This window comes from Parasulfitobacter algicola (genome assembly GCF_013315265.1).
Classification (GTDB): domain Bacteria; phylum Pseudomonadota; class Alphaproteobacteria; order Rhodobacterales; family Rhodobacteraceae; genus Parasulfitobacter; species Parasulfitobacter algicola.
The window spans coordinates 1-57,671 of the sequence record NZ_JABUFE010000008.1 but is presented as its reverse complement, the minus strand read 5'-3'; the positions used below and the strand labels follow the sequence as shown (position 1 = coordinate 57,671).

The window sequence follows — 57,671 nt, the reverse complement described above, 5'->3', positions numbered from 1 at the left end:
TTTATCAAAAGTCGCTTTGACGCTGTTTCATCCGACCGCAAACCACTAGAGTTTGCAAAACAGTTCATTCGGAGCGTCCCCCATGACACAAACCCCAAACATCAACCGCCGCATCGTTCTGGCCCAACGCCCGAATGGGTTGCCAGACAAAAATACCCTTCGACTGGAAACGACCGACATTCCTAAAGTCAGCAGTGGACAGATGCTGTTACGCACAGTTTATCTGTCGCTTGATCCATATATGCGTGGTCGGATGAATGATGCGAAATCTTATGCCGAACCGGTCAAGATTGGCGACGTGATGACCGGCCAGGTCGTGGCCCAGGTTGTTTCGTCTGATCTGGATGGCTTTGTGCCAGGTGATTATGTGCTGTCAGGCAGCGGTTGGCAGGATTATGCAATCTCGGACGGGACCGAAGTGATCAACCTTGGTCAGCCCCCCCAAAACCCATCGTGGTCATTGGGAATATTGGGCATGCCTGGATATACGGCCTATGCCGGTTTGTTGAAAATCGGTGATCCTAAGCCCGGCGATACCGTTGTTGTTGCTGCGGCATCCGGCCCTGTGGGGGCCACTGTTGGGCAAATCGCCAAGATCAAGGGATGTCGTGTGGTTGGCATTGCGGGTGGCGCCGATAAATGCGCGCATGTGACAGATAGGCTTGGGTTTGATGCCTGTATTGATCATACAAGCGATAATTTTGCCGAACACCTTAACGCTGCCTGCCCCGATGGGATAGATGTTTATTTCGAAAATGTTGGTGGCAAAGTGCTTTATGCAGTCTTGCCGCTTTTGAACGAATTTGCCCGTATGCCTGTGTGTGGCGTCGTGTCGTGGTATAATCTAGCGGGCTTGCCAGACGGCCCCGATTATGGACCAGCGATCATGGGCACGATCCTGCGGATGAAGGTTAAGGTACAGGGCTTCATCATCTTCGACAGCTTTCCCCAAAGCACTTACAAAGATTTCGTGCGCGATATGACCGGATGGCTTGCCGACGGAAACGTTCAATATAAAGAGCAAATCATCCAAGGACTTGAGGCCGCACCAGCCGCGCTAAACGATCTGCTTGTTGGGAAAAACTTCGGGAAAATGGTTGTCAAAGTGGGCTGATTGAACAGCGGCTTTGGATTGCTGTTCGACGTCTCATTCCAGCTGCCCGAATAGGATCATAAAACCGACTTGCGTTTCAATGACTGACCTGTTCAAAGTGCTTTTACCACAGGGGTGCCGCATCATGCTGCGGCTGAGATGCGGGTGACAAACCTGCGGACCCTCAAAGCTGATCTGGATAATGCCAGCGTAGCAAGGAGGAATACGATGTTTGCAGGCGCGCAAGTCTCACTTTATCCAATGACCACTGGGTTCGTGGATGTCATTATGTCATCCCTGACCGCGCTTGATCCATGGCGCGACCGGTTGCGGATTGAAACGGATGATATCTCAACCCTGATTGTTGGACCGCCGGAAATTCTGTTTCCCGCCCTGCGCGATCTTTATGTTGCAGCATCAAAAACCGGTGACCATTGTGTGCTTAGAACAACGCTATCGCGCGGCTGCCCGGGCGAACCGGATGATCCGATTTGCCAAACCAGTGCCTTGGCCAACCCCGCAGAACCGATTGCGTCCCGTCAGGCAACGGCACTTGCGCAACTGGGTTTGGCAGATGACACGGGCCAGATCGCACGCGCGCAATTTTCGCTTTATGTCATGGGCGCGCCTAATCACATGGATGAGATTATGGGCTGCATTGCTTTTCTAAAAGAAAGCGGCACGTTTGATCGATCTAAAAATTTCTGTACCCGTTTGATCGGCGATGCCGGGCCTGTCTTTGCGACCCTGCAGCACGCTTTTTGTCAATTCGGTCCCCCAAATGGCCACGTAACAATCGATCTGACCGTTTCGGCAAACAGCCCTTCGACGCGCTAAGACATGCGCGAAAATCTGTCGAAATGGTCAGGCGGGCGTTTCACCCGGACCCTGCCCGCTGTTCTTAGTATCCTGGCTGCATTTTCTGCGTGGGAAATCTTTGTCCATATGTCGGACATATCCCCGCTTGTCCTGCCAGCGCCGTCGCGGATTATGGATCAGATGGTCCTGAACCGGGCGCATTTATGGACGAATACATTACCAACGCTGCAGGCGACACTACTGGGATTTACCTGTTCGCTTTGGGTTGCTTTCAGCTTTTCGATCTGCATCGACTTTCTTCCTCGTCTTAGACGGGCACTGTTTCCGATCTTCGTGATCAGTCAGACGCTGCCATTAGTGGCCATTGCGCCCTTGGTGGTGTTGTGGTTCGGCTTTGATTTGACGCCCAAGATCCTGTTGGTGGCGCTGGTGACCTTTTTCCCGATGCTTGTGGCCCTGGTCGATGGTTATGACGCGACAGAGCCTGAGATCGAAGCGCTTTTGACGTCCATGGGCGCATCCCGGTGGACGGTTTTTCGCCGCGCGCGTTTGCCATCTGCCATGCCTTATTTCTTTGCGGGTTTGCGCATTTCGATCACCTATGCGGTGGTTGCTGCGATCTTTTCAGAATACGTCGGCGCACGCGCGGGATTGGGCATTGTTATATTAAATGCCAAAAACAGTTTTCGCCCCGATCTGATGTTGGCAGCTGTAGTGATCAGTTCGCTTCTGACACTAATGCTTTTTGCAGTCACTGCCATCCTGCAACGAATCTGTTTGCGCTGGCGATATGCGGGTCATGCGCCATGAACGCACTTGATCTGCAAGATATCCATCTGACGCTTGGGGGAACATCCATTTTAAATGGTGTTTCTTTGCACGTCGCGCCCAAGGAATTCGTATCGATACTGGGGCCATCGGGGGCCGGAAAATCAACGCTGTTTCGAATGCTGACTGGGGCCGTCAAACCAGATCGCGGTAATATCTTGATCAAAGGTCAGCCTGTTGCCAAGCATACACGCACCTTTGCGTTTATGCCGCAACGCGACGCGCTTCTGCCATGGCGGCGCATTATCGACAACATAACACTTGGACTTGAAATTCAGGGTGTGTCGCGCAAAGCGGCGCGTCAGAAAGCTCTGCTCTTATTGTCAACATTTGGGCTTAAGGGCTGTGAAGCATATTACCCTGCACAGCTGTCTGGCGGCATGCGTCAGCGCGCGGCGTTGTTGCGTACTTTGATTCAGGAGCGACCCATTCAGTTACTGGACGAACCTTTCGGCGCATTAGATGCATTAACCCGCGTAACAATGCAGCGCTGGTTGAAAAACCGCTGGCATCAGGCCCGTTGGACAACGCTATTGATCACACATGACGTGCGCGAGGCTGTCGCTCTGTCAGACCGAATTTATGTGCTGTCGCGCAGACCCGCCCGGGTCATTTCTGAACTCACCGTCAACACTGATGACACCCGCCAACAAGAAGCCCGCCTTCTGGACATATTGCTTACCCAAACAGGAGATCCCTGATGAAAACATTTTTAACCGCCGCGCTAATCTACGCCGCCTTGCCCGTCATGGCCCAAGACCGCTTGAGTGTCGCGTTAGACTGGACACCCAACACAAATCACGTCGGTCTTTATGTAGCACAATCGAAAGGTTGGTACGAACAGGCAGGTCTAAGCGTCGACATCCTGCCATATACCGATACCTCATCCGGGACATTGGTGGCCAGTGGAGTGGCAGAGTTTGGCATTCTAAGTGCCGTTGGCTTTCACAGTCAGCGTGCCGCTGGTGCGGATATGACGGCAGTCATGGCGATTGTGCAGCATGAAACCGGGCGTTTGGTTTTTAACGGAACACGTGATGATATCCAGCGACCCGCTGATTTGGATGGCATGATCTATGCAGGTTTCGGCAGCGATTGGGAAACCGCGTTGATATCCCACATCATCCAAACCGATGGCGGCAAAGGCATATTTGAAACGATCACGCTTGGCACGTCAGCCTATGAAGCCCTTGCCAACGGCAGCGTTGATTTCACACTTGAAGTCAGCACATGGGAGGGCGTCAATTCTGTCCTGCTTGACCGGCCACAACGTGCATTTCGTTATGCGGATTACGGTGTACCGGATCAGCATACTACATTTCTGGGCGGCAATAATAGCTGGATCGCGGCAAATCCCGATGTCACCCGGGCCTTTGTGCAAGCCACGCAACGGGGATATGCCTTTGCTGCCGATAATCCCAAAGCGGCCGCTGATATTCTGATTAGTGAGACAGGTGGAATGTTGTCAAATCCCGCGTTGGTCCATGCGTCTATGCAGGCGCTTGTCGATGGCGGGTATCTGCAAGATCAAAACGAAGCTGTTGGTATGATTGACGAAAAAATGTTCAATGATATTGTCGCCTTCCTGTTCACCTCAGGAATACTGCGCGGCGAAGACGGGCGGCCTTTGTCGCAATCCCCCGATGCAGCCACATGGTTTACGAACGAATTTCTTGAACCTTAAAGATTGTTGGAATGGAAAAATATCAACTTTATGGTTACTCTTAAACTTCATGTAATCGGTAAATAGCATCGTTAATACAATCCCGGCGCAGGATTGCAATCGCGCCGGGTTATCAAAGATAATCTATGGATTTTCAATCGACGCTACGCGACTTCGTTATGTTGGCGTGACTGTCCAACGCGCCCCCAGATCGACAATACCTGCCTTGATCAACTGTTCCAACACGTCAAGATCAACATCAGCTAACTTGTTGATATAAAGACAGGCCTTGCCGCGCTTGTGCTTTCCCAGATGCATCATCAAATCTGGAAAGTCAGTATACCCAGGCATGATATAAATCGACAAATTTGCGTTCCGCGGGCTAAATCCGGTGGCCAGAAAATCACCCTGTCTTCCGCTTTCATACTGATAGCGATATTGTCCGTATCCCAGAATACTGCCTTGCCAAATTTTGGGCTGCCAGCCGGTTATTTTGCGAAACAATGCATCCAGAGTATACCCATCCGCCTGTCGTGTGGGATGTTCGACTGACGCCAAAACATCAGCAACATTGGCTTCATCTGATGGTTCCATCACCGCTCCTTTGTTCATCTTGCTTGTCAAAGTCTTAAAGACAAGGGCGGGGGTTTGTATATTTTGTACACGTGTTTTGTACTTAAACATTTGTACATAACTGCGCTTGTAGTCTACAAAAACGTACCGTTTAAAAAGCCCAAGGCGTTAAGCGGCTCAACCGCTGACGGAATTCGCGGCGGGTTCATCGGCAATATCGGTTTTATCAGCACCACCCAGAAAATTCCCGATCGTTTCGAGACCTTCGAAATTTTCACAGATCACCTTGAATACCAGCAGAAACGGAACTGCGACAAGGGCGCCGGCTATGCCCCACAGCCAGCCCCAAAGAACAACTGTTAGGAAAACGGCAACCATGTTCAGCTCCATCCTTTTTCCGATCAGATAGGGGGTCACGAACTGGGCCTCGACCGAAGTTAGCGCCTGATAAGCAATGGGCGCAATCAGCGCGTATGACAGACTGTCAAATGTGATGATGGAATAGGCCGCAACCAAGGCTGTGCCAATAATGCCGCCAAGTATCGGAAGATAGTTCAGCAAAAAGGCCGCAATTCCCCAGATATAGGCATATTCCAGACCCAGCATCCAGAGCGCAAGCGCTACGGTAACCCCAAGACATGCGTTAATAGCGGTAATTGTCAGCAAATATCCCGAAACGCGTCGTTCAATATCATAGACCGCGCCAAGGGCGCGTTTCTTACCGCTAAGGCTTTTAAAGGTCTGCACTAATTTAACATAGAAAAGATCCCCTGATGCCAAAAGAAATAGCGCCAAGATCAGGGCCACAACAATAGATGTTGCCGTGCTGGCCGCAGCCGTTACAGCAGAATTCAGAAGTCCGGGTTGCTGTACAACGACTTCTTGTGGCCCTGATGAAGCACTTGACGTCATCTGCTCTACTTCGTCGGATGCGTCTTGGACGGCTTCAATCGCATCATTTACACCGCTTAATTTGTTTTTCAGCTGACGGCCAATATTTGGGGCATCCTCGCTCCAGGCGGCGACGGTTCCGCCCGCAAAATAGACGACAGATACGATCCCCACAGATGTCGCTATAATCAGGAACGTTGCTGTAATTGCAGCTGGCAAACCAAGGCGCTGCAATGTGCGGTTTAATGGGCTAAGGGTCAGCGCCAACAAAAAACCCAACAAGATCGGTAAAATCAGATCCCTTGCAAAATAGGCGATAACGAAAATCGCAAGCGTTGCCAACAAAACAGCGGCCCGCCTTAGCGCTTTCAGATCATCTGCAATCTCATCCGTTGTTGTGTCACTTGTCATTTCAAAGCCCTTGTCCCTTAGACAGAATGCAAGAACAGCCTGATTTGTTCCCTGTACATCTATTACGTCAGATTAATTCAGTTTGACCCAAAGATGAACGGCCGTTTGGCTTGGCTGCAAATACATTTTGTATTTTGCATCTGAACGAGACCCTACACAGGGGCAGCCATGGAAGATTGATAATATAAAACAGGCGTTAGACCGCCTTTAAGATCAAGGGTGTATGATGCCCGAAAAAGACCCTATATAAAACAACTGAAATATAGACGGTAAATGAATGCAAATCGCATATCACATTGGTGTACATTGTACTGACGAAGACAAACTTCTTAGAAGTGTCTTTAAAAACAAGGGCTTCCTGATACCGCAAGGTATTATTGCGCCACGCGTCAAGCTGTACAGGCGTCAGTTGCGCGAGGCGATTGAGGCGTTAAAGGGTGCACGGGTTGGGCCGGATGTGCGTCGGATGCTATTGCAGAAAATCCTTGGCGATCAACCCGAACCCAAGCGGCTGATACTGTCGAACCCGAATTTCATAGCTGGTATCCCGGGCGTTTTCCAAAACGGTAAACTGTATCCCCGACTAGAGCATCAGGTGCAGTCCTTTATTAATATCTTTGCCCATGATGAACTTGAGATTTTCATAGGTATTCGAAATCCGGCCACTTTCATACCTGCCGTTATGAAACATATGCCCGATAAGGACATTCAAACAGTGCTTTCGGGGTTTAATCCACAGTCACTGCGATGGTCCAATCTGTGCGCACGCATTACTGAAATCGCCCCGCAAGCGGATCTGACGGTGTGGTGTAACGAAGATACGCCGCTTATCTGGTCCCGTATTATTCGCGCCTACGCCGATATGGAACCGGATGCCACTGTCGAAGGGGCTTTTGATCTGTTACCCGAAATCATGTCGCATGAAGGTCTGGATGCGTTCTACGCGCAACTTGAGCAAGAAAAACCTGCCAATGACGCCGATCTGCTGGATCTGAAAATCAAGTATCTTGAACGCCACGCAATGGATGGCGCGATGGAGGAAGAATTGGACGTGCCAGGCTGGTCAGCGGCTTACGTCGAAAAGCTTACCCAGCTTTATGATATGGATGTCGCACGGATCGCAGGCATGCCCGGCATCCGCTTTATCCAGCCTTAAAGATCGTCGTCATCTTTTTCAGCGTCGGCGCGGCTTTTGCCTGACACATTCATCGCAAGTGTGGCAGCCATGAACTGATCCAGATCACCGTCCAGAACACCTGATGTGTCCGACGTTTCAACACGGGTCCGCAAATCCTTGACCATCTGATAGGGCTGCAGGACATAGGATCGGATCTGATTGCCCCAGCCTGCATCACCCTTGTTTTCGTGGGCTTCGGTAATTGCAGCGTTCCGCTTGTCCAGCTCCATCTGATACAGGCGCGACTTGAGGGCTTTCATCGCAATTTCACGGTTCTGATGCTGCGATTTTTCCGAACTTGTCACGACAATTCCCGTGGGTGCGTGTGTGATCCGCACGGCTGAGTCGGTTGTATTGACGTGCTGCCCCCCTGCCCCGGATGACCGATATGTGTCCAAACGGATATCTGCAGGGTTCACTTCAATCTCAATATTATCGTCGACCACGGGGTAGACCCAGACCGAACTGAACGATGTATGCCGCTTTGCGTTGCTGTCAAAGGGCGAAATGCGCACAAGGCGGTGCACGCCGCTTTCGGACTTTAGCCAGCCATACGCGTTCAAACCGCTGATCTTATAGGCGGCAGATTTGATGCCCGCCTCTTCGCCCGCACTTTCGGATTGCAGTTCGACCTTATAGCCCTTTTTCTCGGCCCAACGCACGTACATGCGCGCCAGCATATTGGCCCAGTCACAACTTTCGGTGCCACCTGCCCCGGCGTTAATCTCAAGAAATGTATCGTTTGCGTCAGCTTCACCGTTCAGAAGGGCTTCCAGTTCTTTTTCGGCAGCTTTAGTTTTCAATTGACGCAGCGCGTCTTCGGCCTCGCGGACAACATCGTCATCCTGTTCCATTTCGCCCATTTCTATCAGTTCAACATTATCTGACAGGTCTCGGGCAATGGATTTATAAGTATCGACGGCATCAATCAGAACCTGCCGTTCGCGCATGAGTTTTTGCGCTTTGGCCGGATCGTTCCACAAATCGGGATCTTCGGTCAGCGCGTTGAATTCTTCCAGGCGGTGTTCAGCCGTTTCATAGCCCACGCGTTGACGCAGCAGTTCCAGCGACTTTTCGATATCGTTTACAATATTCTGAATTTCGGCCCGCATCCCACGCCCTCACTGCTGTTAGGACGTGGTGATAGCGCAGCGTACGCAAGCCGACAAGGGCTAGTACAGACCACCGCCGCGCAAAGTTCCATCCGTCGCCTTGGGCGCAATAACTGCGGTGTTTCCAGTCGCTGTTGTGACTTGACGGCGTGTGCCTGCCTCTTCGAACATTGGCAAATCAGACCCCATGGCAAAACCACCGTCGAACATCACGCCGAATGTCGGTTCTTCACCTTCGCGGAAATATTCGGCAACAACATTTGCGCCATAAGCACTGTTCGGAAGCGGCGCACCCGTATAGCGATCAATTTTGATAAATCGCCCGCCTTCGGGAACCTTGAATTCAGTTCCACCATATTTTTCAACAGCATGCTGCATAAATGAATTAAACACCGGGCCACACATTCCGCCACCGGATGCACCCCGCCCCATGCTGCGCGGGCGATCATACCCGATATAACAACCCGCCACGATGTTGGATGTGAAGCCCACAAACCAAACATCTTTTGAATCGTTGGTTGTCCCGGTTTTACCAGCCACGGGAACACTTAGGTTCACAGAACTGCGGGCTGTTCCACGATCAACAACGCCTTCTAGCATGGATGTTAGCTGATAGGCGGTGATCGCATTAATAACACGTTCACGGTTCGATACGATCTGTGGGGCGAACCCTGGATCAAGAGACGCCAGCTGGCAGTCATCACATTGGCGCTGATCATGACGATAAATCGTGCGACCATACCGGTCCTGAACACGGTCGACCAATGTTGGACGCACACGTTCGCCGCCATTTGCGAACATTGCATAGGCGGCCACAACGCGAAACAGTGTGGTTTCATCGGCGCCAAGCGAATTGGACAGGAACCGGTCCATATTGTCATACACGCCAAAGCGTTCTGCGTAATAAGACACTGTGTCCATCGTGACTTCTTGTGCAAGACGGATGGTCATCAGGTTACGCGATTGTTCAATCCCGGTGCGCAGTGGTGTAGGGCCGTAAAAGCGGTTCGACGAATTTTTAGGGCGCCACAGACCTTGGGGCGTATCAATTTCAATCGGCGCGTCAACGACAATCGTGGCGGGGGTATAGCCGCTGTCCAACGCCGCCGCATATACAAAGGGTTTGAACGCCGATCCGGGCTGACGCAGCGCTTGTGTGGCGCGATTGAAAACCGAATGCTGGTATGAAAAGCCACCCTGCATCGCGATCACGCGGCCTGTATTCACGTCCATGGCCATAAAGCCGCCCTGTACTTCGGGCACTTGACGCAGGGTCCAACGGATAAAACTGCCATCATCATCACGGGTCATCTGGCGCACAAGCACGACATCGCCAACCTGCACCAGATCACCGGCAACACGCGCTTTGCGGCCCAGCTTGCCATCTTCCAATTGTTTGCGGGCCCAGGTCACATCTTTCGCGGGGATCCAGTGACCATCTTCGTCATCTGGCACCCCTTCGATGCCGATACGGGCATCATTGTCACCAACCTGCAAAACCACGGCGGGCAACCACGGATGTTCCAATTCAACGTCACGGGCAAGTTTCAGATCGGCTAGCGCCTCGCGCCAGGCCATTTCGTCGTCCAGAATTTCCTGTGGCAGTGTCTGGCCTGTACCGCGCCAAACACCCTGACTACGGTCAAAGTTTTCCAACGCACGTCGCAGGGCCTTTGCCGCTTCGACCTGCATTTCAGGATCAACAGTTGCGCGCACACTTAGACCACCTGAGAAAAATTCCTGTTCGCCAAAATCTTCGCTTAGCTGGCGGCGGATTTCATCAGAAAAATAATCGCGGGGTGGAAGATTGCTTTTGAAGCCTTCGAAATCGCCAGCCTGCACACTTTTCAATGGGGCCGCACGCGCCGTTTCATAGGCCGCTGTGTCCAGATGTCCGTTTTCACGCATTTCGCGCAGCACAAAATTACGACGCGCCAAGGCACGTTCTTTTTGACGCACCGGATGATAACTGGACGGCGCTTTGGGCAGTGATGCTAAATAGGCCGCTTCTTGTGGTTCAAGCTCACGCAGAGATTTGTTGAAATACGTCTGTGCAGCCGCAGCCACACCATAGGAATTCTGACCCAGGAAAATTTCGTTCAGGTAAAGTTCAAGGATCTGTTCTTTGTCCAATGTGCGTTCAATACGTGTGGCCAGGATCAGTTCCTTGATCTTGCGTTCAGCGGATCGGTCGCCGGACAACAGAAAGTTTTTCATCACCTGTTGTGTGATCGTCGATGCCCCGCGCAGATTTTCACCACGTGATTGCACTGCATCCACAAACGCAGAGGCCATACCGCGCAAGTCATATCCAGCGTGGTCATAAAAATTCTTATCCTCGGCGGAAATGAAAGCCTGTTTGACAAGATCAGGAATTTCCTGCGACGACGCAAACAGTCGGCGTTCTTGGGCAAATTCATCAATAATCCGCCCTTCGCCCGAATAAATCCGGCTGATGGTGGGCGGAGTATATTGTGCCAGACTTTCGTGACTGGGCAGATCGCGTCCGTACATCCAGAACACAGCACCAATGCCAAGGGCAATAAAAACGGCCCCCATTGTTACCAATGTGAAGATCGCGCCGAAAAACGATACGATAAATCTGGTCACGTCAAAAACTCCGATAGTTCAAATATCATATACGCTTTATGTGTCATTTGGTCAAAAGCCATAAAGGTGGACAAGGCGCTGATTTACGCCGAAATCTGTTTTTTCTGACAAAGGCGCAACAGTTTCTTGCATGTACCCGTTCACTTTCGAGTTAACCGCGCGCGGGTCGCATCGGCATGGGTCCAGACCACAATTGCATCGACAATACCGCTTGCAGCCTTGGCCCGCCATTCTGGGTTAGTAATATTTTCAAGGTCTTGCGCGTTGGACATGAACCCAAGTTCGATCAGAACTGATGGAATATCCGCAGCTTTCAACACACTGAAATCGGCCTGTCTGTGGGGGCGGCTGTTGATGGGCCCGGCATACGTGGACAGCCCATCAACCAACGCTGCGGCAAGTTGATGCGACCGCGGATCAGTTTCCAGCCGTGCAATATCCATCAGCACTTTGGCAATCTGATCGTCATGAATGCTTAGATCAACGTCAGCGATCAGGTCGGCCCGGTCATGGCGTTCGGCTAGTTTCGCAGACGCGGTATCTGAGGCCGCCTCTGCAAGCGTATAGACCGTTGATCCCATTACATTACTTTCAGCCACGCTATCCGCATGAAGCGATATAAACACATCCGCATTGGCGTTATGTGCTGCGGATATACGCGCTGCCAAGGGCACAAAAACATCATCTTCGCGGGTTAGAACAACGTTGAAATCCCCTGCGTTTTCCAATGCTTGGCGTAACTCATGCGCAAATTGCAGTATGATGTCAGCCTCAACCACCTGCCCCATTTGCGCGCCGGGGTCGATGCCACCGTGACCCGGATCCAGCACAATTGTTATATCGTCGTTATCAACGGTGCGCTGCAACAACTGGCCCAGTTGCAGTGCGGTGGTGTCCTTTGGCAGATTTGCGACAAAGGTATCTTTGTCCGTTGGCGTGGCATGCAATTGAAACTGCGCAAAGCCCTGATTTTGCGGCATCTGAATGCCCGCTGTTTCGATCTGCATCGGCGCAGCCAGATCAATGATCATCCGCGACCAGCCATCTTTCAGCCATCCAAAATGAACGTTCGTCACCTGATCAGAATTCAAAAGCGTCGTACTGTTGACCCCCAGCCAATTCACACGCTGAAAGTCGATTATGATGCGATATGGATCTGATTGCGTGAAAACCCGATGAACGGTTCCATGTGTCAGATACAAATCAACATGAATGCCGCCATTTGCGTCACGTATTCCGCTTTTGGCCACATTAAGATAAACCTGATCTGACTGCACATCGGCTTGCGCGGGCACAAAACCCAAAAGAATAAGGGTGATGACCTGTAAAATGTGTTTCATTCGCTCTGCTCTTTTTGCGCAAGACTTAGCGAGAAACCGGGCGAAACACAATCAGCCCCTCGCTTATCAAATCCTATGCGGGTTTTCGTCGCGAAAACGGCCCGCAAGGGACTGATGAGCGCGGGTTATCTCGCCTGCATAAAGGCTTTCAAGCGGGCTAACCCCTGGCGAATATCCTCGGTTCGGCCTGCATAGGAAAACCGCATCATCTGCGTACCGCGTACGGGATCAAAATCAAGACCTGGCGTGACAGCCACGCCTGCCTGATCCAGGATTTCTGCCGCAAAGGCAAGGCTGTCATCTGTGAATTCGCTGACATCGGCATAGACATAGAATGCCCCATCCGGAGGGGCGATCCGCGTGAAGCCTGCAGCCCATCCAGCATCAGTTGTCTGTTTTCTTTATAAACTGCCAGATTTTCCTGTAATTCTCCATCACATTCCATCGCGGCCAGTGCAGTCACCTGTGCGGCATGCGGCGCGCAAATGAACATATTTTGCGCCAAGCGTTCCACCTGACGCACTTGATCATCAGGTACCACCATCCAACCAACACGCCAGCCTGTCATGCTGAAATACTTCGAAAACGAATTGATCACGCAAACATCGTCGCTGATCTGCAGGGCACTGATGGCTTTCGCCTCATATTCAATTCCGTGATAGATTTCATCGCTGATAAAAGTCGCGTCCATATCGTGACAGGTCTGTATCAAGCCCTGCAATGCAGAATGCGACAACATCGTACCCGACGGATTAGCAGGCGATGCGACCATCAGCCCCGCCAAATCCAGACCTGTTAGCTGTGCTGGCACCGGTTGAAAGCGATTTTTCGCCAAGGTTTGGATGCCCACTGTTGCCAGATCAAGGGCTTTCAGGATTTGGCGATAGGATGGATAGCATGGCTCGCCTATTCCGATCCGGTCGCCAGTGTCAAACAGGGCCGTATAGGCCAGAATGAACGCCCCGGATGCACCGGGGGTGATAATAATGCGCGCAGGATCAACCGTCAGGCCGTACCAATCCTTGTAAAGTTGGGAAATGCGGTCGCGCAGCGCAGGCAGACCAAGGGCCATTGTATATCCAAGCGATCCCGTTTCCATCGCATGGGTCAACGCTTGCCGCGCGCCCACTGGGGCGGCAGTTCCAGGCTGGCCGACTTCCATATGAATGATGTGCCTGCCCTGGGCTTCAGCCCTGGCCGCGGCCGCCATGACATCCATCACAATAAAGGGATCAACCGCCCCACGACTTGAGTTCCGCATTCCCTGCCCCTTAAAATCAGTCTATACCGCTTGAAACAGCAGGATATCATAACGTCAATGCGCAGATTTATTACTATTGTTTTTCTGGCCATGAGCCTTTTGATCACGGCCCCGATGGCCAAGGCTGTCACGTTTCTGCGTGATGCCGAAGTTGAACGCGGCTTAAGTGAGTTGGCCCGGCCCATTCTTTTGGCAGCCGGTTTGAACCCAAGTTCAGTTCGAATTATTCTAATTGATGATGAAAATTTGAACGCCTTTGTCATCGACGGACGGGCGATTTTTATCCACAGCGGTCTCGTAATGAAGCTGCAGCGTCCCGAAGAATTACAAGCCGTTATCGCGCACGAGGCGGCACATATCGCCAACGGGCACATGACCCGGCGGATGACGAACTTTCAGAACGCGCGTCTTGCATCTGCTATCTCGCTTGGTGTTGCCATTGCGGCAGGTGCTGCAGGGGCTGATCCGGATGTGGCTGGCGGCATTGCAATGGGTGGTAATGCCAGCGCAAGGGGCGTTTTTCTGGGTCATACCCGCAGTGAAGAAGCATCCGCAGATGAATCTGGCGTCCGATATATGGTTCGCGCAGGTGTTGACCCCAATGGAGCCGTGACATTGCTTGAGATTTTCAAGGATCAGGAATATGTGACGTCGGGCCGCCAGAACCCCTATGCCCGCACACACCCGCTGTCCAGCGACCGCTATCGCCGGATGCAGGGGTTTGCGGCAAGCTATAAGGGACGTATTAAGCCCAATCCGCAAGCTGAAGCCTGGTTTGCGATTGTTCAAGGCAAATTATCTGCCTTCAAAAGATCGCCCCGCTGGACGCTGCGCCGGGTTGGTAATAAAAGTGACCAGGTATCCGTCATGCGCCGTGCGGTCGCCTATCACCGGCAACCTAACACGAAACGCGCCATATCCGAGATCAACCGACTGGTCGCCGTCGCCCCCAGCAGCCCCTATGTACATGAACTGAAAGGCCAGATCTTGCTGGAAAGCCGTCAGTTTCAGGCAGCGGTCAATTCCTATGGCAAGGCGGTCAATCTGGCACCCAACCAACCCTTGATCCTAAGCGGATATGGCAAAGCATTATTGGCGCTGGACACACGCGATAGTGTTCGCAAGGCACTGCCGATTTTGGAAAAAGCACGATCGCGCGATCCCTATAATCCGCGTGTTTTGCGTGATCTGGGCGTGGCTTATGCGAAAACCGGTCAACGGGGGATGGCATCGCTTGTCACCGCCGAAAGCTACGCCCTGCGCGGGCGTCTTGCGGATGCGGGAATACATGCAAAGCGCGCCGCAGATTTATTGCCCAACGGGTCAGCATCGGCCCGTCGCGCACAGGATATATTACGCGCCTCTGAAGGTGCTAAACGACAAAGGAATGGCGGATGAAATCCCTTTTTGCATACATACTGGCCCTATCGGTTGCGGCATCGCCGCTTGCTGCAGTTGATCTGGACGATATGACCGATGAACAGCGTGAGATTTTTCGGTCCGAAGTGAGATCCTATCTTTTAGAACATCCAGAGGTTTTGAACGAAGCCATTGAAGCATTGCAGAGCAGACAGCGCGTTGCGCAGGCTGAGCAAGACAAAACAAATATTCAAGACAATGCTGATGCGATTTTCAATGATGGGTATTCCTGGGTTGGTGGCAACCCTGATGGCGATATCACACTGGTGGAATTCACAGATTACCGCTGTGGTTTTTGCAGACGCGCGCACAGCGAAGTGAATGAATTGATCGAAAGCGATGGCAATATTCGCTTTATTGTCAAAGAATTTCCAATCCTTGGTGAACAGTCCGAACTGTCGTCACGGTTTGCGATTGCTGCTTTGCAACTGGGTGGGCCGAATACCTATAAGGCCGCGCATGACGCGCTGATTACGATGCGTGGCGATCTGAATGCAGTGGCAATCCAGCGGCTTGCGGCAACGCTTGGGCTTGACGCGGCCGAGGTGACAGACCGTATGGCCAGCGATGAGGTTAGCGCGGTCATCAACGAAAACCGCGCCCTGGCCCAAAGCATGGGGATCAGCGGTACACCGACGTTCATTCTCAAAAACGAAATGCTGCGCGGTTATGTGCCGTTGAATGACATGCGGCTGATTGTCGAAGACGTTCGCACGAATTAAGGTCTAGCGGTCTTTAGAGTTGGCAAGCGGTGGCCCCGCTGGTACGCGCCGTATCCTTTATCTCGTGTCCTGCGGACACTCGGTGATACCTTCGGCGAGAATATTTAAGCCAAGAAGAAGGCTTTAAACCAGCTTATTGTCCTGCGATATCTTCGGCTTCGATCTGGGCTGCGCGCTTTTCAACCTGTTCGACAATGTGATCAATCATCTGATCATTGGACAGCTTGTGACTTTGTTTGCCTGCCAGATAGACCATGCCGGAGCCCGCCCCACCGCCAGTAAAGCCGATGTCAGTCATCAAGGCTTCGCCTGGGCCATTGACCACGCAACCGATGATCGACAGGCTCATCGGGGTTTTGATATGTTCCAGCCGTTTTTCCAGCGCTGATACTGTCTTGATCACATCGAAGCCTTGACGCGCACAACTGGGGCAGCTGATAATATTGACACCGCGGTGGCGTAATCCGAGGGATTTCAGAATTTCATAACCGACTTTAACTTCTTCGACCGGGTCCGCAGACAGGCTGACGCGGATCGTGTCGCCAATACCCATCCATAACAGATTACCAAGGCCGATCGCCGATTTGATGGTGCCGCTGACCAGGCCGCCCGCCTCGGTTATGCCAAGGTGAATGGGGGCGTCGGTGGCATCTGCGATACCTTGATAAGCGGCAGCTGCCAGAAATACATCTGACGCTTTCACACTGATCTTGAATTCGTGAAAATCGTTATCTTCCAGTATTTTGATATGTTCCAGCCCGCTTTCGACCATCGCTTCGGGACAGGGTTCACCGTATTTTTCCAGCAGGTGCTTTTCCAAGCTGCCCGCATTAACACCGATTCGAATGGAGCAGCCGTGATCCTTGGCGGCCTTTATCACTTCGCGCACACGAGAGGCATCGCCGATATTTCCGGGGTTAATGCGCAGACAGGCAGCACCGGCTTCGGCGGCCTCAATCGCGCGTTTATAGTGGAAATGAATGTCTGCCACGATGGGAACCGGGCTTTCGGCTACGATTTCCTTTAGCGCATGGGTGCTGGCCTGATCTGGGGTTGAAATACGCACGATATCAACGCCCGCCTCGGCTGCGGCATTCACCTGTGACAGTGTTGCGGCCACATCGGTGGTGTCAGTATTTGTCATGGTTTGAACGGAAATCGGTGCGTCACCGCCAACTGGGACAGAGCCCACGTGAATCTGCCGTGACTTGCGACGATAGATATTACGCCAGGGTCGAATGGGATTGTGCAGTGTCATGGGACCACTTTCCGCAAATAGCTGTTCATCATAAGATAAACCGCCAGACCCCAAGCTGCAACGGCACTGCGACGCAATGACAAATCTTATTGGGTTGTACGGTCCGCTTCGGCGATGTTGATAAGATCAAACAAAAGTTTGTCTTTTTCCGGATCTGCCAGTGTGTACCCTTGGGTCAATGCATCTGGCGACAAGGTCACGTTTTTGATTGTCGATGAGCCCGCGCCCGCTGGTCCCAAAGGTTCGCCATTGACCTTGAAATAAAGCGACCCCGAATTCCCAGCACGCAGGACAGGTGGTGTTTCCATTGAAGGAACGACATATTCTTCGCCCGCATCCAGTATCTTTTCAAACAAAATGCTTTGATCTGCGGCCTGTACGCGTACCCAGGTTGGCTGGATTGCGAATAACACCACTTCGGGGGCTTCGGCATTCAACACCTGAACTGGCAAAGGCTGCGGCAAAGCGTCCAGCAATGGTGGAATGACGGCTTCGCTGCGGCTTGTCTGAATTGGAAAGGCGCCAACGGATGACGGATCGATTGTCGAAATGGGTGCGTCGCGCGCGACAAGCACCGGCACATCCAGTGCTTGCGGGCGATAAAGACGGTCAAGCGCGTCTGTTTGTGGTGATACCATATCAACGGGGCCAAATGCCGTAGGGTCATCGCTGGCAAGCGGATCGATATTAGCAACAATATCGGGGGCCTGTTCGATCGGCGTAAACTGGACCTTTTGGACCTGTTGCAAAACGCTCCAACCACCGTAACCAATAGCTGCAATCAGTGCGAGCAGAACAAGACTTGACCCGATGGCCCCCACTTCGATGCGCGACATGAAGCCTTCGCCCAAGGGTACAAATGGCGCATTCGGATCTTCGAAAGGATCGCGATTCAGGTTGTTGACCTGCGCGTTGGTTTTGGCAATTTTGGGCGATGACGCTGCAGCCGACATACCATGGGCCGTTGCAAAACCGGTTTCTTTACAGAATGTATCATAGGCCCATTCCGGATCAAGACGCAGATATCTGGCGTATGATCTGACATAGCCGGCGATAAATCCAGGGCTTTCAAAAGCAGATGTGTCAGCATTTTCAATCGCGGCAATATAGCTTGCCTTGATTTTCAGCTCTCGTTGAACGTCTAAAAGCGATTTTCCGAATGTTGCGCGTTCGCCGCGCATCACATCCCCAAGTCGCACTTCGTAGTCATCAAACCCCTTGGGTCTGATGTCTTCTACTTCAACAAGGGGCGGTGTTTTGCGCCCGATCATATAAACTGCCCCATTCTTTTAAGACGTTCCGTATTGATTCGGAACGTAATTCCCCACAACCCTGTGGATAGCATACAGCAAAATGCCGCACATCCAAAGAGCGTTATTAAGCCGTTAATTCAGCACGATTTAGCGCACAGTGCGACCACAGTGCATCAAGAGCGGAAATCAGCGCATCCATTTCACGTGGTCCATGCACCGGTGACGGCGTGAAACGCAGCCGTTCTGTACCACGCGGTACTGTTGGAAAATTGATTGGTTGGGCGTAAATTCCATGATCTTCCAACAATCTGTCTGACAGAATTTTGCATTTAACCGGATCACCAACATGCACCGGAACGATATGGCTTCCGTGATCAATGATCGGTAAACCCAGCCCTTTCAGGCGGGTTTTCAGGATCGCTGCCTGGGTTTGATGGGCCTGACGCAATTCAGGGGACCGTTTTAAAATACGGACTGACGCCGCCGCCCCTGCTGCAATGGCAGGTGGTAACGACGTAGTGAAAATAAACCCCGGCGCATAGGATCGTATTGCATCAGCCATCTTGGTACTGGTGGTGATATAGCCGCCCATGACGCCGTATGCCTTGGCCATCGTCCCGTTGATGATATCAATTCTGTGCATCAAGCGATCCCGTTCCGCCAGACCCGCCCCGCGGGGGCCATACATGCCGACAGCGTGCACTTCGTCGATATAGGTCAGCGCACCAAATTCATCGGCCAGATCGCAGATGGCTTCGATTGGGCCAAAATCACCATCCATCGAATAGATCGACTCAAAGGCAATCAGCTTTGGCTGATCCACAGGCAGGCTTTGCAATTGCTGACGCAGATCATCCATGTCGTTGTGTTTGAAAATACGTTTCGATCCACCGTTGCGACGAATGCCTTCGATCATGCTGGCATGATTTAACGCGTCACTCAGAATGACCAGGCCCGGAAAAAGCTTAGACAAGGTGGACAGAGTGGCGTCATTGGCAACATAGGCGGATGTAAACAACAGTGCTGCATCCTTACCATGCAGATCGGCCAATTCGGCCTCAAGCTGTTTGTGATAGACCGTCGTACCACTGATGTTTCGTGTGCCCCCAGAACCAGCCCCTGTTGCATCCAGCGCCTGATGCATCGCCGCCAGTACGTCAGGATGCTGGCCCATTCCCAGATAATCATTTCCGCACCACACCGTGATTGGCTGTTCACTGCCATCGGGTTTACGCCAGATCGCATGGGGAAACTGCCCCTGTTTGCGTTCGATATCAATGAACGTGCGGTAACGCCCTTCGTCGTGCAGACGCGTCAGGGCGGTGTCCAGATGTGCAGTATAATTCAACGAAAATCTCCGGTCTATTTTCACCGCATATAATGCGGAGACGCGCAAAAAGCGTGTTACAAATTGCCGCTTTTACTCAGACAGGACAACCACGCAGTCGGATGTCTTTGCCTTGTCATCACAGGTTTCTTTGGCCAAGATCTGTGCATTATCCCCTTTGATCACAGACCATTGCCCCGTCGATGGCGAAACCGCCAACGCCTTCGTGCCACGCGCCCGCAAATAGCTTTTGCGAAAATCTTCCGTTGCGTTCCCGCTAAGTTGCAGATCACGTGCATCCCAGCCTTTGGGCCGAATATGAGCCACAATCACACAAGGCTTGCGCCCGTCGCGCGCAGCGTTACAGGCCGCAAGGGCTGCTGTATCGGCGGCCGACACGTCATGATAATTCGCCGCAGCCAAGGTGGCATTCGACAAAACCCCGTCATCAGGCGACACGGCGACGGATGTATAATAAGGCTGCTGCAAAGCCACCTGTTGCAACATCTGTATGTCTTGATCAGACAGAAAATCATGCCGGAACATAACAACTTCGGTACGCTTTGGATGAAACAGCAGGTCGCGTGCGGTTTTGCCATCAATGGTGTCGGCCTGCGCGGCCCCTGCAAAAACCAATATAGCAGTCAATAAAAAGCGCACAATGCGACCCCCTGAAATAAGAAAAGTTCTTTCAAGACTATCGCGATGCTCTAGACACCTCAACCCGGGGTGCTAGGGTCCGCACAACAAAATTCAGGAGCCATGAATGCTTGATCCAGTTCTTGCCAAAATCGATGATGATCTGCCCAACGCGATGGAACGTTTGTTAGAATTTTTGCGCATCCCATCCATTTCGACTGATCCGGCCTATAAGATGCATTGTGATACGGCGGCAGACTGGTTGGTGGAGGACCTGAAAAGTATCGGTGTTGATGCCGGCAAACGTACCACACCCGGCCATCCGATGGTTGTGGGTCATGCAGAGGGTACTGGAACACATGCTGTTTTCTATGGTCACTACGACGTGCAACCTGTTGATCCGCTTGATCTTTGGGACAGTCCACCTTTTGAACCTGCGATTGAAGATACGGCCAAGGGTAAGGTGATCCGGGGGCGTGGATCATCTGATGACAAGGGGCAATTGATGACATTCATCGAAGCCTGCCGTGCGTGGAAGGCGGTGCATGGCGCCCTGCCCGCGCGCATCAGCTTTTTCTTTGAAGGCGAAGAGGAATCCGGTTCGCCGTCGCTTGTGCCATTCATGCAAGACAACGCTGATGAGTTGCGCGCAGATATCGCATTGATCTGTGATACCGGACTTTTTGGCGACAGCACACCTGCCATCGTGACCCGACTGCGTGGATTGCTGGGCGAAGAAATCACGATCATTGGCCCCGACAAGGATCTGCATTCGGGTATGTACGGCGGCGTTTCAATGAACCCGATCCGGGTTTTGACCAAAGTGTTGGCCGCACTGCATGATGATCAGGGCCGCATTACTGTACCAGACTTTTACAATGGTGTGCCCGAACTGCCCAAGGACATCGAAGCCCAATGGAATGATCTGGGTTTTGACCACACCGCTTTTCTTGGCGAGGTCGGACTGTCAAAGGCCGCCGGTGAAACAGACCGCAGCGCCCTTGAGATGATCTGGTCGCGGCCCACTTGCGAAATCAACGGCATCTGGGGCGGTTATACTGGTGACGGGTTCAAAACCGTGCTGCCCGCGAAAGCATCAGCCAAGGTCAGCTTTCGTCTGGTCGGCACCCAGGATCCGCATGCCATTCGTGAAAATTTCCGCAAGATGATCACGGATATGCTGCCGCCCGATTGTTCGGTCGAATTCATAGCCCATGGCGCATCCAGCGCATCGGAAATGGCCACAAATCACCCCGCGTTTGAGGCCGCACGCTGCGCCCTGTCAGACGAATGGCCCAACGGTGCGGCCTTTGTCGGCTGTGGCGGATCAATCCCGATTGCGGGACATTTCAAGAAAATTCTGAACACCGACGCGATGCTGATCGGATTTGCTAAAGACGACGACGCCATTCATTCCCCGAATGAAAAATATGATGTGGAAAGTTTTCACAAGGGCATCCGAAGCTGGGCACGCATTCTGGCCAAATTAGCCTGAGGAAAAGGGCGACCTGGTACTGCCTTTTTACCTATAAAAAGTATTTCGGAATACCTGATAGCCCCCGTCAAGAAGACCTTTGGCGCGGACCATGGTCTTGCTGGCAAACAGCGCCTGTTTGGCTGCATCCAATTCTGACTTTATTTTTGATACCATACAAAAACGCGTGATCGCGGTTTTCAAAACCAGTTTGATCCGATCTTTTTGCGGACGGTACTGTGAAAATCTTTACTTAATTAGATGTATGTTTGTTAAGTGGCGCGGTTGACGGGGCTCGAACCCGCGACCCCCGGCGTGACAGGCCGGTACTCTAACCAGCTGAGCTACAACCGCGCGTGAAGGGCGGAATAGGATACCGATGCACGCGGGTCAATGCTCTTTTACAAAAGGATCGAAAAAACGTTATTTCGGTTCATTTGCACGCCACCTTTCAGGCCAGATATGTTTGGAACCATTCAAGCGTGCGATCTCAGGCCAGTTCTGCAGCTTCAGCATCATAGCGCGCCATCAGAAATTCGATAGCTGCAAAGAAATCATTCATCAATTTGGCCCGGTTGACCTGTGATTGCAGTTCGCAGCCTTCGACATGATTGCCAGGATAGCCCCCGACTGACGATAATCCATCCGGTGCAATCGCAGCGAAACCGGCTTTTGCAACACGGCGCGCAACATCTTCGATATAAGGATTAAGCCCACTGTTTTCATGCACCACGACAAAGCCGCCGACAGGGGCAGTGGCCGTAGCCGGTCGCACCATATACCCGCGCACGTTCCCGTGACCATTTGGCGATGCATAGGTGATATATTCAGGAACGATATCAGGATCGGTAAATTTTACTTGCTGTGCCAATGCATAATTCGGGTTAAGCATGTTCAGCAATGCCAATGCGGTGACGCCACCCACGGCAAATTTCCCGGCCCGGTCCAGAAAATCACGTTTGGAAATCTTGTCATGCGTATAATAGTCATAAAATTCAAGCAGTTCCCGATCAAAGTCTTTGGCGGTCATCAGGTTCATTGGCGTCTTCCTCAGCTTTTGGTGGGCGGCAAGGCAATCGATACCCACATATCAAAATAACATAGCTTGCATTTACGAAAGATCAGTAGAGTTGCCCAAACGTGGCTTTGTAAAACTGGGAATTTGCAAAAGCCCAATAAAAAAGGGACCCGAAAGGTCCCTGTTTTTTGCAGTGATGGCGCGGTTGACGGGGCTCGAACCCGCGACCCCCGGCGTGACAGGCCGGTACTCTAACCAACTGAGCTACAACCGCCCACTGCACATCCAGATCACTCTGATTGTAGAGCGTGGTTTATGCTGCGACTTTGCGCCCGTCAAGCGCTTCGCGTGCGAAAAATAAAAATCCTCGGGTCATTTTAGATCAGTGATCCGGCAATGGTATAAATTCCGCATCATCACCAGGTGGAAGCTGAAACCGACCGTGTTCCCAATCGCCCGCGCGCCAAGCATCTTTTGCTTCTTCGATCCGTTCCTTGCTTGAGGCCACAAAATTCCACCATATATATCGTGGCCCTTCCAGGGTTTCGCCCCCCAAAAGAATCACGCGCGCCCCTTGCGGGCCCGCCTTCAGACTGACCCGATCACCGGGGCGAAAGACCATCATGCGGCCTTTATCAAAATTTTGACCCGCGATTTCGACACTGCCGTCTAAGACAAAAACACCGCGATCTTCATGATTGTCAGGCAATGGAATCGCAGCGCCTGCTTGCAAAATTGCATCGGCATAAAACATTTCAGACGGTGTCGACACTGGGGCCGTTGCACCATAGGCATCGCCAAGGATCAATCGGACTTTTTTGCCTTCCCCATCCAGCATTGGCAACGCATCTTTGGCCACATGTTCAAACGCGGCAGGATTATCTTCGTATCCCTTGGGTAGTGCGACCCAAGTTTGAATACCGAACAGCTTATGTGGATTTTGAAGAATTTCACCGTCAGCGCGTTCCGAATGCGTGATCCCACGCCCGGCCACCATCCAGTTCACCGCACCTGGTTCGATCCACTGATCGGTGCCAAGACTGTCACGATGATGAATTTTACCCTCAAGCAAATAGGTAACCGTCGCCAAGCCAATATGAGGATGCGGACGCACGTCAATACCAGTACCGGTGATAAATTCGGCAGGGCCCATTTGATCGAAAAAGATAAACGGGCCCACCATTTGGCGTTTTGTCGCAGGTAACGCGCGCCGAACCTCAAACCCACCCAGATCACGTGCCCGGGGAACAATTACAGTCTCAATAGCATCTAGGTTACTTTCGTCGATGCAATGGCTTTCAAGTGCCGGGCTCCAACTCATCGTGACGTCCTTTCGTGTTGCGATGCTCAACACTTAGGATACATGATCACTCGTTAAAACGCACAGCAGGTTAGACCCGCTGTGCGCGCACTCACAACACTCAGTTACTCACTACAGTCAGTTTGCCGTACACAACATCCCCAGCACGAAGTGTATCGGCTTTCCTTTGCAAGTCAGCTGCATAAATAATTAACGATGCTACCTCTGACGCGCCGATACGATCGGCTATATCAAATGCAGCTGACTCTAGTAACGCTGCAGCAGTGTCATACACATTTGCAGCTTTTAACGGGTCACCTGACCCATCAAGAGATGCAAGAATGGCCTCTGCCGCAGCTTCCACTGCGCCCCTGTCTCTCCAAGCACTCATACCCGGAACTCCTAGTTTAAATTTTGGATCAACACCCAGTCAGCGATGAATATGTTTTAGCATCCAAAGCGCTTTGGGTATATAACGTGATTACGTGACAGACCCTACGTCACTTCCCAAAAACTATGTCATGGATTAAATTGTAGCAGTCCTGAGCCGATGCCTTTTATCGCAGCGGTGGTGCGATCTGCGACATTCAGTTTGTCAAAAACCCGCCGGACAAGCGTATCAACGGTATGGGGGGATACGCCCAGAATATCTGCAATTACACGGTTACTTTTACCGCGTGCGATCCATTGCAAAATCTCAAATTCGCGCGGCGAAAGATCACGCTTTTTGCGTGCATCTTCGGCTGTGACTTCGCAATACCGTAGATGGGCGATCTGTGACGCACATTGTAATTCAACAATCTGTGTTGCATTCATTTCAACTTTAACATCACCAAATCCCAAGCCAACATATCCATTGCGATAAGCCGGACCATAAACAGCGATGGCAAGACCATCACCGATATTGGCACCGTGAAATTCTTTCATGTAATCTTTTTGATCAGTCAGCAGGCCTTTGACCTTATCGATATCTGACCAAAAGAACGGTTTTGTACTTTGCATCGACAGTTCAGGAATAGGATCAACGCGAAACAGTTCGTTCGAGATATAGTGATCGACCCAATCCTGAGGAAACCCAAATGCATTGATGGCCAGACCCGATAGCTCCATCTCGTCGCGCTCATGGGTTCCATAATGATGATAGCTTACCATTTTAACACCCCGTCCGGTGTAAAACTGCAAAGCCAGGTCCCACAAATCCTGCGCATTTGTACAGCGCGATGTAGCGTCAGTAAAATCTTGTAGCGATATCTCGGTCATCAAGAATCTCCGACAATTTTATTTTAAGATGTAATCTTAAAAACTATGCGTCAAGAATTCTTAATGCCGCATATTTCAGAAGGCCCCTATAAACAAGCGCTTACCCCGACATTAGAATGTTCCTTAAGACATAATAAGATGATTTGGGTGTTCGCTTAAGCGTGTCAAAATCGACGTGCACCAAGCCAAATCTTTTGTCATACCCCAGCGCCCATTCGTAATTGTCCAGCAAAGACCACACAAAATATCCCTTGATATCGACACCATCTGCGACTGCCTCACGAACAGCCTTCAGATGGCGCGACAGATAGTCTGTTCGGGCAGAATCGTGCACCTGACCGGCCTGTACCACGTCATCAGACGCCATACCGTTTTCCGTCACAAAAATCGGAATATCGCCATAGCGGTCCTTTATCCGGACCAGGAATTTATACAGACCATCTGGGTAAATCTCCCACTCCATTTCGGTTTTGGGCAATGGGCCTGTAATTTCCTTCAAGGCAGGGAAAGGGCCGGGTTCCGGCGCAATCAGTTTGCGCGTATAGTAATTTAAACCAATCCAATCCACGGGTTCGGCGATAACGTCGAAATCATCCTGCCAGTTTTGCGGTAGATGCACCTGCAAGCCTTGTAGCGCAGCTTCAGGATATTTGCGTTTGAAAATCGCATCCAGGAACCAAAGGTTGTAAATCGCGTCATATCGCTCAGCTGCAGCGATAGCGTCTACACTGTCATCCGCAGGCTGGGCATATTCCATGTTCGCCACAACACCCAAATTGTTCAACCCTATGGCCCGCATCGCTTGTATCGCCCGCCCATGGGCCAGCAGTACATGATGCATCGCACGGCTTGCCGCCCGAATATCGCGCAAACCTGGCGCGTGATGACCCAGAAAATGACTAAGCCACGCAACACACCATGGCTCATTAATCGGTGCGATGCTGGCCGCACGGTCCCCGATCCGGCCCACAATCACTTGGGCAAAATCTGCAAACCAACTGGCAATATCGCGGTTACACCACCCGCCTTTATCCGCCAAAACAGAAGGTAGTTCCCAATGATACAGCGTCACATGCGGCTGAATATCACGTTCAAGCAACCCATCAACAAGACGATCATAAAAATCCAGACCTTCGCTATTTGGCTGGCCTGTCCCTTCAGGCAAAATCCGCGCCCAGGATGTGGAAAACCGATACGCTTTGACCCCAAGATCACGGATCAAATCAAGATCTACCGACCACCGATTATAGTGATCACAGGCAATCTGGCCATTCTCTGCATTTACAACATTACCTGGTGTCGCGGCAAAGCTGTCCCAGTGCGTTGGTCCCGCACCACCCTGCCCGTGCCCCTCAATCTGATAGCTTGAGGTTGCGACGCCAAAAATGAAATCATCGGCAAAATCCGCCCGTCTAAAACCAAGAGTATCACGCTGTGCCATAGGTCCTCCGATTGTGTTGATCTGAACGCTAAAGACTACGCCAATAGATAGCAAAGACAGTTCAGTGGATGGGCTGAAATTAACCGGAAGATATCGCGTTAGAATCATCTTGACCCAACGGTAAGCTGGATCAGAAAGTGCAATTGACGCGGTCAAAGCATAATGGCTTTCACCAAACATAAATACTATCTATAATTCTCTTTTACTGATTAAAATCAATATGTTAATAGATTAAAAACTCACCTTTCCATCAAGATTATTGACGGAATAGACTAACATGTGTACGTTTTAGATATATTTTTTGAATTTATATTTTAGGTGATTATTATGACGACTGCATCCACTCCGATGCCTATCTCAAGCTGTATTTGGGTTGGAACTCTCATCCTTGTCGTTGTGATCGAAATTATTTTGATGTTCGGTCTCAACACCCAAGGTTACCCTTCAAATATATTACGTGGATGGGCCGTTGTCGGCCTTGCAGCACCCTTTGGTTGGGGCACGTTGGCGGGCCATTTTTTCCACCCTGTTGATGTAGAAAATTGGCGAGGTATTCTTGCAGGTTTGTTTGATGCAAACAGCATCGCACCGACGGCAATCGCTGCAGGACTGATCGTTATCCTTGCCATTATCGATCTGATCGTGGCGCTGGCATTCGACCATCACATATACCCTGATTTTGTATCCCCTATAATGTTGGGGCTTGGGTTTATTTGGGGTGCCCTTTGCTGGCCTGCCTGATTTTTTGAACAAACTTATTTAAAAGCGATTTTTACAATGCAATTTATTATCACAGCCGAAGTCATACTTGTTATTTCCATCGTTCTTTTTATTATCATTTCTGATGTCGTTTTTCTGGTTCGCGCGGATGGTCCCCTTCCATCGGGGTTGAATAGCGACACCTACAGCGCGGTTACGCGTTTCTGGTCTAAACTCACACCTGTCATGCCCTGGATTTGGGGGCTTTTGGCGGGGCGGTTTTTTCACTGGGGGCAAAGCTCGATTATTGAAGATCCATCATGGCTGGCCTTCTTGCTACTTCTGGCAATTACAGCTGTTTTTCTTGTGGTGTTTATCTTGCTCAGAAAGAAAATCTGGCAACCCATTGCCAGTAGTGTCGGGATGCCCATTGCCTTTGTTCTGGCCTATATCATCGGTGCTTTATTTTGGCCCGTGAACGTAGACGGCATCTTCTTTATTTAACAGAAGGTGACAGCGTATTTCCACGCTGACCTTAAGAATACGATTTTGAATTTTTAGATTAACTTTACAGCGTAAGCTATTTTATAAAATACTTTTTTTGGATTATTGTGATGAAGCATTCTGCTCAAGATGCGTTCAAGACGCTTTCCATACAGTTGACCGAATGGGTTGCAGACAACACCCCGGCGACGCTGAACGAAGGCCTGATCGCGCCCACAGAAAAAACTGCCATACAGATCTGCCTACTGCCCGTTGGTTGGCAACCTGCAATGGCCGAAGGACGCGGTGCGAAAGAGCGCCGGATCCTTGCGGATTACATCGTGACCGCATCTGCGAAAACCCCCGCTCAGGCCGCAGGGATGCTGGGTGATCTTTTGATCAATCCGTCTTCTGCAATCAATACACTGATACCGCTTTCGTCTGACAACCCAATTTGGCGACTTTTGAACATCGCGCCACAACCCGCATTGCTAGCATCTTGCCCCGTACTGCTAAGCGCGCCGGAAAAACTAGCCAAACCAGTTACGGATGTCATCGCAACCATTGCGCCGTCTGGCCCTTTGTCAGGTCATATCAAAGACGCAGGCAAAGCCGTTAACAATGCTTCCGTTTCCATCGCTGGCAGCGACCGTGCCGCAACAACCGATGCCCAAGGTTTTTTCACATTGGGCGGTTGGTGTGGCCAAGCCATTCAGGTCACCCACCGCGGCGCGGTTCAGACATTTACCCCAGATCCCGGGTCCAACGACCTGGTCCTTTCCATAACCAAGGAGAATTAGACCATGACAAATTATGATGCCCCCGGCGTTTATGTCGAAAACGTGCCTGCCGCCAGTCCGCCCATTCAGGGCGTGGGCACATCAACTGCGCTGTTCATTGCACCCTGCCCTGGCGCATCGGCGCCAATGCATGTGCCAAAATCCATTACGAATTACACAGAATTCTTGACCCATTTCGGATCGGATAAGTCAGGCGCACGCCATCTGGCAAATGCGACCAAGGGCTTTTTCGAAAACGGCGGCCAAAAGGTTTACATCATTGCCGTCGAAGACGATGCGTCCGTCGCTGGTGATGCCAAAAAGAAAACAGGCCTGTGGGCCGCGCGCGGTTTGGATGAACCGGCCATCGTTGCCTGCCCTGGCGTGACCGATATTGCCGCCCAAAAGGCAGTCATGACCTATTGCGAAGAAATGCGTGACCGGTTCTGCATCCTTGATGCGCCCGAAAAAGTCACCGATCTGGATCAGTTGACCAAGATGGCATCCATCAAAGCCAGCAGTGGCGAAGGCGAAGCAGCCAGTCGCGCACAACGCGGCGGTGGGTTAAAGCCTGGAATTTCAGATCAGGGTTTTGGGTCGTTCAACTATCCTTGGATCTCCGTTATCGATCAGCAAACCCGCAAGGTTGTTTATGCTCCACCCTCAGGTCATTTGGCTGGTGTCTATGCACGTACCGATGCCCTGCGCGGTGTTCACAAAGCGCCCGCCAATGAAAGTGTCCGCGGTGCACTTGGTCTGAAAGATAATGTTTCAAAGGCCGAATTGGGCATGCTGAACCGTAATGGTGTCAATGTCATCCGTGAATTTCCATCGCGCGGCATTCGTATTTTTGGGGCCCGCACACTGGCCGATCAAAGTTCTGAATGGCGCTATGTGAACGTTAAACGCTTTCTAATTTTCGTCGAAGAGTCGCTTCAGCTTGGCTTGATGAGCGCGGTTTTCCAACCAAACGACCGCTTTACACAGGCCAGCCTGAAAATGCGGATCAGCTCGTTTCTACTGACACAGTGGCGAGATGGTGCATTGGTTGGTGCCACCCCGGAAGAGGCATTCTTTGTTAAATGCGATGCTGAAAACAACCCGCCCGATGTAGTCGAAAAAGGCCAAATTCGCGTCGATGTGGGTCTTGCCGTATCGCGCCCCGCCGAATTCGTCATCGTTCGTCTTAGTCAGTGGAACGGCGCAGATGCGTCTGCTGAATAACAAATATATTAGATTAAGGAGTATCTCTTATGCCTTTGGAAATGCCTGGAAATTCCTATAACTTTCGTCTTGATATCGGCGGCGAAGTGGTTGGCGTGTTTACCGACGTCACCCCGCCCTCAGCACGGGTCGAAAGCATCGAATACCGCGAAGGTGGCGGTGCGCCTGCTGTGCGTGTTTTGCCCGGTCGTGTCATCTATGACCCAGTAGTTCTGCGGTGGGGCTTTGGTCTGTCGCCTGTTCTTTGGACCTGGATGACCGCGTCAATGGCGGGGCGGGCCGAATATAAAGATATCGCATTGATCATGATCGGCAATGACGGCGAAATGCAGACAGGCCGGTATAACATGTTCCGCTGTCTGCCAACCGCTTGCAGTATGTCTGAACTGTCCGCGCTTAGTCAAAGTGTATCCATCGAAAGCCTTGAAATCCGTTACGAAAATCTGGAGCGGATCCTTGCCTGATACACCAATCATATGGGCAGGCGCGGTTTGGCGCCTGCTGCGTGGGGGCTTGGATGCGTCATTCCGCTGGATCGCCAATGTTTGCGACCGTTTGGCCACACGCCTTACCCCACCCTTGCAACATCGCTTTTCAGATGCGCCGATCCATTGGCAACGCGATGTTGCCGCACGCCATCCAGAGATTTCAAAGGGGGATGATAACTGGAAAATCATGGATTTGACCAATATTGATCGCCTGTCAATTTCACCACAGCCAGCCAAGTTAAAACGCCTGCCTGATGCAAAGGAATCGGTCGCCTCGCGAGCTGAATTTAAGATGAAAAATGTGACGAAACCAGATATCGTTGACCTGTCCGAAAAGACTGCGCCCCCCCCTATAGCTGACTTTGCACACCACAAAGCAAAGCAAGTCAGACAAAATATGCCACCCTTGCCCGGACAACAGCCAAAGCCCAAGGCCCGCCGGATCAAGCCCAGCTTTAGCTTTCCAAGTGAGCGGAACCACCAAACCCAAACGATTGCTTTCCCCGACCGTTCGCAACCCAAGATAGCGCAGACCGAAGATTACACTGACACGATCACCCAAAAAGTACAGCTGGAAAAGGATTATCAAGACACGGCTAATGTCAAAACTGCCGCACGGGTTCCCCCGCGAGACGCGCCCATGCCAGTGCCACATAAAGATTTTCCACCAAGTACATGTCAGCAAGTTGGTCAGCATGGCGTCAAACCCGTAATGCCCGGTCGAATGGGCCTATTTGGGCCTGCGTTTCCGGATCACAACGAAACCTCGAGCAGTTTGACCACACCACACAGACTTGCGTCTGCCACGCCACTGCCAACGCCCCCCACGGTCTGCGCCACGCCAAATTCATGGCCCGCTTTACCAGATCAAAAACCGGGCCAAAACGCCGTCCGATCAGGACAGGGCTTGAAAGACGATTTTATCAACCGCAGCAACCTTGAAGCAGGAAAAGGTCCATGGAACGCATAGTTTTCTATAATGAAGACACAGGCGACATTATCGAATGCCTGCTGAACCCTGAAAGCATGACTTGGCGCAGAGCAGCGGGCGTTCGTAACCGAACGCTGGATGACCTGCCCATTGTGTCCAGTGCGCAAACGGATGACGACCTGATCTATACCGGCGGCGGCTGTACTGAAGCAGCACTTGAATTGATGTTCGACACGCGTGCATCGCAAGCGTCAAGCTTTGGATCACAAAGCGACCCGGACAATACACAGCAAGATGTTCGGGAGCTAACGATCAAACTTTGGGATCTTGCTGAAAGCCGACCCGAAGACACCACGTCCAGTTGGCCGCCCTCCGTCCGCATGATCTGGGGCAGCTGGAGCGCACCGATCGTTGTGACCGCGGTTGCCGAACGGTTAGAAGATTTCACCGTTGATGGGGCACCACGCCGATCATGGATCACATTGGGCCTGCGCCGGGTGAATGAACGCGCCGAGTTGACGCAGCAAACGCCAGTAACTCCATTACAAGGCGATGAAGTCGAAGCCGCTGTTGCACGTCTGACGTCACAAGACGTTTCAATCGCCGATGTTCCCTATACCGCCTCTGCTTTTTCAGGGGATTTATTACGCATCGACCTGCTTGCAAATGCAGCCTTTGGGAATCCGCGTGAATGGCGGTTCCTGGCGGCACTAAACCGTTTGGAGAACCCATTTCGCCCGGATCCTGACCAATCCTTTGTCACCGTTGTTACACCCGAAAGAGGTGCCAGATGACGCAGATCACAGTGCCCTCTGTTCGTATTTGGCTTGATGATACGGCCCTTGATGCAAACATCATGAAACAGATTGTATCCTTGCGTGTGCGCCGTGCATTTTCAGCCCCCACAGTGGCGGACATCGAAATGGATGGCGGCAACATCACGGCCCCCGCCATTGGTGCCAGCATGCGTATCGAAGTGGGTGGCAGACCCGATCCGCTTTTTCAGGGAACCCTGTCCGCGATGGAACGCACCCGCAGACTGGACGGAAAAGTCACGTTTCGCCTTCGTGCGTTTGATAAGCTGCAAGCCTTGCGCCATTCCGGACGTGCTGCGCATTACAGCCAAGTTACGCCCGCGCAATTGGTCGAAGATGTTGCTAGTCGGTTTGATATGTCAGTTCAGGCCGATCAGACAGGTCCAAACCTGGATCACCTTGTGCGTACAGATCGCAGCGATTTTGACTTTATCCTGAATGAAACCCGCCGGTTTGGGCTGTGGTTTCATCTGCGCAATAATATGATGCATCTGCACGGTCTTGAGGGTATCGGATCAAACCGCCAGATCACATTGGCAGATACCGCCTTTGAGGCGCGGGTCGAGGTCAATGCAAACGACAGCACTGGCGCAATTTCCTTTACCGCTTTCGCCCCAGATGTGATTGAACCCTTTTCCGGCTTCGCCTTCGGCTTGGATAATGCCGACGCTTATGGGCAAAGCAGTACAGACGCCGATGCGGAACTGCCGATTTTCAACCTGGCAACCTGCAACGAAGATGAAGCTTTATGCCTAGCGACGGCTGAAATGACGCACCGTGATGCATCTCGCGTTGTGTTGCGCGCGATTTTCGACGGCAGCCACATTTTTCAATTAGGCGAACGGCTGGATGTCACTGATCTGGGCTTTGATACCGCAGGACCCATGGTCATCAGTCAGATCGAAGAACGCATTGATGCTGTCAGTGGGCATATTGTTGAAATTTCAACCTGCCCACCGCCACTTTGCGCAGATCGGCAGCAACCGAAATTTGCCTGGGCCACTGTGCTGGACAACGATGATCCCGCCAACACGGGCCGCGTCCGCTGCAGCCTTCCGACACATGGCGATGCGGAAACCGCCTGGTTACAGGTTTTGCGACCGATGGCCGGGGCTGGTCGTGGTTTTGCTTATGTACCCGCGATTGGGGATCAAGTCATGATCCTTAGCAATACCAATCGATTGGAACATGGCTTTGTAATCGGTGCAATGAACGCGCAGGATACATTGGCTGTCCAGAATGGTGCGGGCGATGCAAAACGGTTTGGGTTTTATTCCGTCGCAGGGCACGCGCTTAGCTTCGACGACGATAGCAAAGAAGCCAAGCTGAAAGCCCCCGATGGATCCAGTTGCACCCTTGGACCAGACGGTATTGCCCTGTCCGCCAAAGGCGATCTGACACTCGAAGCGCCAGGTGGCACCGTGACCATCCGCGGTGCGGCCATTGATCTGGAAAGGGGGTAAACCATGCGTCTGGTTACGAAAAAAGCCAATATTCGTTGTGGGCATCAGTTGGGCAAGGTGGAACTGAAAGCATCCCAGAACTTTGTACGGATTGACGATACCCCAATATTGGTACGCCAAGATACCCAAGGCTGCAAAATCGATGGATGCCCGCCTATTCCGCCGCTGAAACCCTGTCTTGTGACCCTGTCCGAAATCACCGGGCATTCCGACTTTATCCGAATTTCCGGCCGCCCTGTCACGCTAGACCTGTTGAAAGGGCTGACCAGCGGCGATCCCCCCGCGACCGTCCCCTATACAGTGCATCACCCCGGACAGACATTTGTGAGGCAAAAATGAACACGACCCCAAATATCCTGAAGCAACCAATACGAAGCCTGCGCATTTTCACAAGCGACGATCCAAATACGCTTTTACCAAAGCTGTCGGTTGGTGCGAATGGCACATTACAAATGACCGAAGGATTTGACGTAATCCGCCAGTCGCTGATGACGCTTTTGTCGACACGTCCCGGTGAACGGGTCATGCGCCCGACCTATGGCTGCGATCTTGAGGCATTGGCCTTTGCCGGACACGGGTCAACTACGGAAATGCTGGCCAGCCTTATGATCCGGCGCGCAATTGAACGGTTTGAGCCACGGGTTGAGGTCATTCAGGTGGAAGCCCAAAGCGACGCTGATACTGCATCCCAGCTATTGATCCGGATTGATTACAAAGTACGGCACCAACAGCAACAGGATCATCTGGCGTTTGTCGTTCCAATCCTTCCCGAGGAGGAAACCCAATGACCCTTCAATCCCCAAATCTGGACGACCGCACCTATGACGATCTGGTGCAATCAGCCCATGATCAGATCAAAGCACTTTGCCCCGAATGGACCGATTTCGGGCCAAGTGATCCGGGGCGTACCTTGGTCGAAACCTTTGCCTTTTTGACCGAAGTTTTGATCTGGCGCGTCAACAGGCTGCCTGAAAAAGCGTATGTCGAATTTCTGAATAGTATGGGTGTTGTGATGGGACCACCTGCCGCCGCCTCCACCATTTTAACGTTTACACGAACTGATACTGCAAAGCCGATGATCTTGCCCACAGGCACAGTTATTGGCGCATCAAAGGCTGGTGGGCGGGGCGAAGCGATCACCTTTAATACGCTTGGGCCCGCACGTTTTGAAGCAGGTGTCGAAAGCGTTCAGGTCCGCGCAGCAAACGCCACTTTGGTCGAAGGCGAATTATTAGGCAAAAGTGACGGACAACCTGGTCAGACTTTTCATGTCTCAAAAGGCCCAATTCTAGCGCCTTTGGGGGTTCCTATGGATTTGACAATAGGTGTTGAAACTCCACGCGATCAGGTGCCAACCGGCGCCGAAGCGATTGAATACGAAGACGCCGTTTATGTTTTGTGGTCAGAAACAAAGGCATTTTCTGAAAGCGATAAAGGTAAACTTGTTTTCACGGCCGACCGGATAAGAGGCCAGATACGATTTGCCCCAGCGGCGCGCCTTGCCAAAACGCCAGATGACACAGGATTGTCGCAGGCTGCATCTTTATTGGCGGCAGTGCCACCAAACGGGCGTCGTATTCGCGCTTGGTATCGTACGGGCGGCGGTGAACGGGGCAATGTTGTTGCGAACACTCTGACAAAAATCGACGCGATGCCCGGTATGGCAGTTACAAATCCGGACACTGCAACCGGTGGCCGCGATGCAGAAACACTGGCGAATGCCTTGACCCGCGGCCCACGTGATGTGGCATCCCGCGGACGGGCGGTAACCGCACAGGATTACGAGGCGTTGGCCGAAAGGCAATCGCACGTCTCACGCGCACGCGCACATGCACGGGCTGACATCTGGAAACACGCCGACAAAGGATCGGTCGAGGTCGTTCTGGCCCCCCATTTACCAGTATCAAAGCAACAAGAGTTGTTAACCCGCGATATTCTGGAAAGCGCCTGTACAGATCTTGGATTGAAAGATGCGAACGAAGCGCTTCAGGCCCAGCGCCCGCTTGGTGCGCGCTGTGATGCCAGATGGGTGCAGTTCAAACCTGTCCGCATTCGCGTACGCGCAGCACTTAGACCTTATGAAAACGCAACCGAAGTTTCGGCCCGTTTGCAAAAAGCACTGAACGAAATGATATCCCCCTTTCCAGATGCAAAAACGGGTCGTGGGGCCTGGACCTTTGGTGAACCTCTGCGCAGCTGGCACATCAATGATGTTGCGCGTCGCGAACCGGCGATTGAATACCTCGAAGACCCCATCATCGAAACACCCGAAGCCCCTGATGATGTGTGCAGTGCCATTACTGCAGATCACAGCCAAAAAGGCGTTTGGTATGCAGGAAGCGAAGACAAGATATATCGATCTCTGAATGACGGCGACGGGTGGGAACTGGCCGCGCATTTTCCTGACGAAACCGTGCGCCGCGTTGCCACCCCGGCTGCCTGGCACGGCGTGCCTGAAATGCTGGGACTGGTTGCTGTCATCACGCGTACTAAAAAGGGGAATAACTTCTATATCTCGCGCGATTGTGGGGATTCATGGCAATTGGTTCTGAGGTTTGAAGAAGGCATCAGCGTCGATGATCTTGATTTCCTGATGCGCGACGATGGTCCGACCGTTTTGTTTGCTGCCGAAGATGGCCTGCGTGAATTCACGCTTGATCGCGACAAGAACTGGCGTCGCATCACCATTGATTCCAAGATGCAAGATCGGCGGGTCTGGGCGCTGACCGTTGCGCGAAACCCTGTCGGATCAGCAAGCCGGTACACCGTTTTCGCAGCTGGCGACGGGCGCGGGCTGTTTTATTCAGCAACCGACGGCATGCCCGGCAGCTTTATCCCAATCGGTCCTGCCGGGATGGAAGATCAGTTGTTTCGCGCTTTGGAGACCCATGAATTCGGCGGGCAGGCCCGTGTCTGGGCTGGTGTCCGGGTCGCGCAGGGCGTGAAGGGAAAGGGATGTTTTGAATACCGCGTGACCGGTCGAACAGATGACGCGCCACGTGTACGCCCCTATCCCAAAGGCTGGAATGGTGAAAGTTGTCGTGGCATCGCCTTTATGGAAGATAAGGTGCTTGTTGCGACACACCGCGGCGGCGTTCAGATGATTTCGCTAACGGATCCTGATCCCGAATGGCGCCGATCAGACGTGAACTGTGGTCTGCCACAACGGCGCCTGGACCTGTTGCAACCCATCAATGTGATTGCCGCCACAGATACCAAAGCGATGATTTGCCCGGGACAAGAAGAGGATGGTCAGGGTGGCGGTGTTTACCGCACCGATGATGGTGCCAGCTTTGCCCGATGCAGCAATCGCGAACATGTGGGCTTTGTCACCTTACCGCCGAACTGGTTGTTCTGTTGTGCCGGCGAACATGTCATTGATGAGGTGCGTCATGAACGCTGAACAGATTGCAAATCTGCTGCCCGAATTCTGGCAGGAAGACGCGACAGACGGATCGCCACAACAGGCATTGTTTCATGTGATGTCAGACATGCTGACGCCTGCCGAAGATCAGATTGATGCTATTGATATTACTCTTAACCCGCTCAAATGCCCGGCCCATATGCTGCCGTTCCTGACACGCATGCTGGGGCTTGATCCGCTGTTGCCCTTTGTCATGGCGCGCGAGAACCAGATCGATCAAGCCGCCTTACGATTGTTGTTGCAAGACACACCACACCTGCTTGATCAGCGCGGAACACAAGGCGCGGTGATACGGGCACTGACCATCGCGCTTGGACCGGGCTTTGAGATCGACGAAATAGCCGCTTTGGCCGGCGGATTTCACGTGATCGTCAAATGCCCGAAGCACACCCAAAACAGCGCAGCCCTTATTGATGCGATCATATGGCTTTTAAAGCCTGCGCACGTCACACACGACATCGAATGGAAAGGCACAGACGCCCAATCAAACGACCCTTAGACGACAAAATTTATTTGAAGACCATTTTATTTAAGGAGACCTAATTATGCCAGAAATTGTAAATATCACTCAATCCGAAACCAAAATCTCAGTTGGTTCCGAACAACCTGAAATCATCAGTTTTGACGTTGTAAACGTATCAGAACGCAATCTGGACGTCGCACTTCAACCTGTGCCTGCGCCAGGAACCAATGGTACTTTGCCAGACTGGATCCGCGTTTTGGGTGATCAGCAGATCAGTCTTGCCCCCAGCGAAACGCGCAAAGTCGAGATTGAAATCGCGCCTGAGGCGGGCATCGAACCATCAGACATTCTGTTTTGTCTGAAAGCGTTCGAACCCGCATTGCCAGAAGAAAACAATGATTTAAGCAGTGTTATCACTGCCACTGTATCTGGTGGCGCCGTTATTCCGCCCAAAAAGACCCCTTGGGGTCTGATCGCAGGTATCGCAGCCGCTGTCATCTTACTGATCGGCGGCGGGATAACCGCATTCTTCCTGCTCAGCGGGCCCGGCGAAATGCCCAATCTGACGGGTAAGAAAATCGCCGAGGTTCAGGATATTATCGATGATTTGGAATACGGTAGCTTTGAGCAAAAGAATGTTCCTTTATCGACCGAATTTCCAGAAAGCGGTATGATCATTGCGCAAAGTCCTGAGGCGGAAACAGAACTAGGCGAAGATGTTGATATCGTTTTGACGGTTGCAGGACGCATCATTCCAAATGTCAAAGGAAAATCGGCCAGAGAAGCGATGCAAAGCTTGATTGATGCAGGTATCAACCGCGGGAACATAACGGTCAATACACCTTTGGTTGTTGGTGCAGATGGCCGCGTCACGCAACAGGCCCCTGCCGCAAACTCAGAATTTCTGCCAAATGCAATTGTTGTTCTGACTGTACCAAAAGCAGCCATTAAGGTTCCACTGGTGACGAACTTAAGCGTTGAGGCCGCGCGTGAAAAACTACGACGTGCTGGATTTAACGACAGAATGATCCGTGTCTCGGCACCTCGTCGAAATGGTGCAAATGGCAGGGTGACCGAACAAACCCCTGCTGCGAACGAAGTGGTTGATCGCAATACTCGCATCAGTCTGGTTGCGCCGCAAAAATTACGAGTTACCCGTTCGGTACCTATCCCAATTCCCGCACAGACCTGTGCGCGTAGCCCATTTGCCGGGACATGGAAGAACGTAGACAGCAACACACGCAGCGTAACGCGCGTTGTGGTGACGCCGATTTGTACAAATCCGTCGCAAGTGGCCAAAAGATACACCATACGGATGTTTGGATCCTGTTCACCCCGCGATTGCGATTGGGGCAACACGACGGCGACTCTGTCAGGCAACCAGCTGAAAGCAATCTATGATCAGGGCTTTGTAAAACGCCAGGTGTTTCTGACCAAGTCAGGCAGCACCATGAAATCACGAATTACATCGAACTATACCGACAGTCGGCCAACACGCACGTCATCCGAAGCTTTCCGAAAATAATGCCCCCCGGCCCCGCTGAACGGGGCCGGGTTCAACCCTTTGTCAGGTGCATCGCAATGATCAAACTTATTCTGATACTAGCCTTTATTATCTGTCTGTCCTGGCTTGCCTTGGGCATTGGGGCGTCGCGCAAGGATGGTTCTGTCGATGGCGCGTTCGGGAATGTGGATTCTATCTTGGGAGATGCACTTCGGGCAAACCTGCGTGCCTCTGATGTAAGATCTACGCAGACGCAATGTAAAATAAGCGGTGCCGTTATAACCGTTCCTGATCGGACGACATGTACGTTTAAGATCGCAAAAGGTGGCTTTCGGGTCAGAACATCCGCGATTGAGATGCAACGCGGTACCGGCAATATGCAATTCGTACCAGGTAAAAGCGATAAGCCGCGACCCGAACCCACACAACCCGTTCGTCTGACCCAATCCAAAAGCAAAGATATTTCAGTCTATGGCGAAGGCGGAGATCTGGTTTTGCGATGCCAATCCACAGACAATGAACCCCATTGCCAATTTCGCTTAAAACGTGCCAACTCATGAAGATCGGTGAACGCAAATGACACGCAAAGTACTCGTTTGGATCGCCTTTGTACTGACCCTGCTTCTGGTTGGGGTCGAAATTGGTGCACGCTTTTTGCCGATGCCCCAAGTATCAGCCCCAACGCAATTCATTCAAGACTTACCCGAAGAAGACCGGGCTGAAGCGCGGCGTCAACATATTGCCAAGGCAGGCGCGGACAAACCACCGGGGCTTGCCGCACCAAGTCTTGCGCTGATTGATGGCATCTTTCTATGGACCACCTTCATGATGGCGCTGTCCACCCTTGGCTTTCGCGGATGGCATAACAAATTCAGGGCCATTGCGACGCCAATCCTGATGCTGATCTTATTGATTGTTTCGATCATCATGCTGATTTTTGCGATTATAAAGCTGATCCTGATGCTATCACTGTTAATGGCTGTACCCTTTGGCACCATTGTTTATCTGGCGATCTTTGGCAGTTTCAACACTGGCGGCGTCACTATCATGCTTGGTATTGCAACATTCCTGCGAGCGGCCGCGTTTGTGCTGCTTTTGATATCCAGCTGGCGATATCTGAAAAACAAAACATTGGTTTTCAACGTGATTGCCGCGTTTCTGTGCGGGATCATCCTTGGGTTTATTTTCGCGCTATTGCCTGGCTTGCTTCACAGCATTGGCGACGCCATTGGTGCGATCATAATTCTGATCATTGCCCTGATCTGGGCACTGATCTTGTTCATAAGATCCATACCCGGGATCTTATCAATTGTACGAGTGTAGTTTTTGTATGTGTTACTGAGTATTTTGTTTACTTTTCAATCACCTATGGTGAAATATCAATATTTTAAATATTACATTAAAGGAGAATTTAGTTATGACTTCATCAGTAAATGCGCCCGAAAGCGGATTAACAAAAGCCCTTAAATTCATCGGCGAACTACTGGGTGTTATCGCCTATTTTGCAGGTGCAATTGGAGCGATTGTTTATGGCGCTATGAATGACAATACCGTTTTGATCACGATGGGCGCTGCGTTCGTTATTGTTGGTGTTATCGGAATAATTGATGGTGCCAAGTGGAAGCTCAAAGGCAAAGTCTCAGGCGGAAGTAACAGCAAGCCCAAATGGGAAGTTGTGGGCTTTCTCACGATCAGCTCGACATGGGCGATTATTGCCAGCGTTGCAGTTCTGCTTTTGGGTGCTGGACTGTCGGCATTACTGGTATTTGTACTTTAATAGTAGAATCTAAAAATATTGCACCCGGTAAACGCCGGGTGCAATTCATCGATCAGCCAAACTTCATTGCTTCTAGCCGACCTTGTGCCTTGATGATCACATCTGTCCCTTGTGGAATGAAAAATTATCCCCTCATATAGACCAGCGTATAACCAGCAGGGTGGCAAGACTGTTATGACAATGAAACTATATTGCTTTGGCGAAAGTGGCCATTCTTACAAAGCGGCCCTGGGTCTTGCTTTGACAAAATTGGACTGGGAAGCGGTTTTTGTCGACTTCTTTAACGGCGAAGGTCGATCACCCGAATTTCAGCAGATCAATAATATGGGTGAGGCGCCTGTGCTGATTGATGGGGATCTGAAATTGACCCAATCCGGCGTGATTTTGGATTATATTTCTGAAAAAAGCGGCATGCTAGGGATGCATAATCCAGATCTCCGCCGCGATGTCATGCGGTGGGTTCTGTGGGATAATCATAAACTGTCGTCTAATGCGGGTATGGTTCGGTTTTTGATGAACTTTCTGCCAAAAGACAAACGCCCGGCCGAGGTGATCGGATTCACCCAGGCCCGTCTGAAATCAGCCTATAAGGTTCTGGATCAAGCATTGGCGGGTCGCGATTGGCTTGTGGGCGATCAGATCACCGCGGCTGATATCAGTTGCTGCAGCTATCTGTATTATCCGGAACCTTTCGGCTTTGACCGTGCGGATTGGCCAAATATAGACAAGTGGCTTACCCGCATCTCGGATTTGCCAGGTTGGAAGCATCCTTATGACATGATGCAGCGGGCGATGGTCCAATGATCACCCTTGCTGTCATGACTGTTTCCCTAAATCCTGTGAAAATCTGCGATTGAAGTCTTTAGAGTGACATAATATCGGTCCGTGTCAGCCCAAATCCTTGCTTAAGTATGTGATCAATCTTGTCCTCAGCCATACCCCTGACCTTACCAGAAAACGCAGGCTTACTGTCATTATGGGCGTGAATAGTCCGGATATAGGCCACGTCATCGCAACTGCTGTAAATATTGTAGAATTGCCCCAGAAGACGGTGGTTGCGACGATAAATATTATCGACATAGTCAATCGGTGCGATCATCGCAGTACCAACTGACAGCGGTGTTCGTTCAATCGCATCAAAAATTTCGGGCGGGCTGGTCGTATAATCCACATAAAGTCCCTTGTTGAAACTAAGTACGGTCGGAACATCTTTCGCCAGGCTAACGGCCAGACTTCCAGAATGATGGCGCAGTTTTTCGACAAAGCGGTTGTCCAGCGCGTCATCGTCATCCAACCTGAATGTGGTGCGATGGGTGAAATCGGCTTTATCAACGGACTTAAAAGCCTGTTTGATGGCCCTGTAATGGGGAAGCGATGGCCGCTGCATGATATGAACAAAGGGCAAATCCTGCACAAGATTTATCAAGCGATCATTATATTGAGCGGGCAGCATTTCACCTGTCAGCAAGATCATCGTAAAATTCTGATCTGTCTGCGCCCTTAGACTGGGAAGTGTAAATTTTTCAAATAGATCAAAGCGATGATCCAGTCGCTTGGGTGCATAAAGAAAATCTTCGGCATCTTTTATGCTGGGGTGATTACTGCGAAATCCGTCAGTGGTCGGATAGGAAAACCGTATCAAGCCTATGATTTGATTTTTAAAAGACCTTTGCATGTTTAATTCCAAAAAATCACTGCATTGATCAGATTTTTACTATGCCCAAAAGAAAAAGGCCCGCACATAATGCGGGCCCTTCCATCAGTATTTCGGAAATCCTATTCGCCGCGGCTTTCCGGCGTATCGATCATTGACCCATCAACATCGCTGTCTGACATCGCTTCAGTGGGTGCAGCAAGGGCTGCAGCCGCTTCGGCTTCGTCACGGCGCGCTTCCAAAACGACATTGTCACGTTCCTGGGCAACGCGGTGCATCTGCTGTGTTGCACCACCCGTACCCGCAGGGATCAGACGACCCACAATAACGTTCTCTTTCAGGCCAACCAGTTTATCACGTTTACCCTGAACTGACGCTTCGGTCAGAACACGCGTAGTTTCCTGGAACGACGCCGCTGAGATAAACGACCGTGTCTGAAGCGACGCTTTGGTGATACCCAACAAGATCGGTTCACCGGACGCAGGACGACGGCCGCTGGCAATCGCCTTTTCATTCGCAGCATCGAATTCCTGCTTATCGACGTGTTCGCCTTTCAGCAGTGTGGTTTCACCGCTGTCCAGGATCTCCCACTTTTGCAGCATCTGGCGCACGATCACTTCGATATGCTTATCGTTGATCTTCACGCCCTGCAGACGATAGACATCCTGAACTTCGTCAATCATGTAATCAGCAAGGGCCTCAACCCCCATGATTGACAGAATGTCGTGCGGTGCCGGGTTGCCATCCATGATATAATCGCCCTTCTGGACAAAATCACCTTCCTGAACAGGAATGTGCTTGCCTTTGGGCACCATGTATTCGACCGGTTCTGCACCTTCTTCCGCAGCTTCGATACTGATGCGACGCTTGTTCTTATAGTCACGACCAAAGCGCACGTAGCCATCAATTTCAGCGATGATCGCGTGATCTTTCGGACGACGCGCTTCGAACAGTTCAGCCACACGCGGCAGACCACCGGTGATGTCTTTTGTTTTGGCGCCCTCCCGTGGGATACGCGCCACAACATCACCCGCCTTGATATCCTGACCATCTTCGACCGACAGGATCGCATCCACCGACATCGGATAGGTCACAGGGTTACCCGCTTCATTGCGAACCGGTTCGCCATCAGACCCAACGATAATGATTTCAGGCTTCAGATCGCTACCTTTTGGCGCAGCGCGCCAGTCAGTTACGATCTTCTGTGTCATACCTGTGGCATCATCTGTCTCATCACGAACAGCAATACCGCTGACCAGATCCACATAGCGCACCATACCGGCTTTTTCAGCAATGATCGGCAAGGTATAAGGATCCCATTCGAACAGCTTGTCACCACGATTTACTTTGGCACCATCTTTCGTCAGCAGCTTAGACCCATAACCCAGTTTGTGGCTTGCGCGTTCTTCGCCGTTGTCGTCAATGATTGCGATCTGCATGTTACGACCCATGACGATCTGATCGCCGCTGGCGTTTTCCAGAATATTTGCATTCCGGAACTCGATCTTACCAGCTTGGCTCGCCTCAAGGAACGATTGCTGACCACCCTGTGCAATACCGCCGATGTGGAATGTCCGCATCGTCAGCTGTGTGCCAGGTTCGCCGATGGATTGCGCCGCAATGATGCCCACAGCTTCGCCTTGGTTCACCAAAGTGCCGCGCGCAAGGTCACGGCCATAACACATCGCGCAAACACCTTCTTCGCTTTCACAAGTCAGGGGCGAGCGCATGCGCATCGTCGCAATACCAGCCGCTTCGACGGCATCGGCCTTACGTTCGTCGATCAGTTCATTTTTGGCAACGATCACTTCATCTGTGTTCGGCTTGAACACATCATCGGCGGCCACACGACCCAGAATGCGTTCGGACAGCGACGACACGATCTCACCATCGTTCACGGCGGCTTCGGCCGTAATGGCGTTTTCAGTGCCACAGTCGTGTTCGCGCACGATACAATCCTGCGCTACATCCACCAGACGACGGGTCAGATAACCCGAGTTCGCAGTCTTCAATGCCGTATCCGCCAGACCTTTACGGGCTCCGTGGGTCGAGTTGAAGTATTCAAGAACGGTCAGACCTTCCTTAAAGTTCGAGATAATCGGCGTTTCGATAATCTCACCGGATGGTTTGGCCATCAGACCGCGCATCCCGCCCAACTGTTTCATCTGTGCAGGCGATCCACGGGCCTTGGAATGGGCCATCATGAAGACCGAGTTTGGTTCTTGTTCGACGCCGTCCTCAACGCGCATGGCACTGATATCGGACATCATCGAATCCGCCACCTGATCAGAACACTTCGACCAGGCATCGATCACCTTGTTGTATTTTTCACCTTGGGTGATCAGGCCGTCCATATACTGCTGTTCGAACTCTTTGACCTGTTCGCGCACGCCATCGACGATGTCCCACTTATTATCAGGGATCACCATGTCGTCCTTGCCAAAGCTGATGCCGGCCTTGAACGCCTCGCGGAAGCCCATTGTCATAATCTGATCACAGAAGATAACAGACTCTTTCTGACCGCAATACCGATAAACCGTATCGATGATCTGCTGAACTTCGCCTTTTTTCAGCAAACGGTTCATCAGATCGAACGGTGCCTTGGCATTCAACGGCAGCAACGCACCCAAACGCACACGACCAGGGGTCGTTTCATAGCGCTTGTAAATCTCGTTGCCTTCGTCGTCGATCTGCTTGATCCGTGCAGTGATCTTGGAATGCAGGTGCACTTCGCCCGCGTCTAACGCATGCTGAACTTCATCGACTGATCCAAAGATCATGCCTTCGCCCTTCATGCCTTTGCGCTCCAGCGAAACATAGTAAAGACCCAGGATCATATCCTGCGATGGCACGATGATCGGCGCACCGTTGGCAGGCGACAGAACGTTGTTCGTCGACATCATCAACACGCGCGCTTCCAACTGGGCTTCCAGCGAAAGCGGCACGTGCACCGCCATCTGATCGCCGTCAAAGTCGGCGTTAAAGGCCGAACATACCAGCGGGTGCAGCTGGATCGCCTTGCCTTCGATCAACACAGGCTCAAACGCCTGAATGCCCAAACGGTGCAGCGTAGGCGCACGGTTCAGCATCACGGGGTGTTCACGGATGACCTCATCCAGAATATCCCAAACCTCGGGACGTTCCTTTTCCACAAGCTTCTTGGCCTGTTTGACCGTCGACGACAGGCCCTTGGCCTCAAGCCGCGAATAGATGAACGGTTTGAACAGCTCTAGCGCCATTTTCTTAGGCAGGCCGCATTGATGCAGCTTCAGTTCCGGCCCGGTCACAATGACCGACCGACCCGAAAAGTCGACGCGTTTCCCCAGAAGGTTCTGACGGAAACGGCCCTGCTTGCCCTTCAACATGTCTGACAGCGATTTCAGCGGGCGCTTGTTGGCCCCCGTGATCACGCGGCCACGACGGCCGTTGTCGAACAGAGCATCCACAGATTCCTGCAGCATCCGCTTTTCGTTCCGCACGATGATATCAGGCGCGCGCAATTCAATCAGACGCTTCAGACGGTTGTTCCGGTTGATCACCCGGCGATACAGATCGTTCAGATCCGACGTCGCAAAGCGGCCCCCATCCAGCGGGACCAGAGGGCGCAGTTCTGGCGGGATCACAGGCACAACAGTCAAGATCATCCATTCCGGGCGGTTGCCGGATTCGATGAAGTTTTCAACGATCTTCAACCGCTTGATGATCTTTTTCGGCTTCAGTTCACCGGTGGCCTCTTTCAGATCAGCGCGCAGTTGTTCGGCTTCGGCTTCCAGATCAATGGCCTGCAGCATCTCGCGGATCGCCTCAGCACCAATATTGGCTGTAAAAGCATCCATGCCAAAAGAATCCTGGGCGTCCATGAACTCTTCTTCGGTCATCAGCTGACCATAGGTCAGATCAGTCAGACCGGGTTCGATCACCACGTAGTTCTCAAAGTAAAGGATCCGCTCCAGATCGCGCAGCGTCATGTCCAGCATCAGGCCGATGCGGCTTGGCAGTGACTTCAGAAACCAGATGTGCGCAACGGGTGCGGCCAGTTCGATGTGGCCCATCCGTTCACGACGAACCTTTTGCAGCGTCACCTCGACCCCGCATTTTTCGCAAACAACGCCGCGATATTTCATGCGCTTATATTTGCCGCAAAGACATTCATAATCCTTGATCGGCCCAAAAATCCGCGCGCAGAACAGACCGTCGCGTTCGGGCTTGAACGTCCGGTAGTTAATGGTCTCGGGCTTTTTGATCTCGCCATAAGACCACGACAGGATCCGCTCGGGCGATGCCAGAGAGACCTTGATTTCATCGAACACCTTTGGGGGCGTCAACGGGTTGAACGGGTTGTTTGTCAGTTCCTGGTTCATTTTGAATTCCTCAAATTTGTGCGTTTGAATAGATGAGTTGGGACCGAGGCCCCTTACTCTTCATCCTCCGCATCCAGGAGTTCCATATTCAGGCCAAGGCCACGGACTTCTTTTACAAGCACGTTGAACGACTCAGGCACGCCGGCCTCAAAGTTGTCTTCACCCTTCACGATGGACTCGTACACTTTGGTCCGCCCTGCCACGTCGTCCGACTTCACAGTCAGCATTTCCTGCAGGGTATAGGCCGCACCGTATGCTTCCAGCGCCCAGACCTCCATTTCCCCGAAACGCTGGCCACCGAACTGGGCTTTACCGCCCAACGGTTGCTGCGTGACAAGGCTGTAGGGCCCAGTGGAACGCGCATGGATTTTATCATCCACAAGGTGATGCAGTTTCAGCAGATACTTAATACCAACCGTCACAGGCCGCGCGAATTGTTCGCCCGTCCGACCATCAAACAGCACCGACTGCCCGCTTTCGCTAAAGCCAGCGCGAACAAGTGCGTCATTCACGTCGGCTTCCTTGGCACCGTCGAAAACAGGCGTTGCGATCGGAACACCGCGGGTCACATTGCCCGCCGCTTCGACCAGACTGTCTTCTTCCATGTCCTTGATGCCTTCGTCATAGACGTTATCACCATAAGCAATCTTCATCGCATCCCGCACAGGCGTCAGATCACCGGACCGGCGATATTCCCCAAGCGCTTCGTCGATGTGAATGCCCAGACCACGTGCGGCCCAGCCCATGTGGGTTTCCAGAATCTGACCGACGTTCATACGTGATGGCACCCCAAGCGGGTTCAGCACGAAATCAACCGGCGTGCCGTCTGCAAGGAACGGCATATCCTCCATCGGGACCACCTTGGAAATCACACCCTTGTTGCCGTGACGACCGGCCATCTTGTCACCAGGCTGCAGCTTGCGCTTCACAGCCACGAAGACCTTGACCATCTTCATCACGCCGGGGGGCAGATCATCGCCGCGACGGACCTTTTCGACCTTATCCTCGAACCGGGCATCCAGGGCGCGTTTCTGCACCTCATACTGCTCGTTCAGGGCTTCGACCTGGCTGGCGTCTTTTTCATCGCCCAAGGCCAACTGCCACCACTGACCACGGCTGAGCGTTTCCAGCAGATCTTCGGTGATTTCCGAATTCGGCTTCACGCCCTTCGGACCCTTCACCGCGGTCTTGCCCAGGATCATGCCTTTCAGACGGGCATAGATGTTCCGATCCAGGATCGCCAGCTCGTCATCACGGTCACGGGCCAGGCGTTCGACCTCTTCCCGTTCGATCTGCAGGGCACGTTCGTCTTTTTCCACACCGTGGCGGTTAAAGACGCGCACCTCAACGACCGTCCCATAGTCACCGGGCGGCAGACGCAGGGATGTGTCGCGCACGTCGCTGGCCTTTTCGCCAAAGATCGCACGCAGCAGCTTTTCTTCCGGCGTCATCGGGCTTTCGCCCTTGGGCGTGATTTTACCCACCAGAATATCCGCTGGCCCGACCTCGGCCCCGATATAGACGATGCCCGCCTCATCCAGGTTCCGCAGGGCTTCTTCGCCCACGTTCGGGATGTCGCGCGTGATTTCCTCTGGTCCTAACTTCGTATCACGGGCGGCGACCTCGAATTCCTCGATATGGACGCTGGTGAAGACGTCATCGCGCACGATACGTTCCGAAATCAGGATCGAGTCTTCGTAGTTGTAGCCATTCCAGGGCATAAACGCGACGACCACGTTCTTGCCAAGCGCCAGTTCCCCCATATCGGTGGACGGGCCATCGGCAATCACTTCGCCTTTCTGAACCGTATCACCTACCTTGACCAGCGGACGCTGGTTGATGCAGGTGTTCTGGTTCGACCGCTGGAATTTGCGCATGCGGTAAATATCAACGCCCGCATCGCCCAGTTCCAGATCAGCGGTGGCACGCACAACGATCCGGGTGGCATCGACCTGATCGATGATCCCTGCCCGCTTGGCCATGATGGCGGCGCCAGAGTCGCGCGCAACGACTTCTTCGATCCCAGTGCCGACCAGCGGGGCTTCCGCCTGCAGCAATGGAACCGCCTGACGTTGCATGTTCGATCCCATCAGCGCGCGGTTCGCGTCGTCATTTTCCAGGAACGGAATAAGCGAGGCCGCAACCGACACCAGCTGTTTCGGCGACACGTCAATCAGATCGACGTTTTCGTTGGGCGCCAAGGTGTATTCGCCCGACTGACGGGTCGACACCAGATCATTCACAAACTTGCCACTTTCGTCCAGGTTCGCGTTGGCCTGCGCCACGGTGTGGCGCATTTCTTCGGTCGCGGACATATAGTGCACTTCGTCTGTCACCTGACCGTTTTCAACCTTGCGGTAGGGCGTTTCGATAAAGCCGTATTTGTTGACCCGCGCGAAGGTCGCCAAGCTGTTGATTAGACCGATGTTTGGCCCTTCCGGCGTTTCAATCGGGCACATGCGGCCATAGTGGGTCGGGTGCACGTCGCGCACCTCAAAGCCCGCGCGTTCACGGGTCAGACCACCTGGCCCAAGCGCGGACAGACGGCGTTTATGGGTGACCTCGGATAGCGGATTCGTTTGGTCCATGAACTGCGACAGCTGAGATGAGCCAAAGAATTCACGCACAGCCGCTGCGGCCGGTTTAGCGTTGATCAGATCCTGTGGCATCACAGTGTCGATCTCAACCGAAGACATGCGTTCTTTGATCGCGCGTTCCATCCGCAACAGACCGACGCGGTACTGATTTTCCATCAGTTCACCGACGGACCGCACCCGACGGTTGCCCAAGTGGTCGATGTCGTCGATATCACCACGACCATCCCGCAGATCAACAAGCGCCTTGATGCAAGACACGATGTCTTCCTTACGCAAAGTGCGTTCCGTATCTTCGGCATCCAGTGCAAGACGCATGTTCATTTTCACACGACCCACGGCCGATAGATCATAGCGTTCGCTGTCAAAGAACAGGCTGTCAAACAAAGTGCTAGCCGCATCAACGGTGGGCGGTTCGCCTGGGCGCATAACGCGATAAATATCCATGAGCGCAGTGTCGCGACCCATGTTTTTATCATTTGCCATTGTGTTGCGCATATACGGACCGACATTGATGTTGTCGATATCAAGAACCGGAATGTCGGTGATACCCGCATCCATCAGTTCTTTTACGGTCCCGCCAATAACATCACCGTCTTTATCAACTTCCCAAGTCAGCTCATCCCCGGCTTCGACATAGATGGCGCCATTTTCTTCGTTGATGATGTCTTTGGCTACATATTTGCCAACGATATGATCGAATGGCACCAGAAGTTCGGTCACCTTGCCGTCGTCGATCAATTTCTTAACAGCCCGAGGTGTCACTTTTTTGCTGGCTTCCGCAATCACTTCGCCCGTTTTTGCATCAACCAGATCAAAAGTCGGACGCGTGCCGCGTACGCGTTCGGGGAAGAATTTGGTGACCCAGCCTTTGTTCTTCTTATATTTATAGTCGACCGTATCGTAATAGGCATCCATGATACCTTCTTGATCCATACCAAGCGAATACAGCAATGTTGTCACTGGCAATTTACGGCGGCGATCAATACGCGCGAACACCAGATCCTTGGCGTCGAATTCAAAGTCCAACCAGCTACCGCGATATGGGATGATCCGGCAGGTGAACAGCAATTTACCTGAACTATGCGTTTTGCCCTTGTCGTGGTCAAAGAACACGCCAGGCGAACGGTGCATCTGTGATACGATCACACGCTCTGTGCCATTTACGACGAATGTGCCGTTCGGCGTCATCAAGGGCATATCGCCCATGAATACGTCTTGTTCTTTGATATCCTTGACAGACTTTGCGCCCGTATCTTCATCAATATCAAACACGATCAACCGCAGCGTCACCTTCAAAGGCGCACTATAGGTCATGTCACGTTGCTGACATTCTTCAACATCATATTTCGGCTTTTCGAGTTCGTATTTTACAAACTCTAGAACAGCCGTTTCATTAAAATCTTTGATTGGGAAAACCGACTGGAAAACACCTTTGATGCCTTCGCCGTCAAGGGGTTCCAATTGATCGCCAGACCGCAGAAACAAGTCGTATGAGCTTTTCTGAACCTCAATCAGGTTCGGCATCTCAAGAACTTCGCGGATTTTTCCGTAATATTTACGCAAGCGTTTTTGGCCAAGGAAGGACTGAGCCATGTGTGATAACACCTTTCGTTTCTCATCGGATCGCATCCACCGTCGGGCCCCGGCGATGCACCCAGTTGAGACAGGAAGTTCGGTCTATTCACGGCGGCCTTCCCACTGGCAGCCTCCCGACCATTGAACCTTCCTTAAAAGCAGCCCTTGTCCAAAGGGCGGCTTTTAAGACAGGATCGGCTGGACCCGACATATCGGGTCCAGCCTTAAAATTACAAGGCTCAGAGCCTTGTGAAAGACGGTTTAGGCCAGCTCGACCTCAGCGCCAGCTGCTTCCAGCTTGCCTTTGATGTCTTCAGCTTCGGCTTTATCAACGCCTTCTTTGATCTTGCCGCCAGCTTCAACCAGTTCCTTGGCTTCTTTCAGACCAAGACCCGTGATGCTGCGCACTTCTTTGATCACGTTGATTTTTGACGCACCAGCGTTCTTCAGAACGACGTCAAACTCTGTCTTTTCTTCTGCAGCAGCGCCGCCGCCATCCGCAGGACCAGCCATCATGACTGCGCCACCGGCGGCAGGTTCGATGCCATACTCATCCTTAAGGATAGTTTTCAGTTCTTGTGCTTCAAGAAGCGTCAGACCAACGATCTCTTCAGCAAGTTTTTTCAGATCAGCCATTTTATATGCTTTCCGTTTTCTAAGGTGTGTTCCAACGTCAGGGTCTTCCCTACGTCGGTCTTAAGCTGCTGCCTTGTCCTCGATTGAGGACAAGATGCTCGCGATGTTCGAAGCAGGGGCGCCAATCGCACCGGCAATATTGGAAGCAGGCGCGCCGATACAACCGACGATCGAAGCAATAAGCTCCTCTCTCGATGGCATCGCTGCGACGGCTTTCACACCGGCAACGTCCAATGCCGTCTCACCCATTGCGCCACCCAGGATTTCGAGCTTGTCGTTATCCTTGGAATACGCTTGCATCACCTTGGCCGCAGCCACAGGATCCTCAGAATAAGCGAGTACGGTCATGCCCGACAGAAGGTCAGCAATGCTTGCGCAGGGCTTCCCATCAAGGGCGATCTTGGCAAGCCTGTTTTTGGCAACACGAACGGATCCATCAACATCACGCATGCGTGCGCGCAGATCCTGCATTTCAGCAACTGTCAGACCTTCGTAGTGGGCAACCACAACGACGCCAGAGCTTTCGAAGATCTGGCCGAGTTCGTCGACCACTTTCTCTTTCTGGGCTCTATCCACAGTTTCACTCCAAATTTGGGGGTTTCCCCCCGGCTCAGTTTTGCCCCTGTTTCCAAGGGCGTTCGGGTCCAATATCAGGGTCCCGAGGCCACGATCGCCCGAAGGAAGTCCCTCGGAAATCTCGTCTCGTTCCCCATCTCAGGAAGGAATTATGGCGCCTTCAATATGCCTTGCAGCAATGTTTCAACACCACCCTCCGTCTCGGACGAAGTTGACCCGCACGAATCACTTCGACGGGTTAGGTGTTCCGCATAGGCGCTTCACCCGCCCAAGAAAAGCCCAAAATCACGATTTTCGCTTTGTTTTTGTGGATACATCCAATCAACACTCGTTATTCAACGGCATAAATGTCGATCCGATTTTTGCGGGTGGGATCCCCTATCTCAGTAACAATAAGTAGACCATCGTCATCGTATATCTGCAGAAATTGCAAACGATCGCGCGAGCGTCTTGGAAAATCAACGATGCCAAGACGTTGTCCTGTATCAGCATCGTATATAAAAAATGCTTCGCTAGGGCTATTGTTTATAAGCAAATCAGGCATATAGACAATCAAGTAAGGCCACATCAAAGCTGTATTGGAGCCAAAAGTACCAAACTTACCTTTTTGGATCCCCTCAATCCCCAAGCTGGCAAATGGATCCTCCAAAGTGAATTTCAGATCTCCTGTTTTTAGATCAAAAGCATAAATATTGTAAAATTGGTTGAAACTCTTGCTACCTCTTCCAAGAACAAATGCTGTTTTCTCAGATATAAAGCCACTTTCAGGCGCAATCTCTGCAGCAATATCTGTAATGTTAAAAGTCTGCAAAAGATTGTTGTTTTTCACATCAAATACATAAACTTTGTCGGATCTTTCCCGCGATTTAGAAGAACCAAATGCATCAATATCTTTTGCAAGAACACGTGTGCCATCAAAATCTAACATGGTGAAGACTGTACGCTCTTTAATATTAAAAAGCTTATTAAACAGCCCTTCTGTGATGCCTGGCGCCACAGCTGTGGCGATTTGTTGACCCGTCTCAACGTCAAAAATAAAGACACCGTTTTGTTTTTGAGCGTTTTGAAAGGTCACTGTCACATGAATACCCGCCAAGGCGTTTTCAGGTAATACGAAGTCAGAGAAATCTATATAAGTCTTTGCGTCGGGGTTTGGATTATCGATCGTCCGCAGTAATTCTAAAGAGGCTGTATCATACACCAACACCTGACGAATACCTTTGACCGAGGTATTTGCAGTCACCATAAATCTTTCATTTGCAGAAATAGCATCCCCAAACCCTTGGGTATTCCCAAAGCCAATGAATGTTTCACCATCCGAATGCCTTATAACATTGATCAATTCTTGTGTTTCAGTGTCATACACATGAATGACGCGAGTATTAGGCCTACTTTTTGAGAGCTTACCAGATACAAACAGTCGGCTTCCGCCAATATCGAAATCTAATTTAAAGTCATCTTCGTGAGGTCTGAATTCAAGGTCTAATCCGACTACCTTGCTGATGTTGGGGCTCTCTTGCGCAAAAGCAACTGGAGCCCAAAAAGAAATTATAGAAATAAATAAAATTTTCTTCAGCATAATCTTGCTCGCATATCTGAAATAAAAACGGCCCCCGAAGGAGCCGTTTGAAATGCTGTTGATCAGTTACCGGTGGCGTTATCTACTGACACTGTAACACCTGGCCCCATGGTTGAGCTTAGGGCAATTTTCTTCATATAAGCGCCTTTGGATCCTGCGGGCTTGGCTTTCGCAACAGCACCTACAAAAGCGCGGATGTTTTCCACCAATTTGCTTTCGTCAAAGGATACTTTGCCAATACCTGCATGCACAACACCGGCCTTTTCGACCTTGAACTGTACTTCGCCGCCTTTGGCCGCTTTGACAGCATCGGCCACATCCATAGTCACAGTTCCAACCTTGGGGTTCGGCATCAGGTTACGTGGTCCCAGCACTTTGCCCAGACGGCCAACGATTGGCATCATGTCAGGCGTTGCAATGCAGCGATCAAATTCAATTTTGCCGCCTTGGACGATTTCCATAAGGTCTTCGGCACCAACGATATCGGCACCAGCTTCTTTTGCTTCATCCGCCTTGGGACCGCGCGCAAATACAGCAACACGGACAGTTTTACCTGTACCATTGGGCAGGGTCACAACACCGCGAACCATCTGATCTGCGTGACGTGGGTCAACGCCCAAGTTCATCGCGATCTCAAGTGTTTCGTCAAACTTAGTCTTTGCATTGCCCTTGATCAGCGCAACAGCTTCTTCGACTGTGACATCAGTTTTACCGGCAAAAGCTTCACGGGCAGCGGTCGTACGTTTTCCATATTTCGCCATGACTTACCCTTTCACCTCGATACCCATCGATTGGGCAGAACCCACGATGATCTTCATTGCACCTTCGATATCGTTGGCGTTCAGGTCTTTCATCTTTGCTTCAGCAATTTCGCGAACTTGTGCAACCGTAACAGATCCGACAACTTCACGGCTTGGGTTATTGGCACCAGATTTCAGCTTGGCCGCTTTTTTCAGGAAATAAGACGCAGGCGATGTCTTGATATCCATCGTAAAGGACTTGTCCTGATAATATGTGATTATGGTTGGGCAAGGCGAACCCGGCTCAAGATCTTGCGTTTTGGCGTTAAACGCCTTGCAGAATTCCATAATATTAATGCCGCGTTGACCCAATGCTGGACCGACGGGCGGGGATGGGTTGGCTTGACCTGCAGGAACCTGCAGTTTCATAGTACCAGCTATTTTCTTGGCCATTTGGCCTCTCCTTTTTTCAACACCGTCCCTGACGCGTCAGGGCGGTTCGGGTTGCGTGGTCCGGCGTGATGGGCGCGCCCACCGCTACCTCCCACGGGTTACATCAGATCTGTTTTGTGACCTGTGTAAATTCCAGTTCGACCGGGGTTGCCCGGCCAAAGATCGACACCGTTACCTTCAGGCGCTGGTTGTCTTCATCAACTTCTTCAACCATGCCGTCGAAATCCTCAAACGGCCCTTCGTTGACTTTTACCTTTTCGCCAACCTCAAAGTGAATCAGCGTCCGCGGCGCAGCTTCGCCTTCTTCAACACGATTCAAAATCGCATTCACTTCGGCGTCGCGCATGGGCATCGGGCGACCTTGGGGGCCCAGAAAACCAGTCACGCGATTAATTGAATTGATCAGGTGATAGCCCTGATCGGTCATTTCCATCCGAACCAGAACGTACCCTGGCATAAATCGACGTTCCGCTGTTACTTTCTTGCCGCGACGAACTTCAATCACCTCTTCGGTGGGGACCAGAACTTCTTCGATCTGATCTTCAAGCTCGGCCTCAGCCACGGATGTTCTAATTTGTTCGGCGATCTTCTTTTCAAAGTTCGAAAGAACGCTAACCGAGTACCACCGCTTCGCCATTTTCGTTCGAACCCTCATATATCACGACGCAAGCGCCAATTCTTTATTCATTGCAAGCGGTTAACCGCATATCTGAAACAAAAAGCGGCGTGCCACACGAATCGAAGCACGCCATTTCAGGATTTGAACGTCGCAATACTCTTGCTTACGCTTTAATTCAAGAGCCTGACCGTGCTTTTTCCGTTGAGAAATCAGATAACGAAACCCAAACCCGTGCGAATTGTGAAATCCACAAGGAAAAAGAACGCAGCCGTCAACATTGCCATCACAAACACCATGATGCTTGTCAGAATAACTTCTCGACGGGTTGGCCAGACAACCTTGCTCACCTCACCGCGAACCTGCTGAATGAACTGAAGTGGATTTGCTTTGGCCATGTGTTACCCTTTTCACCGTGCTTGGCTGCCAGATACGGTGTCCTGACACGCATTTCAAGTTTAGTTTTCAAACATTCAACAGTGTAACTTTGTCCAGACAAGAAATTTCCTTTACGTCAGCCTCATATCTGCGATGGCTGCCCCTCATCTCAGACGAAGTCCACAAGACTGGCGCTGGGTGTCTTCTTGATTTGGGATAATTCTCTCTGACTTGTCGCGTAAATTCACGTGTTACTTTGCCTTTTTCTTGTTTTTCGGCAAGTATGACTTGGATTGCTTTTTCTGATAATCCAACATGCAAAGGTTCGCTGAGTATACGTATCTGCTTGCCTATTTCTTCGTTTAATAATTTGCCTAATATAAGCGGCAAAACCTGCATATAATTTTCGTATTGCCAAACAATGATTTCATCAATGTCTTGAAATTTCAGGAAACTCTTTACCACATCAGACCATCGTGCATCATCAAATGCACTTTTCTTACGAAAGACATCAAATGAACCAACATGACCAGCCACAAGCTTTTGAGAATAATAAGATGCAAAAAATCCGGCTGTATCGCGAATGCCTAAAAACACCCTGACTTTGCGCCCAGAAAACGATTGCAAAAAATCAGTCAAGACTTCGGTTCTATGGGGATAGAATGATGGATGCCCCGTGTGATTTTTATCTTGTACCGATTTAAGCATATTTTCGTCTGAAAAAATCATTAATTTAGTGGGATATGACATCTCTTCAGGTGTTTTTGTTTCATCGTTTTGGAATTCAAAACAGTCTTTGATCGAAAAATTGGGATGGCGCATGTCCTGAGGGCCAAAATACTTTATATTATTTTGGGACAGCAATTCTGAATTGTTCCGCAAGGTCCACTGTAAATACGTTGTTGCGGTTTTATGTGCGCCAACATGAAAATGTACATCAAAAGGGTGCATTTCAGGTATAGGCTTCAAATTAATTGCATGATTTGACCGGTCTGGCAGGGGCTGAGGGACTCGAACCCACGACCCTCGGTTTTGGAGACCGATGCTCTACCAACTGAGCTAAACCCCTAAGACCATCGCCGCTATACGAAAGCAAATCTTCATTTGCAAGCGCTGAAACATTTTAGGTATAGATGCGTTACGGCAAATACGATTGAAGATCATGCTTACCGTTTGTATTTCTGGCGTAGTTTGACTGCCTCACTCATGCGGCCATCTTAATAAGGCTCTGCGCAAACATTCCTATAGCTGATACGCAATACAAAGACTGGCAGAAGTTTCTTCTGAATCCCCGACAAGCGGCTTGGCAATGCCTGTTGACACAAATACTAATGACAAAAGAAACGTGACTTTAATTAGATGCAATATCGAAAGTACCATGTCTTGTGCATTGGACAGTATTCTTTGATACCAACGAATAAATCATATTATCGTTTGATTACCTTGAAATAAAATGAGCCGCCCAAAAGGCGGCTCAAATCATTTCATTGTATCGATTATATTACTCGACGATTTTTGAGACGACGCCGGCGCCGACGGTGCGGCCGCCTTCGCGGATCGCGAACCG

Annotated in this window: 53 protein-coding genes, 3 tRNA genes, 1 pseudogene and 1 riboswitch (1 of these 58 running past the window's edge); of the genes and pseudogenes, 27 read left to right on the top strand and 30 right to left on the bottom strand. The window is 51.5% G+C overall.

Features of this window, described 5'->3' with window-relative positions:
* The 6 genes from xylB to HRQ87_RS13330 all read left to right on the top strand — a co-directional run.
* Positions 1 to 20 carry the 3' end of a xylulokinase gene (gene xylB, locus HRQ87_RS13355; RefSeq protein WP_174138943.1) on the top strand. The gene continues 1,423 nt to the left of window position 1, outside the view, so the window shows 20 of its 1,443 coding nt (coding positions 1,424-1,443); its start codon lies beyond the left edge, outside the window; it ends in the stop codon at positions 18 to 20.
* 62 nt (positions 21 to 82) lie between these two features.
* A complete protein-coding gene (locus HRQ87_RS13350) occupies positions 83 to 1,114 on the top strand; it encodes an NADP-dependent oxidoreductase (protein ID WP_174138942.1) in 1,032 nt (343 codons plus the stop codon).
* Positions 1,115 to 1,214: 100 nt separating this feature from the next.
* A riboswitch (TPP riboswitch) is annotated at positions 1,215 to 1,328 on the top strand.
* Positions 1,322 to 1,930 carry a YkoF family thiamine/hydroxymethylpyrimidine-binding protein gene (locus HRQ87_RS13345; RefSeq protein ID WP_174138941.1) on the top strand — a complete coding sequence of 203 codons (609 nt, stop codon included), beginning with the start codon at positions 1,322 to 1,324 and terminating at the stop codon, positions 1,928 to 1,930. (Overlaps the previous riboswitch by 7 nt.)
* Positions 1,931 to 1,933: 3 nt before the next feature.
* On the top strand, positions 1,934 to 2,722 hold the full coding sequence (locus HRQ87_RS13340; RefSeq protein WP_174138940.1) for an ABC transporter permease: 789 nt from the start codon (positions 1,934 to 1,936) through the stop codon (positions 2,720 to 2,722).
* The gene (locus tag HRQ87_RS13335; protein ID WP_174138939.1) at positions 2,719 to 3,441 is read left to right on the top strand and encodes an ABC transporter ATP-binding protein; all 723 of its coding nucleotides are present in this window, start codon (positions 2,719 to 2,721) and stop codon (positions 3,439 to 3,441) included. Before HRQ87_RS13340 ends, HRQ87_RS13335 begins: the two co-directional genes overlap by 4 nt.
* Positions 3,441 to 4,424, top strand: coding sequence for an ABC transporter substrate-binding protein (locus tag HRQ87_RS13330; protein ID WP_174138938.1), 984 nt, complete (start codon positions 3,441 to 3,443; stop codon positions 4,422 to 4,424). The genes HRQ87_RS13335 and HRQ87_RS13330 overlap by 1 nt, the downstream gene beginning before the upstream one ends.
* Before the next feature lie 156 nt (positions 4,425 to 4,580).
* Here HRQ87_RS13330 and HRQ87_RS13325 read toward each other — a convergent pair whose 3' ends face one another.
* A complete protein-coding gene (locus HRQ87_RS13325; protein WP_174138937.1) occupies positions 4,581 to 4,997 on the bottom strand; it encodes a DUF1801 domain-containing protein in 417 nt (138 codons plus the stop codon).
* 156 nt (positions 4,998 to 5,153) lie between these two features.
* Positions 5,154 to 6,278: an AI-2E family transporter gene (locus HRQ87_RS13320; protein WP_174138936.1), complete on the bottom strand. Its 1,125-nt coding sequence runs from the start codon at positions 6,276 to 6,278 to the stop codon at positions 5,154 to 5,156.
* Positions 6,279 to 6,555: 277 nt separating this feature from the next.
* On the opposite strand from HRQ87_RS13320, the gene HRQ87_RS13315 reads away from it, so the two are divergent.
* On the top strand, positions 6,556 to 7,434 hold the full coding sequence (locus HRQ87_RS13315) for a hypothetical protein (RefSeq protein WP_174138935.1): 879 nt from the start codon (positions 6,556 to 6,558) through the stop codon (positions 7,432 to 7,434).
* Here HRQ87_RS13315 and prfB read toward each other — a convergent pair.
* From prfB to HRQ87_RS13295, 4 genes and pseudogenes are all read right to left on the bottom strand, one after another.
* The gene (gene prfB, locus HRQ87_RS13310; protein WP_174138934.1) at positions 7,431 to 8,567 is read right to left on the bottom strand and encodes a peptide chain release factor 2; all 1,137 of its coding nucleotides are present in this window, start codon (positions 8,565 to 8,567) and stop codon (positions 7,431 to 7,433) included. The two genes, HRQ87_RS13315 and prfB, sit on opposite strands and share 4 nt — an antisense overlap.
* Before the next feature lie 60 nt (positions 8,568 to 8,627).
* The gene (locus HRQ87_RS13305; RefSeq protein WP_174138933.1) at positions 8,628 to 11,177 is read right to left on the bottom strand and encodes a PBP1A family penicillin-binding protein; all 2,550 of its coding nucleotides are present in this window, start codon (positions 11,175 to 11,177) and stop codon (positions 8,628 to 8,630) included.
* A gap of 140 nt (positions 11,178 to 11,317) precedes the next feature.
* The gene (locus HRQ87_RS13300; RefSeq protein ID WP_174138932.1) at positions 11,318 to 12,517 is read right to left on the bottom strand and encodes an N-acetylmuramoyl-L-alanine amidase; all 1,200 of its coding nucleotides are present in this window, start codon (positions 12,515 to 12,517) and stop codon (positions 11,318 to 11,320) included.
* Between the two features lie 125 nt (positions 12,518 to 12,642).
* Positions 12,643 to 13,778, bottom strand: a pseudogene (locus HRQ87_RS13295) (pyridoxal phosphate-dependent aminotransferase).
* A gap of 57 nt (positions 13,779 to 13,835) precedes the next feature.
* Here HRQ87_RS13295 and HRQ87_RS13290 point away from each other — a divergent pair.
* The gene (locus tag HRQ87_RS13290; protein ID WP_174138931.1) at positions 13,836 to 15,176 is read left to right on the top strand and encodes a M48 family metalloprotease; all 1,341 of its coding nucleotides are present in this window, start codon (positions 13,836 to 13,838) and stop codon (positions 15,174 to 15,176) included.
* Positions 15,173 to 15,919: a DsbA family protein gene (locus HRQ87_RS13285; RefSeq protein ID WP_174138930.1), complete on the top strand. Its 747-nt coding sequence runs from the start codon at positions 15,173 to 15,175 to the stop codon at positions 15,917 to 15,919. The genes HRQ87_RS13290 and HRQ87_RS13285 overlap by 4 nt, the downstream gene beginning before the upstream one ends.
* A 133-nt stretch (positions 15,920 to 16,052) precedes the next feature.
* Here HRQ87_RS13285 and ispG read toward each other — a convergent pair whose 3' ends face one another.
* The 4 genes from ispG to HRQ87_RS13265 all read right to left on the bottom strand — a co-directional run bounded on the left by ispG (position 16,053) and on the right by HRQ87_RS13265 (position 20,417).
* Positions 16,053 to 17,177, bottom strand: a complete 1,125-nt coding sequence (ispG, locus tag HRQ87_RS13280; protein ID WP_174138929.1) for a flavodoxin-dependent (E)-4-hydroxy-3-methylbut-2-enyl-diphosphate synthase — start codon at positions 17,175 to 17,177, stop codon at positions 16,053 to 16,055.
* Positions 17,178 to 17,263: 86 nt separating this feature from the next.
* Entirely contained in the window at positions 17,264 to 18,448 is a 1,185-nt protein-coding gene (locus HRQ87_RS13275) for a helix-turn-helix domain-containing protein (RefSeq protein WP_174138928.1), read from the bottom strand.
* Positions 18,449 to 18,554: 106 nt separating this feature from the next.
* Positions 18,555 to 19,778: a 5-aminolevulinate synthase gene (gene hemA, locus HRQ87_RS13270; protein WP_174138927.1), complete on the bottom strand. Its 1,224-nt coding sequence runs from the start codon at positions 19,776 to 19,778 to the stop codon at positions 18,555 to 18,557.
* 72 nt (positions 19,779 to 19,850) lie between these two features.
* The gene (locus HRQ87_RS13265) at positions 19,851 to 20,417 is read right to left on the bottom strand and encodes a 5-aminolevulic acid synthase (protein WP_174138926.1); all 567 of its coding nucleotides are present in this window, start codon (positions 20,415 to 20,417) and stop codon (positions 19,851 to 19,853) included.
* A gap of 106 nt (positions 20,418 to 20,523) precedes the next feature.
* Here HRQ87_RS13265 and HRQ87_RS13260 point away from each other — a divergent pair, with 106 nt between their 5' ends.
* Entirely contained in the window at positions 20,524 to 21,891 is a 1,368-nt protein-coding gene (locus HRQ87_RS13260; RefSeq protein ID WP_174138925.1) for a M20/M25/M40 family metallo-hydrolase, read from the top strand.
* 256 nt (positions 21,892 to 22,147) lie between these two features.
* On the opposite strand, the gene HRQ87_RS13255 is transcribed toward HRQ87_RS13260, so the two are convergent.
* The 7 genes from HRQ87_RS13255 to HRQ87_RS13225 all read right to left on the bottom strand — a co-directional run bounded on the left by HRQ87_RS13255 (position 22,148) and on the right by HRQ87_RS13225 (position 26,889).
* Positions 22,148 to 22,224: transfer RNA gene (locus HRQ87_RS13255), tRNA-Asp, on the bottom strand.
* A gap of 136 nt (positions 22,225 to 22,360) precedes the next feature.
* Positions 22,361 to 22,909: a dienelactone hydrolase family protein gene (locus HRQ87_RS13250; protein WP_174138924.1), complete on the bottom strand. Its 549-nt coding sequence runs from the start codon at positions 22,907 to 22,909 to the stop codon at positions 22,361 to 22,363.
* A 176-nt stretch (positions 22,910 to 23,085) separates the two neighbouring features.
* Positions 23,086 to 23,162: transfer RNA gene (locus HRQ87_RS13245), tRNA-Asp, on the bottom strand.
* 108 nt (positions 23,163 to 23,270) lie between these two features.
* The gene (locus tag HRQ87_RS13240; protein WP_174138923.1) at positions 23,271 to 24,209 is read right to left on the bottom strand and encodes a pirin family protein; all 939 of its coding nucleotides are present in this window, start codon (positions 24,207 to 24,209) and stop codon (positions 23,271 to 23,273) included.
* 100 nt (positions 24,210 to 24,309) lie between these two features.
* Positions 24,310 to 24,579, bottom strand: coding sequence for a hypothetical protein (locus tag HRQ87_RS13235; RefSeq protein WP_174138922.1), 270 nt, complete (start codon positions 24,577 to 24,579; stop codon positions 24,310 to 24,312).
* 128 nt (positions 24,580 to 24,707) lie between these two features.
* Positions 24,708 to 25,448 carry a helix-turn-helix transcriptional regulator gene (locus HRQ87_RS13230; RefSeq protein ID WP_174138921.1) on the bottom strand — a complete coding sequence of 247 codons (741 nt, stop codon included), beginning with the start codon at positions 25,446 to 25,448 and terminating at the stop codon, positions 24,708 to 24,710.
* A gap of 100 nt (positions 25,449 to 25,548) precedes the next feature.
* Positions 25,549 to 26,889 (bottom strand): GH1 family beta-glucosidase, encoded by a 1,341-nt coding sequence (locus tag HRQ87_RS13225; protein WP_174139045.1) that lies wholly within the window; start codon positions 26,887 to 26,889, stop codon positions 25,549 to 25,551.
* 327 nt (positions 26,890 to 27,216) lie between these two features.
* Between HRQ87_RS13225 and HRQ87_RS13220 the strand changes: the two genes are divergently transcribed.
* The 17 genes from HRQ87_RS13220 (at position 27,217) to HRQ87_RS13140 (ending at position 41,743) form a co-directional block, all read left to right on the top strand.
* The gene (locus tag HRQ87_RS13220) at positions 27,217 to 27,630 is read left to right on the top strand and encodes a hypothetical protein (RefSeq protein ID WP_174138920.1); all 414 of its coding nucleotides are present in this window, start codon (positions 27,217 to 27,219) and stop codon (positions 27,628 to 27,630) included.
* Positions 27,631 to 27,666: 36 nt separating this feature from the next.
* Positions 27,667 to 28,092: a hypothetical protein gene (locus HRQ87_RS13215; protein ID WP_174138919.1), complete on the top strand. Its 426-nt coding sequence runs from the start codon at positions 27,667 to 27,669 to the stop codon at positions 28,090 to 28,092.
* A 110-nt stretch (positions 28,093 to 28,202) separates the two neighbouring features.
* Complete coding sequence (locus tag HRQ87_RS13210; protein ID WP_174138918.1) at positions 28,203 to 28,871, top strand: peptidase associated/transthyretin-like domain-containing protein; 669 nt, start codon at positions 28,203 to 28,205, stop codon at positions 28,869 to 28,871.
* Positions 28,872 to 28,874: 3 nt separating this feature from the next.
* The gene (locus HRQ87_RS13205) at positions 28,875 to 30,074 is read left to right on the top strand and encodes a phage tail sheath family protein (RefSeq protein ID WP_174138917.1); all 1,200 of its coding nucleotides are present in this window, start codon (positions 28,875 to 28,877) and stop codon (positions 30,072 to 30,074) included.
* Between the two features lie 29 nt (positions 30,075 to 30,103).
* Complete coding sequence (locus HRQ87_RS13200) at positions 30,104 to 30,538, top strand: phage tail protein (protein WP_174138916.1); 435 nt, start codon at positions 30,104 to 30,106, stop codon at positions 30,536 to 30,538.
* Positions 30,531 to 31,532, top strand: a complete 1,002-nt coding sequence (locus HRQ87_RS13195) for a hypothetical protein (RefSeq protein ID WP_174138915.1) — start codon at positions 30,531 to 30,533, stop codon at positions 31,530 to 31,532. Before HRQ87_RS13200 ends, HRQ87_RS13195 begins: the two co-directional genes overlap by 8 nt.
* Positions 31,520 to 32,287 carry a CIS tube protein gene (locus tag HRQ87_RS13190; protein WP_174138914.1) on the top strand — a complete coding sequence of 256 codons (768 nt, stop codon included), beginning with the start codon at positions 31,520 to 31,522 and terminating at the stop codon, positions 32,285 to 32,287. The genes HRQ87_RS13195 and HRQ87_RS13190 overlap by 13 nt, the downstream gene beginning before the upstream one ends.
* Complete coding sequence (locus HRQ87_RS13185) at positions 32,284 to 33,771, top strand: phage baseplate assembly protein V (protein ID WP_174138913.1); 1,488 nt, start codon at positions 32,284 to 32,286, stop codon at positions 33,769 to 33,771. Before HRQ87_RS13190 ends, HRQ87_RS13185 begins: the two co-directional genes overlap by 4 nt.
* 3 nt (positions 33,772 to 33,774) lie before the next feature.
* Entirely contained in the window at positions 33,775 to 34,110 is a 336-nt protein-coding gene (locus HRQ87_RS13180) for a hypothetical protein (protein WP_174138912.1), read from the top strand.
* Positions 34,107 to 34,559 (top strand): type VI secretion system baseplate subunit TssE, encoded by a 453-nt coding sequence (gene tssE / locus HRQ87_RS13175; RefSeq protein WP_174138911.1) that lies wholly within the window; start codon positions 34,107 to 34,109, stop codon positions 34,557 to 34,559. The genes HRQ87_RS13180 and tssE overlap by 4 nt, the downstream gene beginning before the upstream one ends.
* Entirely contained in the window at positions 34,556 to 37,174 is a 2,619-nt protein-coding gene (locus HRQ87_RS13170; RefSeq protein ID WP_174138910.1) for a baseplate J/gp47 family protein, read from the top strand. The genes tssE and HRQ87_RS13170 overlap by 4 nt, the downstream gene beginning before the upstream one ends.
* On the top strand, positions 37,164 to 37,694 hold the full coding sequence (locus HRQ87_RS13165; RefSeq protein WP_174138909.1) for a phage tail protein: 531 nt from the start codon (positions 37,164 to 37,166) through the stop codon (positions 37,692 to 37,694). The genes HRQ87_RS13170 and HRQ87_RS13165 overlap by 11 nt, the downstream gene beginning before the upstream one ends.
* Positions 37,695 to 37,740: 46 nt before the next feature.
* A complete protein-coding gene (locus HRQ87_RS13160; protein ID WP_174138908.1) occupies positions 37,741 to 39,183 on the top strand; it encodes a PASTA domain-containing protein in 1,443 nt (480 codons plus the stop codon).
* A gap of 56 nt (positions 39,184 to 39,239) precedes the next feature.
* On the top strand, positions 39,240 to 39,722 hold the full coding sequence (locus HRQ87_RS13155; protein WP_174138907.1) for a hypothetical protein: 483 nt from the start codon (positions 39,240 to 39,242) through the stop codon (positions 39,720 to 39,722).
* A 16-nt stretch (positions 39,723 to 39,738) separates the two neighbouring features.
* Entirely contained in the window at positions 39,739 to 40,485 is a 747-nt protein-coding gene (locus tag HRQ87_RS13150; RefSeq protein ID WP_174138906.1) for a hypothetical protein, read from the top strand.
* 94 nt (positions 40,486 to 40,579) lie between these two features.
* The gene (locus HRQ87_RS13145; RefSeq protein ID WP_174138905.1) at positions 40,580 to 40,939 is read left to right on the top strand and encodes a hypothetical protein; all 360 of its coding nucleotides are present in this window, start codon (positions 40,580 to 40,582) and stop codon (positions 40,937 to 40,939) included.
* Positions 40,940 to 41,113: 174 nt separating this feature from the next.
* A complete protein-coding gene (locus tag HRQ87_RS13140; protein ID WP_174138904.1) occupies positions 41,114 to 41,743 on the top strand; it encodes a glutathione S-transferase family protein in 630 nt (209 codons plus the stop codon).
* Between the two features lie 58 nt (positions 41,744 to 41,801).
* On the opposite strand, the gene HRQ87_RS13135 is transcribed toward HRQ87_RS13140, so the two are convergent.
* From HRQ87_RS13135 to HRQ87_RS13075, 13 genes are all read right to left on the bottom strand, one after another.
* Complete coding sequence (locus HRQ87_RS13135; RefSeq protein ID WP_174138903.1) at positions 41,802 to 42,614, bottom strand: glycosyltransferase; 813 nt, start codon at positions 42,612 to 42,614, stop codon at positions 41,802 to 41,804.
* A 101-nt stretch (positions 42,615 to 42,715) separates the two neighbouring features.
* Entirely contained in the window at positions 42,716 to 46,954 is a 4,239-nt protein-coding gene (gene rpoC, locus HRQ87_RS13130; RefSeq protein WP_174138902.1) for a DNA-directed RNA polymerase subunit beta', read from the bottom strand.
* A 53-nt stretch (positions 46,955 to 47,007) separates the two neighbouring features.
* Entirely contained in the window at positions 47,008 to 51,144 is a 4,137-nt protein-coding gene (rpoB, locus tag HRQ87_RS13125; RefSeq protein ID WP_174138901.1) for a DNA-directed RNA polymerase subunit beta, read from the bottom strand.
* A gap of 243 nt (positions 51,145 to 51,387) precedes the next feature.
* Positions 51,388 to 51,762 carry a 50S ribosomal protein L7/L12 gene (rplL, locus tag HRQ87_RS13120; RefSeq protein WP_174138900.1) on the bottom strand — a complete coding sequence of 125 codons (375 nt, stop codon included), beginning with the start codon at positions 51,760 to 51,762 and terminating at the stop codon, positions 51,388 to 51,390.
* 60 nt (positions 51,763 to 51,822) lie between these two features.
* Positions 51,823 to 52,338 (bottom strand): 50S ribosomal protein L10, encoded by a 516-nt coding sequence (rplJ, locus tag HRQ87_RS13115; protein WP_174138899.1) that lies wholly within the window; start codon positions 52,336 to 52,338, stop codon positions 51,823 to 51,825.
* 331 nt (positions 52,339 to 52,669) lie between these two features.
* Positions 52,670 to 53,917 (bottom strand): YncE family protein, encoded by a 1,248-nt coding sequence (locus HRQ87_RS13110; protein WP_174138898.1) that lies wholly within the window; start codon positions 53,915 to 53,917, stop codon positions 52,670 to 52,672.
* A gap of 62 nt (positions 53,918 to 53,979) precedes the next feature.
* Complete coding sequence (rplA, locus tag HRQ87_RS13105) at positions 53,980 to 54,678, bottom strand: 50S ribosomal protein L1 (protein WP_174138897.1); 699 nt, start codon at positions 54,676 to 54,678, stop codon at positions 53,980 to 53,982.
* Positions 54,679 to 54,681: 3 nt separating this feature from the next.
* Entirely contained in the window at positions 54,682 to 55,110 is a 429-nt protein-coding gene (gene rplK, locus HRQ87_RS13100) for a 50S ribosomal protein L11 (protein ID WP_174138896.1), read from the bottom strand.
* A 103-nt stretch (positions 55,111 to 55,213) separates the two neighbouring features.
* Positions 55,214 to 55,747, bottom strand: coding sequence for a transcription termination/antitermination protein NusG (nusG, locus tag HRQ87_RS13095; RefSeq protein ID WP_174138895.1), 534 nt, complete (start codon positions 55,745 to 55,747; stop codon positions 55,214 to 55,216).
* Between the two features lie 191 nt (positions 55,748 to 55,938).
* Positions 55,939 to 56,124 (bottom strand): preprotein translocase subunit SecE, encoded by a 186-nt coding sequence (gene secE, locus HRQ87_RS13090; RefSeq protein WP_174138894.1) that lies wholly within the window; start codon positions 56,122 to 56,124, stop codon positions 55,939 to 55,941.
* Between the two features lie 67 nt (positions 56,125 to 56,191).
* Positions 56,192 to 57,073 carry a hypothetical protein gene (locus tag HRQ87_RS13085; RefSeq protein ID WP_174138893.1) on the bottom strand — a complete coding sequence of 294 codons (882 nt, stop codon included), beginning with the start codon at positions 57,071 to 57,073 and terminating at the stop codon, positions 56,192 to 56,194.
* 24 nt (positions 57,074 to 57,097) lie between these two features.
* Positions 57,098 to 57,173: transfer RNA gene (locus HRQ87_RS13080), tRNA-Trp, on the bottom strand.
* 432 nt (positions 57,174 to 57,605) lie between these two features.
* Positions 57,606 to 57,671 (bottom strand): EF-Tu C-terminal domain-related protein (locus tag HRQ87_RS13075; protein ID WP_217430459.1); only part of this gene is annotated, 66 nt, incomplete at its 5' end.

Excerpts from the sequence above, each read along its gene's own strand:
- HRQ87_RS13350 (WP_174138942.1), top strand. The coding sequence starts at position 83 with ATGACACAAACCCCAAACATCAACCGCCGCATCGTTCTGGCCCAACGC.
- HRQ87_RS13345 (WP_174138941.1), top strand. The coding sequence starts at position 1,322 with ATGTTTGCAGGCGCGCAAGTCTCACTTTATCCAATGACCACTGGGTTC.
- HRQ87_RS13340 (WP_174138940.1), top strand. The coding sequence starts at position 1,934 with ATGCGCGAAAATCTGTCGAAATGGTCAGGCGGGCGTTTCACCCGGACC.
- HRQ87_RS13335 (WP_174138939.1), top strand. The coding sequence starts at position 2,719 with ATGAACGCACTTGATCTGCAAGATATCCATCTGACGCTTGGGGGAACA.
- HRQ87_RS13330 (WP_174138938.1), top strand. The coding sequence starts at position 3,441 with ATGAAAACATTTTTAACCGCCGCGCTAATCTACGCCGCCTTGCCCGTC.
- HRQ87_RS13325 (WP_174138937.1), bottom strand. The coding sequence starts at position 4,997 with ATGGAACCATCAGATGAAGCCAATGTTGCTGATGTTTTGGCGTCAGTC.
- HRQ87_RS13320 (WP_174138936.1), bottom strand. The coding sequence starts at position 6,278 with ATGACAAGTGACACAACAACGGATGAGATTGCAGATGATCTGAAAGCG.
- HRQ87_RS13315 (WP_174138935.1), top strand. The coding sequence starts at position 6,556 with ATGCAAATCGCATATCACATTGGTGTACATTGTACTGACGAAGACAAA.
- prfB (WP_174138934.1), bottom strand. The coding sequence starts at position 8,567 with ATGCGGGCCGAAATTCAGAATATTGTAAACGATATCGAAAAGTCGCTG.
- HRQ87_RS13300 (WP_174138932.1), bottom strand. The coding sequence starts at position 12,517 with ATGAAACACATTTTACAGGTCATCACCCTTATTCTTTTGGGTTTTGTG.
- HRQ87_RS13290 (WP_174138931.1), top strand. The coding sequence starts at position 13,836 with ATGCGCAGATTTATTACTATTGTTTTTCTGGCCATGAGCCTTTTGATC.
- HRQ87_RS13285 (WP_174138930.1), top strand. The coding sequence starts at position 15,173 with ATGAAATCCCTTTTTGCATACATACTGGCCCTATCGGTTGCGGCATCG.
- ispG (WP_174138929.1), bottom strand. The coding sequence starts at position 17,177 with ATGACACTGCACAATCCCATTCGACCCTGGCGTAATATCTATCGTCGC.
- HRQ87_RS13275 (WP_174138928.1), bottom strand. The coding sequence starts at position 18,448 with ATGATCGGGCGCAAAACACCGCCCCTTGTTGAAGTAGAAGACATCAGA.
- HRQ87_RS13260 (WP_174138925.1), top strand. The coding sequence starts at position 20,524 with ATGCTTGATCCAGTTCTTGCCAAAATCGATGATGATCTGCCCAACGCG.
- HRQ87_RS13250 (WP_174138924.1), bottom strand. The coding sequence starts at position 22,909 with ATGAACCTGATGACCGCCAAAGACTTTGATCGGGAACTGCTTGAATTT.
- HRQ87_RS13240 (WP_174138923.1), bottom strand. The coding sequence starts at position 24,209 with ATGAGTTGGAGCCCGGCACTTGAAAGCCATTGCATCGACGAAAGTAAC.
- HRQ87_RS13235 (WP_174138922.1), bottom strand. The coding sequence starts at position 24,579 with ATGAGTGCTTGGAGAGACAGGGGCGCAGTGGAAGCTGCGGCAGAGGCC.
- HRQ87_RS13230 (WP_174138921.1), bottom strand. The coding sequence starts at position 25,448 with ATGACCGAGATATCGCTACAAGATTTTACTGACGCTACATCGCGCTGT.
- HRQ87_RS13225 (WP_174139045.1), bottom strand. The coding sequence starts at position 26,889 with ATGGCACAGCGTGATACTCTTGGTTTTAGACGGGCGGATTTTGCCGAT.
- HRQ87_RS13220 (WP_174138920.1), top strand. The coding sequence starts at position 27,217 with ATGACGACTGCATCCACTCCGATGCCTATCTCAAGCTGTATTTGGGTT.
- HRQ87_RS13215 (WP_174138919.1), top strand. The coding sequence starts at position 27,667 with ATGCAATTTATTATCACAGCCGAAGTCATACTTGTTATTTCCATCGTT.
- HRQ87_RS13210 (WP_174138918.1), top strand. The coding sequence starts at position 28,203 with ATGAAGCATTCTGCTCAAGATGCGTTCAAGACGCTTTCCATACAGTTG.
- HRQ87_RS13205 (WP_174138917.1), top strand. The coding sequence starts at position 28,875 with ATGACAAATTATGATGCCCCCGGCGTTTATGTCGAAAACGTGCCTGCC.
- HRQ87_RS13200 (WP_174138916.1), top strand. The coding sequence starts at position 30,104 with ATGCCTTTGGAAATGCCTGGAAATTCCTATAACTTTCGTCTTGATATC.
- HRQ87_RS13190 (WP_174138914.1), top strand. The coding sequence starts at position 31,520 with ATGGAACGCATAGTTTTCTATAATGAAGACACAGGCGACATTATCGAA.
- HRQ87_RS13185 (WP_174138913.1), top strand. The coding sequence starts at position 32,284 with ATGACGCAGATCACAGTGCCCTCTGTTCGTATTTGGCTTGATGATACG.
- HRQ87_RS13180 (WP_174138912.1), top strand. The coding sequence starts at position 33,775 with ATGCGTCTGGTTACGAAAAAAGCCAATATTCGTTGTGGGCATCAGTTG.
- tssE (WP_174138911.1), top strand. The coding sequence starts at position 34,107 with ATGAACACGACCCCAAATATCCTGAAGCAACCAATACGAAGCCTGCGC.
- HRQ87_RS13170 (WP_174138910.1), top strand. The coding sequence starts at position 34,556 with ATGACCCTTCAATCCCCAAATCTGGACGACCGCACCTATGACGATCTG.
- HRQ87_RS13165 (WP_174138909.1), top strand. The coding sequence starts at position 37,164 with ATGAACGCTGAACAGATTGCAAATCTGCTGCCCGAATTCTGGCAGGAA.
- HRQ87_RS13160 (WP_174138908.1), top strand. The coding sequence starts at position 37,741 with ATGCCAGAAATTGTAAATATCACTCAATCCGAAACCAAAATCTCAGTT.
- HRQ87_RS13155 (WP_174138907.1), top strand. The coding sequence starts at position 39,240 with ATGATCAAACTTATTCTGATACTAGCCTTTATTATCTGTCTGTCCTGG.
- HRQ87_RS13150 (WP_174138906.1), top strand. The coding sequence starts at position 39,739 with ATGACACGCAAAGTACTCGTTTGGATCGCCTTTGTACTGACCCTGCTT.
- HRQ87_RS13145 (WP_174138905.1), top strand. The coding sequence starts at position 40,580 with ATGACTTCATCAGTAAATGCGCCCGAAAGCGGATTAACAAAAGCCCTT.
- HRQ87_RS13140 (WP_174138904.1), top strand. The coding sequence starts at position 41,114 with ATGACAATGAAACTATATTGCTTTGGCGAAAGTGGCCATTCTTACAAA.
- HRQ87_RS13135 (WP_174138903.1), bottom strand. The coding sequence starts at position 42,614 with ATGCAAAGGTCTTTTAAAAATCAAATCATAGGCTTGATACGGTTTTCC.
- rpoC (WP_174138902.1), bottom strand. The coding sequence starts at position 46,954 with ATGAACCAGGAACTGACAAACAACCCGTTCAACCCGTTGACGCCCCCA.
- rpoB (WP_174138901.1), bottom strand. The coding sequence starts at position 51,144 with ATGGCTCAGTCCTTCCTTGGCCAAAAACGCTTGCGTAAATATTACGGA.
- rplL (WP_174138900.1), bottom strand. The coding sequence starts at position 51,762 with ATGGCTGATCTGAAAAAACTTGCTGAAGAGATCGTTGGTCTGACGCTT.
- HRQ87_RS13110 (WP_174138898.1), bottom strand. The coding sequence starts at position 53,917 with ATGCTGAAGAAAATTTTATTTATTTCTATAATTTCTTTTTGGGCTCCA.
- rplA (WP_174138897.1), bottom strand. The coding sequence starts at position 54,678 with ATGGCGAAATATGGAAAACGTACGACCGCTGCCCGTGAAGCTTTTGCC.
- rplK (WP_174138896.1), bottom strand. The coding sequence starts at position 55,110 with ATGGCCAAGAAAATAGCTGGTACTATGAAACTGCAGGTTCCTGCAGGT.
- nusG (WP_174138895.1), bottom strand. The coding sequence starts at position 55,747 with ATGGCGAAGCGGTGGTACTCGGTTAGCGTTCTTTCGAACTTTGAAAAG.
- secE (WP_174138894.1), bottom strand. The coding sequence starts at position 56,124 with ATGGCCAAAGCAAATCCACTTCAGTTCATTCAGCAGGTTCGCGGTGAG.